The sequence below is a fragment of the Acinetobacter sp. WU_MDCI_Abxb74 genome (assembly GCF_025513915.1).
Lineage (GTDB): Bacteria > Pseudomonadota > Gammaproteobacteria > Pseudomonadales > Moraxellaceae > Acinetobacter > Acinetobacter calcoaceticus_C.
The window spans coordinates 1-57405 of the sequence record NZ_JAHPRP010000011.1; the positions used below are offsets into that span (position 1 = coordinate 1).

Sequence of the window (57405 nt, forward strand, 5' to 3'; positions counted from 1 at the left end):
AGGGCGCTTAGCTCAGTTGGTAGAGCGTCTGCCTTACAAGCAGAATGTCGGCGGTTCGATCCCGTCAGCGCCCACCATTATTTCTTTCAAAAAATTAAACTCTTCTCCTATTCAAATCGCTTATTTTCTTAAACTTTTAATTTTCATGTAGAATTATTTGTTATATGAACAATTCTAAATTTAATTTTTCTATTGTGAAATTAAAGTGCCTATATCTCTAGATGAATAATTTTTAAATTATTATTTTCATTCGTCGCTTGTTTTATCGTTATATACACTTGAACGACTTGAACGACTTGAACGACTTGAACGACTTGAACGACTTGAACGACTTGAACGACTTGAACGACTTGAATCTGTAATTTGAATTATTTAATAGCTGAACGAATTATTTGACTGTTTTAAGCATTATGGTCTGAGTTATAAATTAAAAATATTTTTCAAAAAAATTATTAAAAGCTTTAGTTTATTTTAAACCTAATAAGTGCTTTATTCTTATTAAACTCACCTTACTCGCTTGTACATAAAGATCTATATTTGTGCTCATTATTTATAAGCTTCATTAAATTCATTTGTAGCAAGAGCAAATATTTGTCAGATAAAAAAACTGCTATTTTTTAATAGCAGTTTTGAAATAAGTCATTCTTAATATTCGTTAAAAAACCATCCACTTGCAAAAGCGAAATATTCTCGTAACCAAGAATTGTAGCGAGTAGCTAATGGTGTTTCAGCCGCCACTGTATAAACTTGCGTATAACCTTGTTTTTTAGCAATAGCTGCTGCTCGTGGAGTGTGAAAATCACTTGTCACAATAGCTATCGGTTGGTCAAGGGTAATGTGGTGCTGTGCTAATAGTAGTTTACTATTCATTAGATTAAGTTCAGTACTTGTACTTTTATCTTCAAGTATCATTCGTTCTTTTGCTAAATGATAATGTTGTTCTAGATAACGCGACATCACTAATGCTTCGCTTTCCTTTTCTGAAAAATCAAGACCACCAGTTAAAACAACTTTTGCTTGGAGCTGTTTTAGAGCAATAGGGGCAGCCGTATCTAATCGTTTTGCAAGAGTTTTGGATGGTTGACCATTTTCAACACCACTACCTAATACAATGATTGCCTTTACTGGAGGGAGGTTTTGACTTGTTTCTTTATTCTTTTTAATAAAATCAAAAAAATAGCCTAAGCTAATTAGCCATATCCAGAGGCATAACCAGCCGAAACGCCAAAGTGTGTGTAAGCGGTAATGATAGAAGAAAAAACGCTCTAAATGATAATAAAATAAAGAATAGAGGCAGAAGAAAGCACCTAAAATTAAAGGGATAATTGTGCCGACATTAATTTTATTGAGACAAATTAAAATTAATCCATCCAGAAATAAAATCGAACCAATGATTGCTAGGAAAATACGGATCCACTTACTGACTTGCATTGTGTTTACAGTTGCAATTTAAATTGCAGACAGTGTATGCAAAATCATTCTGAATGCAATAAAAAACCGAGTAAAGCATTTGCGCTATTACTCGGTTTTTTAATTTATTGAGCTTTAATAAACATCACGGCGATAACGACCTTGTTGTCTTAATTCATCTAGCTGTTCATCACCTAGAATTTCAACAAGTGCTTGGTCGACTCCGCTTGCCATGCCATCAATACTTCCGCAGACATAGAGAACAGCACCACGTTGTATCCAGCTTACTAATTCTGCTGCATTCTGACGGATTACATCTTGAACATACACGCGTTGTTCTTGATCTCTGGAAAATGCTAAATCTAGACGTTTTAGCATTCCTGTTGTTTGCCATGCTTCAATTGTTGATGCATAGAAGAAATCACATGCTCTTTGACGTTCACCAAAGATTAACCAGTTTTCAGTGTAGTCATGACGAGTACGTGTATGTAATAGGCTCATTAAACCTGCAATACCAGTACCGTTACCAATACAAATAATAGGGCGGTTGTCATCAATAAGATGGAATGATTCATTGGTACGAATGCGCAAAGCAATCTCATCATTAATTTGCGTATGTTGAGTCAGCCACCCAGAACCTAACCCTAAATTTCCAGACTCATCATATTGTTGACGAACAACTAAACGAAGCACTTGCTGGGAAGGGATGCTGGCAATTGAATATTCGCGTGTTGGTAGCGTAGGGAGCTGTTCCAATAAATGATCTAGATTAGCAAATGGTTCAATTTCACCAGTTAAATCTTTATTCCAAAGTGCTTTCTCAATTGAAATCTCTAATGAGTCAACTTTTGCATTTTTAAGAATATGATGCTTCTGCAAAAAATCGTGAATACGTTCAGGGCTATTACCGGGTTGAATTTCAGCAATATCGCCCGCTTGCCATATCGCTTCGTGCTTTGCATTAAGCTCAATATTATAAGCAGGTTGACCTAAGCTATTCGGATTGAGTAAGTTGCGTTGTTGTAATATCCAGGTATCAAAAACTTTTTCTAAATTTACAGCATGCAAATCTAATTTAGTTGCTTTCGCAAGTGCTTGATTCCAGTTTTGAATATCCGATAAGTGTGCATTATCAACTTCAACGGTATTAAAGAGGGCATGAGCACCATTCGTTTTAAGCCAAGCATCTACTGCATGACCAAAACTACAATAAGTATCAGGATATTCTTTAGAACCTAGTGCCAAAACAGCATAGTTCATGTGCTTAAGGTCCAGATTCACTTTTAAAAGCTTTTTAGCAAAGCTTGTAGCGAGGTCTGGAGCATCACCTGTACCGTAAGTACTGATCACAAATAGAACCTGCTCATGCTGCTCTAAATCAGATTGTGTTAGCTGCTGTACAGGTTTAACCTGAACTGGCTGATGAGCTTCTTGTAAACTTGTTGCTGTACTCCAAGCGAGTTGTTCAGCTACACCAGTTTGAGTTGCGTAGGTAATAAGCCAAGGCTTTGCATTTGGATCAATGTATTGTCCTGCTAAAGTCTGACGAGCAGCCTGTGTTAATTTTTTCTGTTTGCGGCGTTTAAGATAAAGCATCAACCCTGTAACAAAGAATAAAGGCATTGCCAATGAAGCAAGCATTGCAACAAATTGATAAATTGGTCCAAAGAAGCTACCTCGATGCACGGGTAACATGCTACTCATGATCTTTTGGTTAAGCTTTTTATCTTCATAAAGTTCAATCTTTTCGATATTGCCATTTTTATAGTTATAGATTGCTTGGTTGCGTGCACGTTCATGTGATGGTTTAGCATCGAGAAAGCTTAATTCAATTTTTCCATCATCTTTTTTAGGTAGGCTCAATGTTAGCGTCGAATAGTCACGTCCGATCTGACTATTGAATCCACTCCATGTTTGATTAAGTGCTGTAATGAGCTGAGTATTATCTAATTGAGGTCCTGATTTTGTATCAGTATTATGGTCAGCTCGTTTGTTTTGTTGCATTCCTCGATTTTGAGGGGGAGCGCCATGACTTTGAGGTTTAGGTTGTTCAACGCCCATCACTTTGAACATGCCATTACGCCACCAGTCATAAGACCAATATAGACCTGTACATGCAAAAAGAAGATAAAAAATGATTACCCATGTTCCAACAACAGCATGTAAATCCCAAATAAAATTTCGGCCTTTCAGTTTTGGTTTAACTGCGAGCCATTGACGGGCAGAATGCTTTTTAGGCCAGCGTAAATATAATCCGCTCAAGACAAAATAAATGAGCATTAAGGCACAAGCACCAGTAATTTGCTTGCCAACTTCGCCTGCAGTTAAATTACGGTGAATTTTTTGTATGAGTAACAACAGTTGTCGACCTTTAATATCGGGTAGAACCTGAGCGTTATAAGGGTTAACCATCATATTGTAGCCTCGGCGTTCTCCTTCTTTTTCAATGTTGACAGTAGAAGAAGCAGTTGGGTCCTTGGCAATCGTAATGCTATTAATTTTAATTTCAGGCTGAGTTGTATTGAAATATTGATATAGCTGAGCAGGGGTTAATTTTGGTGTGTTTTCAGCTTGAACAACATAACTATCAGAATTCACCCATTTTAAAATTTGTTGGTCATAAGAATAAATTGCACCTGTTACACCCATAATGGATAAGATTAGGCCAGCAGTAATACCCAGAAACCAATGAATTTGAAATAAAATTTTTTTAAACATGGTCGAAAATGTAAATATGATGGAGATCTTGTAATGAAGTATAGCCGAAGATTGAGTAGATAATATGGATTTTGGAGATAATATTAATTTTCATTATCATTTGTTTTTACCGCAATAAAAAACCTCCATAAGGAGGCTTTTTTATGAAATCAAAACTTACAGGGTTTTCGGTTCGCCTACAGCTTCTTTTAAATGCGTGCGAATCGTATTGAACGAGAAATTTTTAGAATCCATGCGCTTAGGTAAAATATAAGCACCTTGTTGTTCTTGGCCTTTTGGATCTTTTACTTTGAAATTTACCAAGATGAAATCAGGTGCATTGTACCATTCGTAGATATTTTTCCATCCAATTGTACCAACGCCTTCTTGTTGGCCCATTTTTTGGCGCATCACAATACCATGAGGTTGCACGCCCAAACGAATACCTTTGATTTCCTGCACCGGAAATTCATTCATTTTGCGTTTAACGTACCATTCTAATCCGTATTTACGACCTAGGTAGTAAAGTACTACAGAGACAATAGCAACCCAGCAAAAAATAGTAGAGTAGTTCTTGATAAAAACAAGACCCAAAATAGCGAGGGCTAAAACTACACCCATAATCGCCCAAATTTTTGTGCTGATTTTATTAGTACTGCGCCAGATAAGAAGCTGTGCATTACGTTGCTCAGCTTCTGACACGTCATAGGGAACAGGCTGAAGCGTATAAGCGTATAAAGTTTTCGCGGTCATAGTGCAAATAACAAATTGTAAACTGTTTTAAGTTTAGCACTAATTGGCATAAGTCAGGAAAGGATATTATGCCAATTTGATACTAAATTCCGACTCAAATTTATAATGATGCAAGCTCACTGGCATCATTATCAAGATCATGACTTAGACGCTGTTTTAGCATACTAAATCGGTTCAACACACCAAGCATGAGCGATAGTTGTTGTAAAATAATGAGTGATTTTTGGTCGTTTTCATCATTTTGGCTTAGACGTTGACGTATCGTTTGGAGCATATTTTGTGCTGTAAGATCAGGCATTTCATCTCTTAATAGAGCCCCTTGAATATCATCTAAGGCTTGGTCTAATAATTTAAGAACAGCTTGATCTTGGAGGCTTTCTCGGTGTGCCCCAAGTGCTGCGATATAACTTAAAAAAGTATGGTTTAAACATAAGAATTCAAAAATATCGGATTTACGAGTCGGGTCAAAGTCTGGTTCAGTTGCTAAAGTAGAAATAAGTGAAGCAACTTCAGCATCTGTATTATGTGCAGCTCGACGTACAATCCGGTAATTTAGCGCATGATTACGGCCTTCATGATATTGTCTGACGACTTCAGCTAAATAATTGCATTGAGCTTGTAGGGAGCGCCTGATGTTGCGAGGCAAGCGTCGGAATTTCCAGTCAGGCCAAATAAATGTCACGCCAAACCAAGCTAAAGCACATCCTATTAAAGTATCTATAAATCTTGGAATTGCCGCAGCCATCGCTGAACCATCTAGATTAAAGTTAATTAATGCCAAAATTGTGATGAAGGCCGTTGCCTGCGCATATTGTTTACTGCGTAATTCAAAAAACAGGACTCCACTTACTATCAACATGAATAGTTGTCCTTCGGTTGAAGGAATTAAAAAGATAATCGCAAGCCCAACAACAATACCCACTAATGTTCCAACAATTCGTAGACGTAAGCGGCGCTTGGTCGCGTTAAAATTAGGTTGGCTTACAAATAGAGCTGTAAGCATAATCCAGTAGCCATATTCAATATTGGTCATTTGGATGAGCACATATCCAATAAATAAAACAATCGATACACGAATCGCGTGGCGGAACAGCACAGATTCAGGAGTTAAATTTTGTTTTATCCGAATGACAATATCATTCCATCCTTGTAGATCATCATCTTTAAGCTGGTTTTCGGCTTGTTTCACTTTATCAGATTGGATGTGTTGTTCTGTTTCTAAGTTGAGTAACTGGGAGTCGATAGATTTTAAATTTTGGTATAAAGCGAAAAGCGCATTTACCCATAAAATGTCGTAATGCTGATCACGACGTAACTTTTCTAATGAGAGGCGTAGGTTTTCAAAGCTTTGTTTAAACCTTTTATTATGGTTATAAGGTTTACGTTGCAAGATACATTCATTTAACTCTTGGCAAGCTTTGCCTTGGATCGCCAAAATTCGTTGGAATCTAAATAAAATATCACTGTGCTGAAAAATTTTAGCTAATTTTTGATAGTCGATATGAGCGGAGTCTGCACGTTCATGAATGTCTTGAGCGACAAAATAATAATGTAAGCTTCGGCGTGTATCTTTTTGCCCACGGTCGCCTTTTAAACGAGTTAATAAAGCTGTTTTTAAGTCATTAAAAATCGTAATTAACTTACCGTTTTCTAATGACAGTTCGATCATACTTTGCTGATAGCTGGCAGGAGTCATATCTACATCAAACAAATTTGATTTCGCAAAAAGAAAATCACCTAGCGATGCATAAGAGGCAGCCAGTTTGTCTTGCAGTTGACGAACAGGAAAGAGTAAAAAGCTAATGGTTGCAATGAGGCCATACCATGCAGCACCTGCAACTAAAAGGGTAGGTTGGATATACCAGTGGTCGAAGAGGTGAACACCTAGCATGGTATAGACTGAAACAACCAAACATCCATAAGAGATGGTTGCGTAACGACGTCCCAGCGAACCTAATAAAATCCAGCCAATACATGAAGCAATTAACCCCAAAGCAAAAGCCATTGGGTAGGGGAAAAGTAGTTGTACGGAAGCTGCGGTAACAAAGAACCCAATATAGGTATAAATCAGGTTCATGATTCGTACTGAAAAGCGATCATCAATATCGCTTAAACCTGCAGCGACAACACCTAAAGTAAGTGGAATTGTTGCTAATTGATAGCCCAGAAAATAAGGCACGAAAGCAGTTCCTGAAAAGGCGATCAGCATTCGCACGTTATACATAAATGTTGTGTTATAAGTCGCTCTTTTTATGCGTTTAAACCAAGATTTCAAAGGAAGTCCTTACTGATCAACCTGAGTGATAAGGATTTGTGTATTTCTACACCAATGTTGCACAAATCATACGATAGACAGTGTAAGCTTGTCTGTATGCAAATGATTGAAAAATGAAATATCGTTATGTCTGAACAAACAGCCCAGCGTCAATACTCTATTGGCTGGATTATGTTGCTCGCTTTGCTCACGGCTTTAGGGCCATTATCCATCGATATGTACTTACCTGCTTTGCCACAAATGGCCCATGATTTTGGGGTAAGTACGCAAATGGTGGCAAATACACTACCAGCTTACTTTTTTGGTTTAGCTGTTGGGCAATTGGTTTATGGTCCTCTAAGCGACCGGATTGGTAGAAAAAAACCACTTTATTTTGGTCTCGCACTTTATGCGGTCGCAAGCTTATTTTGCGTATTGGCTACAAATGAATGGGGCTTGATTGCTGCGCGTATTTTGCAAGCTTTAGGTGGCTGTGTCGGCGTGGTTATGGCTCGTGCAGCAATACGCGATAAATTAGATGTTCAAGGCTCGGCACAAGCTTTTTCAAGCATGATGATTGTAATGGGACTTGCACCAATTTTGGCACCTATGATTGGGGCATGGATTTTAATTTGGTTTCCGTGGCAAGCGATTTTTATTGCGCTTTCAATTGTCGGCGTCATATGTTGGCTATGCGTACATTTCTTTTTTAAAGAAACTTTGGCAATCGATAAAAGACTCAAGCTGTCACCATATCAAGTCGTTACCCTCTATGGAGCTATTTTCAAAGATTCAAGTTTCCGTTTACCTATGTTTGCAGGGTGTTTAACTGGGGCAGCGCTATTTTGTTATATCAGCTCAGCACCAGCAGTTTTTATGGATCAATATGGACTGAATCAGCAAGAGTTTGCTTATGCCTTTGGATTAAATGCTTTTGGCATTATGTTGATGTCATCTTTAAATAAGCATTTAACATCACGTGTTGAAATCACTAAACGATTAAAGGCAGGCTCACTCGTGCAAGTGACTGGCGCCATTATCGTATTTATTGCGGGCTTAATTCCTGCTGCGCCTTTATGGCTTGTGATGTTAGGGCTATTTTTAGCTATTTCAGGCATTGGTTTAACAGGACCAAATGCAATGGCGCTCGCAATGTCTAAACAAGGTGCCCGTGCAGGAACAGCCAGTGCAATTATGGGAAGTATGCAATTCGCTTGTGGCCTCTTGGGTGGCGTACTGCTTAACTTCCTGATTTGGTCTGCATCGCTCAATATGGGTGTGATGATGGTGTTATTTACGCTGAGTGGATTTGTTGTCGTGTTAAAAGCGGCGCAGCAAGTAAAAGCCAAGCCATTCTCATAGTTTAAAAAGAATGGCGACTTAGATCTTATTCGTCTAGAAAAACTGCAAAATTTTCAACAGGTTCTCTAGGAGTAATGAAGGTATTTACAATGTGGTTGGGATCAGCATGACCTAACGCAATTGCACAAACTAGCTCTTCATCATTTGATGCACCCAACACATCTAAAACAATAGGGTGGAAATGGTTCCAGGCTGCTTGTGGGCATGTATCTAAACCGCGCGCCTTGGCAGCAACCATCACGTTTTGGATCATCATTGCGATATCCATTTTAGACCCGATTCCCATCGTTTTATTTACTGTAAAGAAAAGGCCGACTGGTGCATCAAACAGTTTAAAATTACGTAACTGCTGTTCAGCCATTTTTTCTTTTTCACCTTTTTTAATGTCGAGTAGACCATAGAGCCCCCAACCATTTTCGCGTCGGCGGTCAATAAAAGGGGATACCCATTTTTCAGGGTAATAGGCAAAAGTTTCTTTATATTGTTCTGCAAGTTCTGGATTTTTTGAAATTTCAATTTGTGCTGCACAGACACGTTCAACCATTTGATTACGCTTGTTGCCTGTTACTGCATAGACTTTCCATGGTTGAGTATTTGTTCCAGAAGGTGCTCGACTTGCGACTTGTAATATATTTTTAATGACTTCTGGCTCAATTGGAGTATTTAAAAAAGCGCGGACAGAATGTCGAGAAGTGATAGCTTCATCAACGAGACGAACTTGTTCCAGATTCATGAGTACTCCTATATCTTTTCCTTAAATATTTCATACTTTTTGAAGCTTAATTTCATGTTTTGAAAGTACTTCATTTATAAGCAAAAAATATTAGAAAAGAGATATCCTTACAGGTATGATAATTTAATGAGTTTAGACATATTGTCTGATTAATTATAATTCGAATATGCCACTTTAGATTTAAATAGACAAAATAGAGTGATTTTGTCGGTTATAAAAATAAAAGCATAACAGTGAGTGGGTGAAAAATATTCAATTGAAAAAAAGGTATAATATGTTTAAAAACAGTACAAAACGGATAGTTTTATATAAAATATGACCGTTTTTTATATAAAACTTTAATGAAAAATATACACAAAACGTTAAATTTCTGCATAATACCGACTTTTTTACGCAGGTATGATTTCTCCATACTCACGTTAGGAAATATTGGCTGCAAACAAAATCCCTTTACAAAAAGGATTTAGGTGCAGAAATGGAGAAATACACGAGGTATAGGAGCTTTACATGAGTCTACCACTCATCAACAAGCAGTTCATGAAACAAGGATTGGCGATTACCATTGCAACCATGAAAATGAACGTAACTCACGCAGCTACTGAGTCACAAAAAATACAACAGCTTAGTACAGGTCTCAACGCACTCTTCTTTGATCATGAAGATCAGGGCGCAGATAGTCGCGTTATGGCGATCGCTTGTTACAGTCTTTGAAATTTATATCCAGTTTAGACATTTGCTCAAAAGTATATGTAAATATGCTTATTGGCTTAAATCCAGATTTTGTATAACTCGCTTAATTGATGGGAATCATTAGACGAGTTTATTTAGCGGTGGTCATTTGTTAGTTTCCAAGTTTACAGCTGAGTCGATGCATGCTGTTTTTCCGAAAGCGGAAAAGTTCAGTCGTGCAATGATATTATTTTATCTGAAGGTCGCTTTCTCTCATGCAACCTTCAAAGGCTTAGTGTTGGGCATGATGTTGCTTAAACTTGTGACGATAATTGCTATTCAATTGACATTAAAAGTTTTTTCTTGAATTTACTGAAAAGTCCCGGTTTTTTGGGGCTTTTTTGTTTATTGCAGTATTTTGGCATGTGCTCTTAGCACATTAGCAAGGAACGTAAGCGGACCGAGTATGAATGAACAACTCAATGCCACACTGATGTCGTGGGTAAAATTTTTTAATGACCCTTTATGGGACTTTTTGGTTATTTTCTTGCTGGCTGTAGGTATTTTTTATACGGTCTTAACAGGTGCAGTGCAAATTCGCATGTTCTTGCAAAGTATCCGTGTTATGAAAAGCAGTCGTACAGAAGGAGCAGATGAGCATGGTCTTACACCTTTTCAGGCGTTTGTAACAGGCCTTGCGAGCCGTGTTGGGGTTGGTAATATTGCTGGTGTAGCAATTGCCATCGCAATTGGTGGTCCTGGTGCAGTGTTCTGGATGTGGGTTACTGCTGTTCTTGGTATGAGTTCTGCTTTTATTGAGTCTACACTTGCTCAACTATTTAAAGTTAGAGATAGTAAGACTAAACAGTTCCGCGGTGGACCAGCCTACTATATTACTCAAGGTTTACGCAGTAAAACCTTTGGTGTGGTCTTCGCACTTGCATTGATCTTTACCTATGGTTTCGTATTCAACTCAGTTCAAATCAATGCGATTGCTAATGCATCTTCACATGCTTGGGGTTGGGACAAAGCTAATCTTATTGCTCATTTAGGTGGCGTTGATCTAGAAATTTCATGGGTTGGCCTTGCTCTTGTCGTTTTAGTGGCATTAGCAATTTTTGGTGGTATTAAACGTATCGCTAAATTTGCAGAGATGTTTGTACCTTTAAAAGCAGGTCTTTACCTAGCTGTTGCTCTATATATTGCAATCAGTAACTATGCAATTTTGCCTGATATTTTAAAGCTGATTGTGACCGAAGCTTTCAATTTTAATTCTGCAGCAGGTGGTTTCTTTGGTGCGGCAGTATCAATGGCAATGATGCAAGGGATTAAGCGTGGTTTATTCTCTAACGAAGCTGGTATGGGTTCTGCACCAAACGCTGCTGCTGCATCTGATGTAAAACATCCTGTAAACCAAGGTTTGGTACAAATGCTCGGTGTATTTGTAGATACTTTCATTGTATGTACAAGTACTGCAATCATCATTTTGGTTTCTGGTGTTTATCAAGATACAGCTTTTGTCGGTGTTGAATTAACACAACGTGCCTTAGAAACTCAAGTTGGACATTGGGGCTCAGACTTCCTTGCAGTTCTATTATTCTTATTCTGTTATTCAGCTGTACTAGGTAACTATGCCTATGCAGAAGGTAATGTACAGTTTATTAATAACAATCCGAAAGTAATGTTCATCTTCCGTATTTTTGTATTGGTGATGGTGTACTTTGGTGCAATTGGTAGTGTTCCGCTCGTTTGGTCTATGGCTGACTTGTTTATGGGTATCATGGCAACCATTAACTTGATTGCAATCGTACTATTAACGCCGATGGCACGCACATTGTTGAAAGATTACCGTGAACAATTGAAAAAAGGCATTAAAGAGCCTGAGTTTAAAATTGATAAGTATCCGGAATTGAAGAAAAAAGTTGATTCAGATATCTGGTAAGTTTAAAAAAGGCCTCTTATAAATAAGGGGCCTTTTTCATAAGGGTATAGATAAAATACTTGAGTCTAAATTTTAAACATGACAAATTAAATAAATTCGATACAGCTTTTCACGAGACTAACAACTAAAATTGCAATCCGAACTTAAACCTCATAGTGCGAAGATAGGCCATGAAACAGCTTAAATTGTGGGTTCTCGGACTCTCTATTGTGTTGGCAGGGTGCCAGACCACTACACACTTATCTGCTGCTCTAAAATCACCAACAGCGGAGGCTTATGCTCGCTCTGTTGATCAGCCATTTGCGCGAATTAAAAAACAGCAAAAACGTCCAGTTGTTGCGCTCGTATTGGGTAGCGGTGGAGCACGAGGTTATGCCCATATCGGTGTTATTGAGGTTTTAGAACAACATGGTATTCGGCCAGATTTTATTGTAGGTACCAGTGCCGGTAGTATTGTTGGAGCACTTTATGCAAGCGGTAAAAGTCCTGCTCAATTACGTGATACCGCATTAAAAATGAAAGCTGGCGATGTGCGTGATATTAGTATCGGGCTAAAAGGTTTTTTTGATGGTAAAAAAGTAGAAAACTACGTTAACCAGCAAGTTAACAACATGCCACTCGAAAAAATGAAAATTCCAATGTATGTGGTTGCAACAGAATTAAAGCATGGCACTAAAACCGTATTTAACTATGGGAATACGGGACAAGCGGTTAGGGCATCTGCTTCAATTCCTAGCATGTTTGTACCCACTAAAATTGGCAAATCTGAATATGTAGATGGCGGCTTAGTCAGTCCAGTACCCGTTGAAGTCGCACGAGATTTAGGCGCTGATGTGATTATTGCGGTTGATATTTTAGCTCAGCCTATTTATACAGAAACATCGAATGTCTGGGGTTTGTTTAACCAGAATATTAATATTATGCAAGGTCGCCTAGCGGCAGAAGAATTACAATATGCAGATGTTGTTATTCAGCCAGATTTAAGAGAAAAAGCGCATATTTTTGATGTGAAAGGCCGTGAAGCCACCATGAAATCGGGCATAGATGCAGCTAACGCTAAACTTTCCGATATTCAATTTGCTATTGATGAAAAAATAGCTGAACAGAATATGTCTACAGATGGCTTAAGTGCGCAAACTCAATAATTTAACGTTAATCTTTTGAAAATTAAATAAAAAGCCTAAGTAGGGCTTTTTTTATGTGAGTTTAAATCCTTAATTTTTGGAATAAAAATTTTTGTATATTAAGTACATGTTGGATATGCTGAAAACTCTGATGACCAATATGAAATATTGAAGTCATTTTTAAAAAACAATTGATTTGTAATGTATTGAGGCTGACTAGATAGATGATACAGCAACAGGTTAAAAATGAGTTTCCAACATTAGATGATGTTCATGCTGCCGCAGAGCGTTTGGAAGGTTTAGTCGTAAAAACTCCTTTTGTTTTCTCAGAAACCATTTCTAAAACCTTAGGGGCTGAGATGTGGCTGAAATTTGAAAACTTACAATTTACAGCTTCGTTTAAAGAACGGGGTGCTCTAAATAAACTGCTGTGTTTATCTGACCAAGAAAAGCAAAATGGCGTTATTGCAGCTTCGGCAGGTAATCATGCGCAAGGTGTAGCCTATCATGCTCAGCGCACAGGTGTAACAGCGACCATTGTGATGCCGAAGTCTACGCCTAATGTAAAAGTGCAGCGAGTGCGTGAATATGGAGCACGGGTAATTTTACATGGGCAAGATTTTTCTGAAGCTGCTGCTGAAATGCATCGCATTGCTCAAGAAGAGTCTTTAACGATTATCCACCCGTTTGATGATGCAGAAATCATTGCAGGTCAAGGAACCATTGCACTCGAAATGCTTGCAGCTGTGCCTGATCTAGACATTTTAGTGGTGCCAATTGGTGGCGGTGGCTTAATTTCAGGTATTGCGATTGCTGCCAAAGCCATAAATCCAAAAATTAAAATTATTGGGGTGCAGTCAGTCGTTTACCCAAGTATGGCTAAGTTGCTTTGTAACTATCAACTTGCTGTTTCAATGGGTTCAACAGTTGCTGAAGGTATTGCAGTTAAAACCCCAGGTGAGCTTACGACCCAAGTTGCTAAAGAATATGTTGATGACATTGTTGTTGTCACTGAAGACATGATTGAAGAGGCAATTGCGCTGTTACTCAATATTGAAAAAACGGTGTGTGAAGGGGCTGGTGCAACAGGTATTGCTGCGATTATGTCTCGTCCAGATTTATTTTTAGGCCATAAATTGGGTGTGGTACTGTCTGGTGGCAATATTGATACACGCGTTATGGTCTCAGTATTACAACGTCACTTAACGCGTACAGGTCGTATGGTTCGTATCCGTGTTGAATTACCAGATAATCCGGGGGCTTTAGCTCGTTTAACCGCAATTATTGCTGAGCAAGGCGGTAATATTTATGAACTTCGCCATGAGCGATTCGCGGCTACAAGCCGTGCTAAGGAAAGTGCAGTAAGCGTTGACGTTGAGCTTAAAAGTGCCTCAGACCTAGATTTGCTCATTCAGGCAATGCAGTTGGAAGGCTATATTGTTCGTAAAGAAGAGATTTAATCTCTGTATTGCTGTGTTATAAAAGCTGTATATGGCTCTATTGAGGGTCATATACAAGGCAATTTAAATGGATTAAATTGCTCAAAAGGGATGAATTTACAAAAAAACGATCAAATCCTTCAATGAAACGAGAAAAACTGACAATTCTCTAAACTTTGCACTTCACAATTTTAAGGTTTAGGTTTTAGTATTCTTCTCATTGTAAATTTGAAGAAATATAAGGATATCCACGCTTAATGTTCAAATCATTTTTTCCATCACCACGATATTTTTTTATATCAGTGGTCGTTTGGCTCGCGCTAAATATGGTGCTCTGGTATACAGGTGGGGATCATTGGGGGGAGTATTTAGGCTTTCCTCATGGTTATGCAGAGGCTGAGTTACCTATTGGTGTAAGTCGATTTTGGTCACCTGCATTTTTATGGTTCTATCTCTGGTTTTTAGTCTCTACTGCTCTTTTTGCTGGTTTTTGGAAAATTATTTCTAATAATCCATGGCAGCGTTGGTCTATATGGGGTTCTGCATTTATTTTGTTCAATATCTGGTTTGCTGTTCAGGTCAGTGTTGCAATTAATGCATGGTATGTACCATTTTGGGATTTAATCCAGAAGATGCTTTCAAGTGGCGGGGGAAATGTTTCGGCACTTTATAGCGAGACCTTAGTGTTTCTTTATATTGCAATGGTGGCTGTAACTCTAGCCGTGATTAATGCTTTTTTTACCAGTCATTATGTATTTCGTTGGCGTACGGCAATGAATGAATACTACACAGAACATTGGGAAAAGCTGCGTCATGTAGAAGGTGCCTCACAACGTGTGCAAGAAGATACAATGCGTTTTGCAACTATTTTGGAAGATTTAGGAGTCGAATTGGTAAAAGCTCTAATTACTTTAATTGCTTTCTTACCCATTTTATTCCAATTGTCTAAACATGTGCCTGTTTTACCCATTGTTGGTGAGTTAAATCATTCTTTAGTATGGGCTGCAATAGTATGGTCAATTTTCGGTACCGTTCTGTTAATGGTCGTAGGCGTAAAGTTACCAGGCTTGCAATTTAATAATCAGAAAGTAGAGGCTGCATATCGTAAGGAATTGGTCTATGGCGAAGACCATGCAGACCGCGCAAAACCTGCTACCTTGCGTGAATTATTTAGTAATGTACGTAAAAACTATTTTAGACTTTATTTCCACTATGCCTATTTTAATATGACAGCAATTTGGTATGGCCAACTTGATGTTTTGTACAACTTGGTTGTTCTTTTCCCATCAATTGCTGCTGGTAAACTTACATTAGGTTTAATTCAACAAATTGCAAATGTGTTTGGACGTGTACGTGAATCTTTCCAATATTTAATTAGTTCATGGAAAACAATTATTGAACTACTCTCGATTTATAAACGTTTAAAAGCCTTTGAATCGATACTACACAAATAAAAGAAAACCCGCGAAAGCGGGTTTTTTATGGGCATTAAATTAATGAGTTGTATTATAAAAATTGAGAATAGGGCCTACTAATGGTTGTTGCGATTTATCTAAAGTCACTTGAATCTCTTTATAGTTAAACGTGTCTTCGTCGTAATATTTCGCAATGCCATGTGTTTTATTATTAAGTTGGGGAATTTGATAACTAAAAAAAGCTATTTTCTTAGATGGATGAACAATATTGATCAGTTTTTTAGAGTCTTTATAACCACCAAATTCATTTTCAACACTTTCTTTTAAAAGCTCTGGAAAATAGAGCGTTGCGTTTGGTAGTCCACAGCCGACACAAAAAGAAGAATCGTAAAGTTCTATGGCCTGTTTTTGGTCTGAGCTCATTGTTAAGGCAAAACCACTACACTACCATTGGCACCCGCATTTGCTTGCACGTCTTGCCAATTTCTAGGCACAAGCACTAACCCTATTTCAGGTAATGCAAGAAGCTTAAGCTGCTTGGCATGTTGAGCATCGAGTTTAAAATTAAAGTGGCAATTTTTTAGTGTGCATTTTTCAAAATCTTTAAGTAACCCATCATCTGTTGGGCTTAGCGCAGTAACACCATAAAACGGTACTGTAACGCTATTTAAAAATTTTGCCTCTCCAAGCTTGTAGAACTGATTATCTGCTTTGCGGGGTGCGGCAGAGCTAGAAAATTTTGGAAAATGAGGCGTAAAGCTTTCTACTTCGGCATAAGCACTCGAAGTGATACTGAAGAATGCTATATATGATAAAAAAATCAGTTTTTTCATTTTTGGAAAGTAATCATTTAAATTTTATATCAACCTAGCATATTCTTTTAAACTAGACGGTAACCCAAAATTTTAAACTGTTTTAATTTAATAATAAAACAGATCTGTAGAGACATGAAACAATGAAAAAAATGCTTTCAATCTGCTGTTTATCAGCTATTAGTTCTTATAGTTTTGCTCAAGAAATAAAAGGCATTTCATTTTCACACCAAGAGTGGGAAATCTCTTGTAGCAACACTGGAACTTGTAAGGCAGCAGGTTATCAAAATGAAGAAAATGGTGATAATCCTGCTTCAATTTTACTAATGCGTCAAGCGGGCCCAAAGCAACCAGTACAGGCTGAATTTGCTTTATCAGACTATGAGCAAAGCTTGCCTGCAAGTCAGCTTAAAAATATCCACTTTTATGTGAATGGCAAAGATTTAGGCACCGTTACTGTAGATGGTGTTGAGCTGCCATTAATGGGTAAATTGAACAATTCGCAAGTCAACGCTTTACTCCAGCAGTCTAAACAAAAAACTGAAATTGTATTTAAAAATGCACAGCATCAATGGAAAATTTCTGATGCAGGAATGACTGCTGTTTTACTAAAAATGGATGACTTCCAAAAGCGTATAGGAACGGTCGGTGCTTTGGTTAAAAAGGGAAATACCAATGAAGCTAAAGTGTTAGCAGCTCAACCCAAATTAATAGTAAAGCATGTCAAAACAGCGGCTAAGCCATATTTGACGTTACAGCCAAACAGTAAACAATATCAAGCAATACACCGTAGCTTGATGGCAGCTCAAGCGAACCCTAAAGAACAAGGTTTTTGCGAGGGAATCTATGGTGGTAGTGATGGCGCTGAACCACAAAAAATCGAGTTGTATAAACTGACCAATAAGAAAGTTCTGGCGACCATTCTATGTTGGAGAGGTGCCTATAACGAAGGGAATGGTGCTTGGGTACTTGATGAGTCTTTGACTGGTAAAGCCACTTTTGTAACTGAGACAGCATCGGATTTTGACAGTGGAATTATTAGTAGTGCTCAAAAGGGAAGAGGCATTGGAGATTGCTGGGCGAGTGAAGAATGGGTATGGGATGGGCAAAAGTTTGTACATACGAAAGATATGTGGACAGGCATGTGCAAAGGTTTGGCAGCAGGGGGCGTGTGGGAGCTTGATAAAATTGAGTCTATTGTCAAATAGCTTAGTGGTCGACTAAAAATATCTTTAGGAAAAGAATAAATGATTAAAAGGAAAATAGAGATAGCTTTCTTGGTTGTAGCTGGAATATTTGCTTGTTTTGCCAGTCCTGCTTTTGCTGCACCTTTAGATATTTTAGAGTTTAAAAAAACACAGTTAAGCCAAAATGAGCAGGACCAAGTTTGTATACAAGTTAAAAATATTTGCGAGCATCCTGATCAATGGCGGATTTTAAAAACAGTAGATCAGAAATTATGGCTTCTGTCTGGTGGCGATATTATTCAATTTAATCACTCTGCGGCGGGGCTCAAAGTATTGAGACAGTGGCATGTAGATCTTTCTAATCAAAAGGAGGGCACATCTGTTGGGCAATTTATTTTTCCCAAGCTTTTTCCTATGGCCCAAAACCGTTATGCCATTGCTGTAATCGACTCATTTTCTGAAATGTATTCAGGAGGCGGTGCAAATATTGAGCGTGCGAGTTTTTATGAGTTAACAGATTCTGGAAAGACACACCAGTTTATTACGAACTATCCATTTAGTTTTAGTCGGATGATCAGAGCCTGTTTTTCTGAGCAAGATTATGAAAGTTCCAAAGGAAATTGTCATGATGAGGATTCTTTAAGTCTGGATATTCGTCCCATCAAACCGTTATTGTGGCAATTTCGCTATCGTTATAGTTTGGGCGTATCACCCGCCTCAGATTCAGGTGAGAAATCATATAAGGGCAATAGAAACTTAAATATTGACTTAAATAAAGCGCCAGAACAACCGAGCATTCCTGAAACATGGAATTATGCGGGAATGGGATAAGGATTAAATCAGTTGATTAATTTGAAGAATGAGACGATTTACAGAGTCATAACAGGTAACTCCACTCGCTCTGTGATACAAAGAACAGATTGTTTATTGGAGCTAGACCTATGTCACGTCATGTTTATGCGATTGCCCGCCGTAAGTTTTCACATTTGAGCCGTTCAGTTTGTATGGCTGTTGCTGTACTAGGTACAACACAAATTGCGATGGCTGGCCCAACGGTCGATCAATTGAGTGACTGTTTAGTTAAGGCCACAACCACTTCAGACAAGACCACAGTACTTCAATGGACATTTACGGCTTTAGCTGCTCATCCAGATTTAAAAGCATTTAGTAATGTAACACCTGAGCAAAAAGATCAGTTAGACCAAAAATTGGCTCAGGTTTTACAACGTGTGATTGTGGAGCAATGTTCTGCTCAAACCAAAGCTGTGATTCAAGCGGAAGGTGTTAAAGCGGTTGGAGAGGCTTTTCAGCAGTTAGGTCAAAGCGCGGGTGAAGATATTGTTAAAGACCCAGCAGTTAAACAGCAGTTGCAGGGTACATTACGCTATATCGATTTAAATAAATTAGTAACAACGTTTTTAACACCAGAAATTTGGAATAAGTTAGGGATCACAAGATAAAAATCTAGTTTTCTGCTTTTCAAATAAATGAATGTAACCTGCTATTAGATGAAATTGGTCTCTAACTAATAGCAGGTTTTATTTTTAGTGGCTTGAATGGCAAAACCCACTTAAATACTAATCGTCGCCCCTAAAACTTTTACAAACTGCGCTAACCAAACGGGATGTGCAGGCCAAGCAGGCGCAGTCACTAAATTTCCATCTGTAATAGCTTCGGTCACAGCAATATCTGCGTATTGTCCACCAGCTAATTTTACTTCGGCAGCACATGCAGGGTAAGCAGAACACAATCGGTCTTTTAGTACGTCTGCCGCAGCAAGTAACTGAGCACCATGGCATACGGCTGCAATTGGTTTTTTCACTCGATCAAACTCACGCACAATTTCGATAACACGTTCATTCATGCGTAAATATTCTGGCGCACGACCACCTGGAATGACTAAACCTATATAGTCTTCGGTATTAACGGCATTAAAATCATAATTAATGGCAAAGTTGTGACCACGTTTTTCGCTATAGGTTTGGTCACCTTCAAAATCATGAATAGCCGTCGCAATATGGTCACCATTCTTTTTATTTGGGCAAACTGCATGCACGGTATAACCTAAACCAGTTAGGAACTGGAAAGGAACCATAGTTTCATAGTCTTCGGCATAGTCACCGACCAACATTAGAATTTTTTTAGACATGATTGATCCCTCTTTTTAAAATATAAGTTATCTAAAGTTTTAATTTAAATTAGCACAGCCGCTATGTGATTTTTTAGAAAAAAGAATATTCTTTAGTCGAAGTGTATCTTGTAGGCCATATAAAAAAGCCCCGATAAATCGAGGCTTTTTTATTGAGTTAGCTAATGAAATTAACCAATCAATTTCTTCATTAGTTCATTTACTTGAGTAGGATTGGCTTTACCCTTAGAAGCTTTCATGACTTGACCTACCAGACCGTTAAAGGCTTTTTCCTTACCAGACTTGTATTCTTCAACCATTTTTTCATTGGCTGCAAGTACTTCTTTAATGATTGCTTCAATCGCACCAGTGTCGGTTTCTTGCTTTAAGCCTTTTTCCGCAATAATGTCATCGGCAGATTTACCTTCCGATTCCCACATAAAGCCAAAGACTTGTTTCGCAATCTTACCGCTGATGGTGTTATCAACAATACGTGCAATCATGCCACCAAGCTGTTCAGCAGAAACAGGTGAGTCTGCTAAGTCTAGGTTTGCTTTGTTTAAAGCACCTGAGAATTCACCCATTACCCAGTTTGCAGATACTTTACCTTGTGCGGCACCGCCCGCAGCAGCCACAACAGCCTCGAAAAAGTCCGCCATTTCGCGTGAGAGCGTAAGTACATGTGCATCGTACTCAGTTACACCAAAGTCTGCGATAAAGCGTGCACGGCGTGCAGCAGGTAGCTCTGGAAGCGCAGCACGAGCAGCTTCAATTTGCTCATCTGCAATAATCACTGGTAACAAGTCTGGATCTGGGAAGTAGCGGTAATCATTCGCTTCTTCTTTAGAACGCATTGAACGCGTTTCCATTTTGTTTGGATCGAATAAACGTGTTTCTTGGTCGATGCTTCCGCCGTATTCCAAAATTTCCATTTGGCGTTCAATTTCAACATTGATCGCTTGCTCGATGAAACGGAATGAGTTGAGGTTTTTCAACTCACAGCGTGTACCAAATGGCTGTCCCGGACGACGTAAAGACACGTTACAGTCTGCACGGAATGAACCTTCAGCCATGTTACCGTCAGAAATACCTAACCAACGCACAAGTGTGTGAATTGATTTGATGTAAGCCACAGCTTCTTCAACCGAACGCATATCTGGTTCAGATACGATTTCAAGTAACGGCGTACCAGCACGGTTTAAGTCAATGCCAGACATGCCTTCAAATTGGTCATGAATAGATTTACCCGCATCTTCTTCAAGGTGAGCACGTGTTACGCCAATACGTTTGATTGTGCCATCTTCAAGCTGGATATCAACATGGCCCAAGCCAACAATCGGGTTATCCATCTGGCTAATTTGGTAGCCTTTTGGCGAGTCAGGATAGAAATAGTTTTTACGTGCGAACACAGAAGCTTGGTCGATGTATGCATCGATACCCAAACCAAAGCGAATCGCAAGATCAACCACTTTTTGATTGAGAACAGGCAAAACACCTGGCATGGCCAAGTCTACAAGGCTCGCTTGAGTGTTTGGGTCTTGACCGAATTCAGTCGATGAACCAGAGAAAATTTTAGAGTTGGTTGCAAGCTGAGTGTGGATTTCGATACCAATAACGACTTCCCAACCGTCAATCAATTTCAACTTTTGAGCTTCAGCCATTATGCATTCTCCTCAGCAATTGCCGCACGTTTGGTATGCCAGTCAGTATTTTGTTGGTATTGATGAACAATTGACAACAATTGTGATTCGGACCAGTAGTTACCAATCAACTGTAAGCCGACAGGTAAGCTGTCTTTGTCAAAACCAACAGGAGCATTAATCGCTGGTAAGCCTGCTAAGTTCACTGCAAGTGTATAGATATCGCCTAAATACATTTCAGTTGGACTTAAGTTTGCGCCAATCTTATAAGCAGTCGTTGGTGCAGAGGGAGCAGCAATCACGTCTACATTTTCAAATGCTTTTAAGAAGTCTTGTTGAATTAAACGACGTACTTTTTGCGCTTTCACATAGTAAGCATCGTAATAACCCGCAGAGAGGGCATAGGTACCAATTAAGATACGGCGTTGAACTTCTGGACCAAAACCTTCTGAACGCGAACGCTTGTAAAGGTCCATCAAGTCAGCTGGGTTTTCACAGCGATAGCCGTAGCGAACACCATCGTAACGAGACAAGTTAGAAGATGCTTCTGCTGGTGCGATGAGGTAATACGTTGGAACATAGGCTTCAGTCATGTTGAGATCAATCTCAACAAGAGTTGCGCCCATTTCTTCAAGCTTTTTCAAAGACTCTTCAACACGAGCTTTTACGTCAGCATCTAAACCAGCCACGTTGAAATACTGTTTAGGAATACCAATACGTAAGCCTTTTACAGATGTGCCATTTAAGTTTGCAACGTAGTCATCAACTTCTTTTTTAACAGAAGTTGAGTCTTTTGCATCGTGACCTGCCATTACATTCATCAGGTAAGCACAGTCTTCAGCAGAACGTGCCATTGGACCTGCTTGGTCAAGTGATGATGCATAGGCAATGATCCCGAAACGAGATACACGACCATAGGTTGGTTTTAAGCCTGTTAAGCCACAGAATGATGCAGGTTGACGAATTGAGCCACCTGTGTCAGTACCCGTTGCAAAAGGCGCTAAATCAGCTGCTACTGCCGCAGCAGAACCACCAGATGAACCCCCCGGAACATGATCAAGTGCCCATGGGTTGTTCGTTGCACCTACATATGAGCTTTCCGAAGTTGAACCCATCGCAAACTCGTCCATGTTCACTTTACCTAAAGTGACTAGACCAGCAGCTTTAGTTTTTTCAACAACCGTTGCATCGTAAGGAGAGATGAAGTTATCAAGAATTTTTGAACCAGCAGTTGTTTTAATGCCTTTGGTACAAAAAATATCTTTATGTGCCAGAGGAATACCCGTTAGAGCTGTTGCATTACCAGCTTTTAATGCAGCATCGGCAGCGTCTGCTTCTGCAAGCGCTTGTTCAGGTGTAACCGTCACATAGCTTTTAACTTGTGAGTCGATTTTAGCAATACGTTTTAAATAGTGTTCAGTCAGTTCGCGAGATGAAAACTTCGCTTGGCTTAAGCCCTCAGCAAGTTCACGAATTGATAAGCGATGTAAATCAGTCATGAGTAAAATTTCTTTACATTCAAAATGGGGAAGATGGGTTAATTGAGTAAAAGTTATTCAATCACGCGAGGAACAAGATACAAACCATCTTGAGTTGCTGGTGCAACTGCTTGGTACTCATCTCGATGATTGCTTTCAGTTACCACATCAGCACGTAAAGGTTGAGGATTGTCAAAAGGACTTTTCAAAGGTTCTACGCCTTCCGTATCAATGCCTTTTAAGGTTTCCATCATGCCTAAAATTTTATTTAGACTTTGAGCATATTCAGCAGATTGCGTATCATTGAGCGACAATCGAGCAAGATTGGCGATTGCTGAAACTGTTTGTGCATTTAAATCTGCTGAATGCTGTGCATCCGATGTAGACATAACATCACCTAATCAGTATTAAAAATTTTCAAAATATCGTGCGTTATAATAAGCGATTGACTTGTTCAAATCATCACATTTAGTTTAAAGTTGCCACCTTGCATCCACATGAAAGTTTAACTGAGAACGAACCGTGATTCTAAAACGACTAATTGGCTTGTTTTCGCCGGATCTAGCCATTGATTTAGGTACAGCAAATACACTTATTTATGCACCAGGCCGCGGCATTATATTAAATGAACCAACAGTTGTGGCAATTCGTCACAGTGGTTCACAAAAAATTGTTGCTGCTGTAGGTCTAGATGCTAAGCAAATGTTAGGCCGTACACCTGCGAATATTTCTGCAATTCGTCCAATGAAAGACGGTGTAATTGCGGATTTTGAAGTGACTGAAACCATGTTAAATCAGTTTATTGGTAAAGTTCACGAAAAACGTTTGTTCCCACCTGCACCTCGTGTGGTTGTATGTGTACCATGTAAATCAACTTTGGTCGAGCGTCGTGCGATTCGCGAAGCAGTATTTAATGCTGGTGCCCGTGATGTTCGTCTCATTGAAGAGCCTATGGCTGCTGCAATTGGCGCAGGTATGCCAGTTGAACAGGCATGTGGTTCTATGGTTGTGGATGTTGGTGGCGGTACAACAGAAATTGCAATTATTTCATTGCAAGGTTGTGTCTATGCTGACTCTTTACGCATCGGTGGTGACGTGTTTGATGAGCAAATCATCAATTATGTTCGTAAAGCTCATGGTTGCGTGATTGGTGAAACCACAGCAGAAATTATCAAAAAAGAAGTCGGTATGGCTGTTTCTGATGGCACAACATTAGAAATTGAAGTACGTGGTCGTAACCTTGCAGAAGGTGTACCTCGTGCAATTACCGTAACTTCGGACGAAATTACTCAAGCAATTTCTGATCCATTACAAAACATTGTAAGTGCAGTAAAATCAGCACTTGAGCAAACTCCTCCAGAACTTTCTTCTGATATTGCTGAGCGCGGTATTGTGTTGACAGGTGGTGGTGCATTGCTCCGTAACCTCGATAAATTATTAGCTCAAGAAACAGGTTTACCGGTTGTTGTTGCTGAAGATCCCCTTACTTGCGTGACCCGTGGTGGTGGTAAAGTATTGGAATTCTTTGACAACCCGAACCATGACATGCTTTTTGTTGGTTAAGTTTAAGGATTAGGCGGTGCAACAGAATATTTTTTCAAGACAGCCGCCATCTTTCCGCTCGTTCATTATTGCGGTCATTACATGTTTGGTTGTGCTGTTTTTTGACTGGCGCATGCCTTATGTAATTCAGCCAGCAAGGGATGTCTTGTACGCTGCATATAATCCAATTTATGCATTGGCCAGTTATCCGGTACTGTCGAGAGAATGGCTGAATCAACAAACAAAATCTGAAGCACAGCTGCGTCGTGAAAATACTGCGATGCAGGCTGAGTTGTTACAAGCCCAAGTCCGATTACAGAAGCTTTCTGAACTATCAGCTGAAAATACCCGTTTGCGTGGTCTGCTTGATACGCCGTTAATTATTGATGGTCGTATGGAGATTGCCGAAGTGATTGGTACCGATGCGGACCCATTGCGTCATATCATCATTATTAACCGAGGCTCTATGGACCATCTTAAGGTCGGCCAAACGGTTTTAGATGATAAGGGGATTATGGGGCAGATCATTAATGTATATCCTCATAGCTCACGTATAATGCTGTTATCAGATAAAGAACATTCACTTTCTGTGCGCCTTGAACGCACTGGAATGCGGGCGATTGTTTCTGGTACGGGTGATTTGGGCCGTTTGAAAATGGAATATGTTCCGACCAGTGCGAACATTCAGGTGGGGGATAAAGTGTTTAGCTCAGGTTTGGGTGAACATTTCCCAGCAGGTTATGCAGTGGGTACAGTTGCCAAAATAAGACGTCATAATTCAGGTGAATTTGCTGAAATTGATGTAACACCAGCAGCGCAATTAGCAACAGGACACCATGTTGTAGTGCTTTTCTCTGAGTCATTAGCGAAGGAGCAACCCTATGCCGATCGCTAAACTAAAGCGAGAAAAGAACAATGATCCATTATGGGGGATTATTATCTCCGTTATTATTGGATCAGTACTCATGATTTATCCGTTGTCTTACGATATTTCAGGCTGGCGTCCATTATTCATGCTGATGATTACGCTATTTTGGGTCGTCTGTCAGCCTTCTTGGTGTGGTGTCTGGTTTGCATTTGGAATGGGAATTTTTACAGATTTGTTGCTTGATGCGCCGTTAGGACTCAATGCTTTAAGTTTTGTCATTATGACTTTTCTAACCCGTTTTTTAATTCGGGAACGCCGTATTTTGACTTTTGGTAATTTGTGGACGATTGCAACTCTGGTCATTATTGCCCATTTAGTATTTATGTGGGTAACACAAACCATGGGTGGTATTCACTTTTCGCTTGCTAGACATTGGCAACCATTGATGACAAGTATCATCACTTGGCCCATCGTCTATTATTGTTTGGCAAAATGGCGCATATAGTTTTAGCTTCTAGTTCTCCTCGTCGGAAGGAACTATTACAACAATTGGGTTTGGTTTTTGAAATCTATAGCCCAGATATTGATGAGTCTGTTCATAAGGATGAACTGGTTCATCAATATGTTGAACGTTTAGCGAGAGAAAAAGCGCAAACTGTATTAAACCTTTTTCCAGAAGCAATTGTTATCGCTGCCGATACGAGTCTTGGGCTTGATGGCCAAATTATTGGCAAGCCTGAATCGAAAGATCATGCTTTTGAAATATGGAAACAACTATCTGGACGCTGGCATGACGTATTTTCAGGGATATGTATTGCCACTCAACAACAAGTTTTGAGTCAGGCGGTACAAACACAAGTTGAGTTCCAACATCTGACTATACAAGATATGGAAGACTATTGGGCCACAGGTGAGCCTGTAGGGAAGGCCGGTGGGTATGCAATTCAAGGAATTGCTTCTCAATATATTCCCCAAATTCAAGGAAGTTATAGTAATGTGGTAGGACTTCCTTTATACGAATTTGCACAGTTATTAAAAAGAGTAAAGACATAAAGGGGTTGTTATCATTCTTAATTGAATAGCATTGTCGATGAACAGTAGGCAAAGTTAAAGTTAACAGCTTCTCTGACTCTTTAATAAAAATTTTATAATGCTTTGAGTTTATGTATGTCAGAAGAATTACTTATTAATGTCACGCCTATGGAGTGTCGGGTGGCATTAATCGAAAATGGAACTGTTAATGAGCTGTATGTCGAGCGTACGGTCAAGCGCGGTCTAGTCGGTAATATTTACAAAGGCAAAGTCGTGCGAGTGCTTCCGGGTATGCAAGCTGCTTTTGTTGATATCGGTTTATCTCGAACAGCCTTCTTACACATCAATGATATGGTTTGGCCTCGTTCACAACCTACCCCCAATGTCTTTGAGCTATTACATCCCGGTCAAACCCTGACCGTTCAAGTCATGAAAGATATGTTAGGAACGAAAGGGGCACGTCTGAGTACAGATCTTTCAATTCCTTCTCGTTATCTGGTTCTCATGCCATATGGTAACCATATTGGCGTATCGCAGCGTATTGAGTCTGAAGAAGAGCGAGATAGATTACGTAATATTATTGAAGGTATTCAATCTGAACATAATCTGCCGGGTAGTGTGATTGTACGTACGGCTGCCGAAGGTGTGGATGAGGCAGAAATTGCACGGGATATGTGCTATCTGAGTAAATTATGGGAATACATCCAACGTAAGCAGATTGATGTTGCAGTTCCTTCCTTAATTTTTGAAGAACTTCCATTACCTCAGCGTATTATTCGAGATTTAGCAAGCGAAGAGACGGCAAAGATCTATGTCGATTCGAGAGAAATTCATGCCAAACTTATGGAGTTTGTTGAAGAATTTGTTCCGAATATGCAGAGTCGACTCATTCATTATCCGGGTGAGCGACCACTATTTGATCTTTATAATGTCGAAGAAGATATTCAAAAAGCCCTTCAAACCCGTGTAGCTTTGAAATCTGGTGGTTATCTTATGATCGACCAGACTGAAGCCATGACAACGATTGACGTGAATACTGGCTCATATGTCGGTGGTCGTAGTCTTGAAGACACGGTTTTTAAAACCAATATGGAAGCGACCCAAGTCATCGCACGTCAACTTAGACTGCGTAATTTAGGTGGTATTCTCATTATTGATTTTATTGACATGCAAGAAGCAATTCACCGTGAAGAGGTGATGCGTCAATTTGAAAAAATGCTTGAGCGCGATCACGCCAAGACAAAAATTACTCAGGTATCAGAACTTGGGCTGGTCGAAATGACCCGTAAACGAACACGTGAATCGTTAGAACATTTGTTGTGTGAGTCGTGTCCAACTTGCCAAGGGCGTGGTTTTGTCAAAACAGCAGAGACAGTGTGTTACGAGATATTTCGTGAGATATTACGCTATACCCGCGCATTTGAGTCAACGAGTGGCTTTACTGTCGTTGCCCATCCTTCTGTGATTGACCGATTATTAACAGCAGAAGCGCCAGCAGTGGCTGATTTAGAGCATTTCATCAACCGTGTGATTAAATTTCAGGTCGAAAATTTATATACGCAAGAGCAATACGATATCATTTTAAGTTAAAGTTGTAACAAGATATCGCTTAATCCTTGTTACAACTGAAATTTTACTTTCATTCATGAATTTTAAATACTACTTACATACAGTAGCCGTAGACGTTCTCCCTATTTAACGTCTTAGCAAACAATAAGAGGTATAACCCATGAATGTAAGTGAAAACTTAATTAGCAACGGTCTTAAACATGTTTTAGATAGTACGCCAGTAAATAGCTGCTATATGTTGAATGACCAAGGTAAAGAAGTGCCGATTACAACTGCGATGATTCGTTCAGTATGTCATCAGTTGCTTAACCAGTGCCGCACAATCAAAAAATAAGGGGCCAATTCAAAGCCCCTTAACTTTTTCTAACTTGCTGAATGACGTTTCAGCTGCTTCTCTGCAATAATTTCTTCAAAACGTTGAATCTCATCTTCTAAATGAGTCAAAAGGTTTTGCATTTTTGGTAAGGCATTTCGACAAGCTGTTAATCCAACTTCAAGCTTATCTAAATAACTGGTCATGGTAATATTTAAAGCTTGTCCGTCCATGACAATGGAAGCAGGGTAGAGAGCATCTAATTTCGCGCCATTCCAATAAAGTGGCTCACGTGGCCCTGGTACATTAGAAATCACTAAATTGAACGCCTGACGCTTAGGAAGCATTCCTGACATGATATTTAATCCTGCCGGACCATAAACAACCGCACTATAGTTTAAAATTTCATTAGCAGTCATACGGCTAAAGCGTTGCTTTGAGTTTTGCATGCTGCGACGAATAATTTCTAGACGTTCTAACGGTTGGTCTTTATGAGTCCCTAAATTTGCCAGAATCATGGTAATTCGGTTACTCATATCAGAATCATCTGTGCGTAATGAAGCTGGAACCATGGCAATAAGTGGCTTTTTAGGTAAGCTATTTTGACTAATCAAATATTCACGTAAAGCACCAGAACATACTGCCAATACAATATCGTTAATCGTTACGCCTAATGCTTTTGAAATTTTTCTAAGGCGGCTCAGTTCAAATGATTGAGCAGCAAAACGACGTGAAGCACTTACTCTTTGGTTCAAAATTGAAACTGGCGCCTGAAAGGTAGAAACATAATCAGGATTTTTGCCCATTTCTTTAAATATAGTCTGAGATAACTCTTGCATTACTTTAGGAGCTATATCGAGTTGAGACTTAATGCCTCCTAAAATACTCTTAATTTTACTTGTACTTGGAGTAGGCACTTTTAGGCGTTTAGTTCTCTTGCTTTCGACACACCATAAAGGAACGACGTGTTTCTCTTCAGGTGTTTTTGAAAGTGATTTTTCAATTAAACGCATGCCTGCAACGCCATCAACCATTGCATGATGGATTTTAAAATACATCGCAAAACGGTTGCCTTCGATTCCTTCAATAATGTCACAGGTCCAAAGCGGCTTGGCGCGGTCAATTAATGAACTATGTTGCTGGGAAATATAAACCAAAAGCTCACGAATGCGCCCTGGATGAGGCAAAGCAATATGGCGAAAGTGATGATCGATATCGAACTCTTCATCCTCATCCCAAAATAGACCATTTAAACGGTTATTGAAGGGCGGAATAGGAATGCTTTTTGAGCGTTTAATATCTTCTACTAAATCATGTACAAAGGTTTCAGGTGCATTTTCAGGAATTTCAAATAAAAATAATCCACCGACATGCATGGGTTGCTGTCTTTTTTCAAGTGACAGAAAAATGAAATCAATTGGGTGTAATGGACGCATAAATCATTGTGCCTCATGCATTTTTCTAAGAAGCCCTTATCTGAGCTCTTATTAGAATTATAGAACCGTAAAATTAAGTATATAGCGTTTAGAGTAGATAAAATATGACTTTGTGTACGTAACATGACATAAAAAAAACCACTGATTTAGCAGTGGTTTTTTGATAACAAATTACTTTTTCATGTTGCCTGCATGTAATCCGCACTCTTTTTGAGTCGCTTCTTCCCACCACCAACGCCCTTCACGCTCATGTTGGTTTGGTAATACAGCTCGTGTACACGGTTCACAGCCAATAGAAACAAAACCACGTTCGTGGAGAGGGTTATATGGAATTTCCATCATACGGATGTAGCTCCATACCTCAGCACTTGTCCAGTTCGCTAAAGGGTTATATTTAATGAGTTGCTTGCCTGGACCTGAGAAGCCAGCGTCAGCTTGTACGACAGGAATTTCTGTACGTGTACCTGGACTTTGATCTTTACGTTGACCTGTAATCCAGCCATCTAAAGTCGCAAGTTTTTTACGTAAAGGCTGAACTTTTCGAATACCACAACATTCCTGATGCCCATCTGTAAAAAAGCTGAATAAACCTTTTTCGTTTACCATGTTTTGAACAGCTTCAGATTCAGGGAAACAAATTTCGATATTGATATTGTAGTGTTTACGGACAGTTTCAATAAATTGATACGTTTCAGCATGGAGGCGGCCAGTGTCGAGACTAAAGACACGGAAAGATTTACCCAAACGTGAAGCAATATCAATTAAAACAACATCTTCTGCTCCCGAAAAAGAAATTGCGATTTCACCTTGTTGGCTTAAGGCAAGTTCTAAAATTTCCCGAGGGCTTTTGGTTGCATATTCAGCAGCAAGAGCATCTACGATATCAATAGTCGGAATAACGGTCATGTGTGTTCCTGGCAAAAGGCTTGGGCGCATTGAGTTATGAAAAATATTCTAAAGGATAGTTGTTAAAGTGCTTAGCACTTTAATTTCGATCCTTATGAATAAAATTGATTTGATCAATAACAACGCAAAACTGAAAATCTTAATGGTATGATACAGCAATTTTTAACCAACGTTGGAAGCATTCATGGAAATCGTATGCCTAGATCTTGAAGGGGTTTTAGTTCCTGAAATCTGGATCAATTTCGCTAAAAAAACAGGGATTAAAGAACTCGAGGCTACAACTCGTGATATTCCGGATTATGATGTTTTAATGACTCAGCGTCTTAATATTTTAAAACAACACGGTCTAGGCTTAAATGATATTCAAGAAGTCATTGCCGAGATGGGGCCTTTACCAGGTGCAAAAGAATTTGTTGAATGGGTGAGCACTCATTTCCAACTCGTGATCTTGTCAGATACTTTCTATGAGTTTGCACATCCTTTAATGAAGCAATTGGGTTGGCCAACCATTTTCTGTCATAAATTAGAGACAGATGAACAAGGAATGATTACGGCTTATAAGCTACGTCAACCAGATCAAAAACGTGAATCGGTTAAGGCACTTCATGGCTTAAATTTCCGCGTAATCGCTGCGGGCGATTCATATAACGATACAACCATGCTGGGTGAAGCTGACCATGGTTTCTTATTTGATGCGCCGACAAACGTTATTGCTGAGTTTCCACAGTTTCCAGCAATTAATGGATATGATGCATTAAAAGAAGCAATCCGTTCAGTTTCGAAACGTACGATTCCAGCTTAAGAGTAAATAATAAAAAAGGCGCTTTAAGCGCCTTTTTTATATGAATGAGTTTTGAAACTTAGAATTTATAACCAAGTTTTAAACCATAAGCGATTGCATTGTTGTCAGAGAACTCTGCAAGATATTGGTCGCTACCAGCTTGTGCGCCAGTTTGAGCTTTAGCATCGCCCAACCAGAAGTATTTTACGCCACCAGCAATAAACGTTTGTGGAGTAGGGCTATATTGAAGGCCTAAACCTACGTTCCAGTAACCTTCAGTTGGGCCTAGAGTTGTGATTGGGTCACCAGCACCAGAGTCCCAACCTACAGAAACATTACCCGCCCATTTGTCGTTAAGTTTTCGACCAACACCTGTAGTCACTGTCCATTGGTCATCTGCATAGCTAACTAAATCGAAGCCATTTGGACGGTTAACAATAGGTAGTTGCCCTACAACTTTTGATAGTTGCCCAAATTTGTATGGTTGAACAGAGAAATCTTTCCAGTTCACCCAACGTACGTTGGCAAAGGCAACAGTGTCAGCCATGATTCCCGTTTGGAAATCAAAGTTAACTGATTGAGGCGTCGTAATTGTGGTATCTGCTGAGCTATTTTTAATTGCTTCACCAGCTGCAGCTTGTCCTAATAGTGAAAGCGCAGGAAGTGTAGGTAAGTTTTCACGAATATTGACATCATGGTCAACTTCAGAACGATAAGTTAAAGAAGCTTTTAATGCAATTTCTGGAATTTGATAAGCAAAACCTGCTAACCAACCCACACCGCCAGTTTCTTTAATATCTGCATCATAGCCATTATAGATACTATAAGCTTGTCCACGAAGACTAATGTTCCCCTTAATTGTTTGGTATACACCACCCGCATAGAGATTCCAGTTTTTGTTTGGTTGGAAACCAAATACCATTGCTAGGTTCTGGGTATCAACTTCAACTTTTGTGCCACCCTTGCCAAGCAAACCATTAATGTTATTTATTCCAGCATCTACTGCTTTTGTGACACCTTCTGTGATTTGTTGCATCGCTGCAGTATTCGCTTGAATAGCTGCTTTTGCTTGATCAATATTAGCCCCAGGTAGAGCGCCAGAATCTAGCAGCTTTTGTGCTGCATCTGTAACTTGAGTGTTAATTCCGTTTGTAATAGTTTGCTGGCGAATAACTGCTAAAGCAGCCGGAGCTAGAATTGTATTAGAAGAGTCTGAAACGAATACATTTTGACCTTTATATTCTGCATCTGCACCAAATGGTTGGTCATAAAGTAAACCAAATGAGAATTTATCGTTAATTTGTAGTTTTAATGCTGCATTAGGGAAATAATAATCCTCACCCATATCAGCAATATCACGGCGAGTTGCGCTTGATCCTGCTTCTTTACCCGATACATCTGGGTCTAGAGCAGTGATACCAGCTTCAAAGTAGTTTCCTGGCTGCAAAAATGCAGACATTGATTGTCCAGAGCGATCCAATGCTGCTGCAAAAACCCCAGTTGCAGGCAGCGTTGCTAAAATCATTGCAGTGCTCAGATGTTTTAATTTCATTTTAATCTTTCCTTGAACTTCAAGACATTTTTTTAAAAGTAACAGAGTTAAACCGTTTAAACTGTGTTGCCTTCAAAGCTTCTAATTACAACTTATAAAAGCTTTGATAACTCCATGTAACAAAAATAGCATAATTACAATAAGAGTAAATCTGTTATATGAACTGAAGAGTACTCACTTTTTATACAAATAGTGTCAATAATGGATGAAATATGAAGGAATATTTGTATTGAAAAATTAATTTAATTAATTGATATTTATATTTTTTATCTATTAGTAAAGTGGATTGTTTTAGTGACATTTTTGTCATAAATCCAAGAAAAATGGTCAAAGATTTTTTTGTAAAAATATGAACTAAGTGATTATGAAATGAGTATTGGTCGCCATTTTTACTGGATAAGTCTAGTTTTTCTACATCTGTATATTATTGATTCAGTTTTATATTCTTAATTTTATGAAAAAGTTTCCCTTAATTTTTTTACCATTCGATCTATTTTTTTGAGTAACTTTAGTTTCCTGTTTGGAAATGACTATAAGAGAGAATAACCAAAAATAAAAGATAGATTTAGCTATTCTATTTTTAGAGCTAAAACACAGCGTTAGAGTGGATATAACTTTTCATCAAATTGCTCAAGCTTGGGAAAGTTTAGTGGTTCAAGTTGGTCTAGATGAGTGAGATACGTCACATAGTCTTCAAGAAGGATTTCTCGTGCTTCTTGGCTAATGTAAGGTACGTGGTAAGCAGTGAATGGCGGTAGAACTTCAAAACCAGCATATGCCAAAGTACCGCGCTGAATCGGGGATAGATAATTTTCGATTGGGCCATGAATGGAGTTCTCCCCAAACATGTGTGTTCTACCACCGAGTGTTAAACACAACATCGCTTTTTTACCAGCCATTCCGCCGTGGTTATAAAAACGTTTACCACCGTAAAAGAGTCCTGAAACAAACACACGATCAATCCAGCCTTTTAAAATTGCTGGCACAGATGTCCAATAGAGTGGGAAATTTAAAATGACTAAATCAGCTTTTTTAACCTTTTCAATTTCTGCTTGAATATCAGGAGCTAGAAGTTGATTTTTACTGGCATTTCTTTGCTCTAATGCATAGTTAAAATAATCAGGTTGGTTGAGTTCTAAAAAATCTTCTTTTGATGCAACTGGATTAAATTGCATTGCATATAAGTCTGAAACTTCTACTCGATGGCCCAGTTTTTCAAAGGTTTGTTTAGCTGTACTTTTTAATGCGGTCGTAAAAGATAATGGTTCTGGATGAGCATGGACAATCAAGATATTCATAGGGGAGACCTGTATTTTTTTGGAAATTGTACTGCCTAGAGCAATTCAGCGGATTTTATTTTGTATAACTATGCATCAATCTAAAAGAATGGCATAGTTCATGAACCGACAGTTTTTACCATTTCACGCCATTTTATTTTGTTCAATCGGTGCCTATGAATCCAGAATTACCCGGGACTTATATTAACTTAATCGTCGAGACTGTTAGGCAGTGGGGTGTCTCTAGTGAGCAGCTTTTAGAGGGAAGCGGCATAACAATAGATCAATTAAAAAAACCTTATTGGTATGTTGAGTTCAATACCTTAAATCAGCTTATAGAGCGAGCCATCGAATTGTGCAAAGAACCAGCTTTAGCTGGGTATTTAGCTTTAGAAATGACAGCCTCATGTTATGGTTCAGTCGGAATGGCTGCCATGGTTTCTCCAAACTTAGGAGAAGCATTGAAAATACTTGAACAGTTTATTGGGGCACGTTGCGAAGTTTTTAAACCAGAATTAAAGCAAGAAAATAATTATGTATGTTGGTTAATTCATCAACCTGTCAAAGCATTTCAGTTGAGCCGAAATGCCAACTTTTTTTTGTTAGTCGGTTTTGTTCAAATTGCAAAAAAATTAACAGGCTTATCCAATTTAGGAAAAGTTGAATTACGAATGCCGGAACCGACAGGTTTTGCCAAAATGAGTAATCAGCTGGCTGTGACTTGTTTATTTAATCAAAAGCGTAATAGCTGGATATTTCCAAAAGAATATTTAGAACAGCCTATATTGACGGCAGACCCGATGTTGGCACCTTTGCTCAATGCACAATGTAAGCGAGATATCGAAAAATTAAAGTTACAAAGTGGCTGGAAAGGGCGAGTTAAACAAGTTACTGAAAAATTGCTTGTGAATGGGGAGGGTGAGACATTGAAAGTCGGACAAGTAGCTAAAATCATAAATATTTCAGAGCGAACTTTGCAACGTTATTTAGCTATTGAAAATACAAGTTTCACTGTCTTGGTTGACTCACTTAGAAAGCAACATGCTCAAAAACTTTTGGCTCAAAATAACATGTCGATTGAAAAAGTTGCTTTAACTTTAGGATATGCCGACACCTCTCATTTTACCCGTGCATTTAAACGTTGGATGGGAGTCACACCCAAGTATTTTCAGACGCAACGCAAAATGGATGAATTAAGTTCAAATTTGAGTTGAAAAGGCCACTGATTTAATTGCGTGACCTCTAAAACTGATTCGAGAGCTTTAAACCGTTTGTTTTGGCTTAGATGAAAGTGACTGAATCACTTTAAAATAGCTAGGTGGTGTTGGAACATGTCCGCGGTCTCTCAATAAACGATGCATATGCGGCAATTTGAAGTAGGGTACAGAAGCCATTAAATGGTGTTCCATGTGGTAATTGACATGAATAGGGGCCACAAAGCTTCTAGCAATCCAACCCGCTTGTGTTGTACGGGTATTGGTTAAGGCTGTATTACTCGTTTGCATTCCTGCATGTTCGGCCATTGAGCGAATTCTTAAAAATAATGGGAATGGGGTCAAATACGCTAAAGGCCATAACCAATAAAACCGTTGCTGACCAAAAGCCTTTAAAAGGCAATAGAGTGCTACATTGGTCGCAATGGCCCCAGTACTATTTTTTGCAAGGCTTTTTGCATAATCAACCAGATTTTTATTGCTGCGGTCTAACCAGACTTGATCATTTGCAACGGTCCATTTCATTAAATCGAGATCCATTAACACTCGACCAAAGCTAAACTTTAATCCCGTCATACCCGTTAAGTCGCGTAAGAATTTTCGAGTAAGTGATTTTTTGCTTACAGGAAAATCCGAGACCAAAGAAAGGTCAGGGTCATCTGGAGTAGACGTTTTTGCATGATGACGAACGTGATGTTGACGATATTTATGTAAATCATTCCAGATCGGGCGGGCACATAACCATTCACCTACGAAGTCATTAATTTTTTTATTTTTGAACAAGCTTTTATGTGATGCATCATGCATCAAAATTGCTAGGCATAACTGGCGACCAGCCAATATGGCCAAGGCAAGCATACAAGCAAGTAATTTGCCCCAACTTGGCAAGTAATCCCACATCATGATTAAGCTAGCAAATGTTCCGCCAATAACAGCCCACGTACTTGCAACAGCCCAAGCGCCGTATGCATCTGAAGGCTCTGTGAGTTCTTGTATTTCTTCTCTGCTAAATAGATCGGTCACACTCACCTGTGTATTCATTTTTATTCTCCCAAATTAGATTTTGGTTTCCATATTTTATATTACAAATATAATCATAAAATTTTAAAATGTGAAATATTTGTTTGTAAAAAAATAAATCGACCTTTAATGGGCTAATTCATTTTCATAAAGTTTTTGCCACAGTTTTTGCCCAATTAAATCGAGCTGCTGTACATTTTGAGCAAACTGATTTCGGGCATGTTCATTAACAAAGGGAGAGGGCAGCAAAGGATCATTCATTAGCAAAGTAATGGTTTCTCGTCCTAATAACAAAGCTTGAGCAGCAGCGTCATTGAGCGGTAATTTTTCATATTTTAAAAGCCATTGCTGAATATCTTGGCTATAGTTTTTGTAGTTTAATTCGAGCTGTTGGGTATCCCATAAAGAAGCAATTAACTGAACTGTTTTTGAGTCAAATTTTTGCATAATAGAAATTTTAGCTTCATTTTCAAGGCCTGCTAAAACAAGTTCTTCACATGTTTTTTCGAAACTATAGGCTAAATTATCTGGACGTATATAAATTCCAGTTTCAAGTTCTTTAAAGCCAAATTGACGTAATGCTCGTTCTCTCTTTTTTAAAGCGGTGCGATCTATACGACCTAACGTGCCAGTAAATACTGCCAGATAATGCTGTTGCCATTCTTTGGTCTGTTTAATGCCATTTTTACGGTTCAAAATAACTTTAGCCCATTCTTTTGTTGATGGCGAAAGTTGATAAATACCGCGCTCGACACTCTCTATCATGCCTTCATTTAATAACCGAGTCGTAGCAACACGAATACCATTTTCACTTAAGTTGAAAAGTTTGGCGGCAATCAATATTTGTTTAATGGTGAGCTGAGGATAGGCTGAGGAAAGAAACAAATCGATAATAAGATGGCGTGCATTAATTTTGGTATTTTTCATTCAGATATAATTTTTGATATGAGCTGCATTTAATCACAATAATATCATGTTTTTTAAAGGGCTTTTTAAGATCATTTTGTAGAGTAGGCCCAGACAAAAAAGTTTTATCTTGAGCAAGAGAAATTTTGGCAGTTCTTTACCAAGTTTTATCTTTTTACGATAGTTAACCCAAGTTTGTCATCATGATGTGATACATTATCGCACTTTAAATAAACTGCCTTTAACTAGGGGCAATAACCACAAACGTTAGAAATGATCTGATATTGAACATGTGTTAAGCCAAATTTGAGGCTTACAATTGCGATAAAATAAATTTTAGGTCGTTCTAATGATTAACTTTCTTTGAGCAAGTTATGGAAAATTTTGAAGTTATAAAAGCACTGTTTTTAGGCTTTGTCGAAGGCTTAACTGAATTTTTACCCATCTCGAGTACAGGCCATCTAATTTTATTTGGTCATATTATCGATTTCCATTCAGACGGCGGTCGTGTATTTGAGGTCGTAATTCAGTTAGGTGCTATTTTAGCAGTGTGCTGGTTATACCGACAAAAAATTGTTAACTTGATTAAGGGCTTCTTCAGTGGTGATGTGGAATCACGTCATTTTGCCATAAGTGTACTTATTGCATTCTTCCCAGCAGTCATTATTGGGGTTTTGGCAGTAGACTTTATTAAAAGTGTTTTATTCAGCCCAATTGTGGTTGCGATTGCCTTAATTGTTGGTGCTCTTATTATTTTCTGGGTTGAATCTAGACAATTTGAACATAAGACAGACGATGCAACCAAAATTACTTTTAAACAAGCACTTTTAGTTGGACTTGCTCAGTGTGTTGCCATGATTCCGGGAACTTCACGTTCAGGTGCGACTATTGTGGGTGGAATGTTTGCGGGTTTATCACGTAAAGCTGCTACAGAATTTTCTTTCTTCCTCGCTATGCCAACCATGTTAGGCGCTGCAACTTTTGACTTGATTAAAAATGCTGACGTACTGACCGCCGATAATATGATTAATATTGGGGTAGGTTTCGTTGCCGCTTTTATTGCCGCTTTATTTGTTGTAAAAGCATTGGTACTGTTTGTAGAGCGTCATACGTTACGCGTATTTGCGTGGTATCGAATTGCATTAGGTGTCATCATTTTAATTGCAGCAATGTTCTTTAATTTATCGGCTTAAAATCAGATGAAGTGAAAAAGCCTAGAATATTCTAGGCTTTTTTATGCCTAAAAATTGATTTGAATTGCCTATTTATACAAAGTAAACGTAAGACAGATGTTTTCATTTTAGGTTCATTGTTATATTGATTTAAACAAGATATGGAGCATATGAATGACCCTTCCAACCACTATGAAAATTATTGAAATTACGGCTCCTGGTGGACCTGAGGTCCTAAAAGTTCAAGAGGCGAATATTCCCGTACCTCAAGCAGATGAAGTCTTAATTGAGGTAAAGGCTGCTGGAATTAACCGCCCAGACGTTTTACAGCGTATGGGGTTATATCCTATGCCTAAAGGCGTTACTCAAATACCGGGTCTTGAAGTTGCCGGTGTCGTGGTTGCTGTAGGTGACCAAGTGGAACAGTTTAAAGTTGGAGATAAAGTCTGTGCTTTAACCAATGGCGGTGGTTATGCAGAGTACTGCGCGGTAACTGCAACTCAAGTATTACCAATACCTGAAAATTTATCATTTACACAAGCTGCTGCGATTCCAGAAACATTTTTTACGGTTTGGGCGAATCTATTTGATATTGGCCGTTTAAAAGAAAATGAAACGGCACTCATTCATGGTGGGGCAAGTGGAATTGGAACCACAGCTTTAGCCATTTGCCAAGCTTTAGGGATTAAAACTTTTGCTACGGTTGGAAGCGAAGATAAAGTTGAAGCACTCTCAAATTTCACTACAGCAATTAATTATAAAACCCAAGATTTTGAACAAGAAATATTGAAACAAACTCAAGACCAAGGTGTTGATGTTATCTTGGATATTGTTGGTGGATCTTATTTCCAGAAAAATTTAAACCTATTAAAACGTGATGGTCGACTCGTCATTATTGGTTTTATGGGAGGGCGCATTGCAAAAGAATTTGATTTACAAAAATTGATTTTAAAACGTGCCACCATTACAGGTTCAACCATGCGAGCACGTACGGCCCAAGAAAAAGCACAAATTGCCCAATCGTTGCATGAGCATGTGTGGCCATTACTGGCACAAGGTAAGTGTTTACCTCAAATTTATAAAACATATACTTTTTCAGATGTACAAAGTGCCCATGCGTGTATGGAGCAAGGTGACCACATCGGAAAGATCGTTTTAGAGATGAATATGTAAAGTTATAATAATTAAGGTTTAGGTGAACGACAGGTTTGCCTAAACTGAGCTTAGTAATTTTTTATCAAATTTACGTATTCCCTGATGCTCGAGAGAAAGGAATGAATATCGACATTGGTTATATGCTGGGCGCCTCACCTTGGCTAGTGGGTGAAAACCTTGAAAAACTCGGTGTCGAAATTTTAAATGATGGTATTACTGGGCAATGTCATAGAGACCATAAACTATTAAAAGGCGATAGCCCACTTGCTTCTAATAATTTAGGCAAACTGACAGCTGAAACGTTGTTGGCTGAAGTGAAGGATTGAGTATATTGTTTTATAGAAATAGGGCTTTTTATTAAGTCCTATTTTTTTATAATAAATAGAGTGTTAGGTGGAAATTTGAAAATGGTAAATGATGTAAAATCAGCATAATAAGTAAGAAAATAGGAGAATATTAAAATGATAAAAATAGAAGATATAAATCTACTTGAGCAAGGATATAAGTTGGTTTTTGATTTAAGGTCATCTTCTTCAATATTGATGGATGAAAATTATATCAAAAATATACAACAAACTACGTTGGATAAGGGAACAACTATGGGGCTTAAGGGTGACAATGGTTTATATGCAACAGCTGAATGGTGGGGAAATATCGAAAATGGTAATATAGAAAATTACTATATTAGAGGGTTAATAGTTGAAATAAATGAAGAAAATCCATTTATAGATGGAAGTACCATGATTACAATTAAAGTAAATGGAACGGATAAAGAAATATTTCAAGATATAGTTTTTACTAATGAAAAAGAAAAGGCTATAAGTAAAGAGCTCTATAAAGTTGGAAATGAAATAGTATCCATTTATATTTTGGATAAATTAAAAGAGGATGATGTTTGGAATTGGGTAGTAGAAGAAAAACTAGGTGTTTCTCCATTACTTAATAGGGTTTATATTAAGGGTGGGGATTAAAATTATTTTATATTGATGGCTTGTAGGTGTTTAATATGAATGAAGATGAAATTAATATTATAGCCTATAACTATGTGGGTTATATTAAATTAAATAAAGATATTATTTTTCCTGCTGATGATAATAAAAATGATATTATTTATAACCAAAGTGGAGTTAATAGGAGAATTTTTTCTGGATACGTTAGCTTTCCCGAAGTTGAAAAGAACACTTTATTTTATATGAAAGCTTTTTTGCTTACTCTTACTGTAGATATACCTTGTAAGGAAGAAATTCATTCTTTAATTAAAATATTTTCATATTGTGAAAACCACTCTTCATTAATTGAAAAATTATCATTAGGGCTAAAATCTAATTCAAAAGGTCTTGTTTTTAATGGGCTTAAAGAAATAATAGGTGATTTTTACTTATTTGAAAAAATTGATGATTTATTTTTCTATGATGGAAGAGAGGAGTTGTACAATAATTTTTTTAAAAATGATAAATAATTTAGATGATTGTAAAGTATAAAATGGATAAAGATTAAATAAAATGATAGAGAATTGTGCACTGATTGATCAAGGATATAAATTGATTTTTGATTTAAAAATGTGGTTGGAAAAAAATGGGAAAGATGAGATGAGGTCTACACATGCTTTGACTCTGGATAATACTACAAGTGGCGGTTTAAGTGGAGTGTATGGTTTATATGGAACAAGTGAGTGGTGGGATAATGTTGAAAAAGGTAATATTGAAACATATATTGTAAGTGGGGTAATAGTTGATCTTAGTAAGGGGAATGTTTTTATTGATGATAATACAATGATAACTATTGGGTCAGATAATACTGAAGAAGAGATATATGAAGGAGTAGTATTTACGAATGAAAATTTGGAGAGAGAGTATAGTCATCTTTATTCTATAGGAAATAAAATAGTTGTTTTTTATATTTTAGATGAGTTGAAGGATAAAAATACTTGGAATCCTTTAATACAGAACAAAAATGGTACTTTACCAATAACAAGTAAGATTTATATTAAAGAGAAAAATTGATTTTTTATATCGTTGATTTAATTTGTGATTTTTGACATGTTTAGGAGTAAAAAGCATATAATTAAATATTTTAAATCGTTAAGGAAACTTCTCGTCAAGAAGATTCAATAAATATAAATAGATGTTTGAATGAATTAGTAGTTGTTACTGAATGCAAATTTTAAGGTTAAGGGGTAATATTATAAAAAAACCGTAGTGCTGGAGGTAGCTGGTAATGAGGAATTTGTATAGCTTACTATTTATACCAGTGTTAGTGGCATGCTCTGGTACAGTTGATTTGCTTGTTTCGGGTAATGCTAATAAAGGAGTTGTATTTCAGCTATCTAAAAGTGATGCCAAAAAGCTTGATAGTGGTTTTGGATTTTATGTAATGGATAATAGTGCTGTTCCTGCTGGTGCATTATTATTATTCGATTGATGGTGAGGCAGGCTATCATGGTTCAGGTTGTTTTTATTTAAATGAGAACAAAATGGTTATAAATAGTAAGAGCTGTTGAATCGGGTATTATTCAGAATTCTGGTTTTATAGTTTATCCTCTATAGACATCACTGCGCTATGCTTGTGCCTTATGGATTAACATAATGTGACAGTTATGATGTGGGCACTAACCAGTTCTATAACCACAACCGTTTCTATAACCCAGAGCTGGGACGTTATATGGAACCGGACCCAATTGGGTTAGAAGGTGGTTTAAATCCGTATGCATATGCGGGTAGTAATCCAGTGATGAATATTGATCCAAGTGGATTACGTTTAGATATGTTGTCAGATGCAGGAATGTCAATGGCATATGTAAATAATAATAGTAACTTGGAATGGATGTTAAGACAGCAAGAATCTATCATGAATTTTTCCGCTCAAAATATTAGGCCTGTTTATACTGGAACAGGTCGTAATGATTTCTTTACTTATAATGACTCATTGTCTGCAATGGTTGCAAAAGATGATGCTAAATGGATAGGAAATGTTAAAGGGCCGTATTCTAGGCAAAATGCTGCAGATTCTTTACAATTTTGGGGAGATTTCGCTACTGGTACGGGAGCATTTTGTTTATTTGGATGTACTCCCACAGCACCTTTTTTATTTGCTGCAGGCGAATATATTGGTGGGGCAGGTATAGTTGCTGATACAGAACTTAGCAATACTCAAAAAGGACTGGCTATTATTGGAGGAAGTGTAGCCGGGTCTCTAACTACTAAAAAAATATTACAGTTAGGAGGAGGAAAAGCATCTAGTCAGATTAGTGGTGCAGCTGTAGGGTATTATGTGGGAGGCCTCCCTGCTTCTTATAATGAAACTTGTAAAAATATTAAACCACCATTTAGATGTTAAGGTTAAGAGGTTCTCTAATGGAACTAAAAAGAATCTATTTTTATCTGCTTAAAAAGCATAAAAAAAAGATAGTTTTTTTAATTTTATTTTTAACTTTATTAAGTGTTTTTATGCAAGTTAAGATGGGGTTAATTGACTATGGTTACTTTTTTGTTACCTTTTTAAGTTGTTATGCTTGTATATATATGTGGTGCAATGGAGTATTTGCTGAAACTTTACCCATTACTGAGTCAAGTAGTAATGGAGAAGTTATTGTGAGGTGGATGATGATTTTTTCAAGTACTTTCTTCCATATTTATATATTGCTCAACCCATTATTAGATAAATAATTGTACTGGGTATCTCTAATGGATGCTGATTTTTAATTTAATAATCAGTATCCATTTTTTATTTTTGTGTTGAAATAATATTTATTTTTAAAATTAAATAGTATAAATAAAGGAGTTAATAAATAAAATTGAATAAGTTTTATGTATTAATTTTTTTAATCATATGATTTATCTGATATTGGATAGATATTATTTTAATTTAGAATTTTTAAAATTAAAAAAAGTACATTGAATTATGTTCTAATGTTAAATGTTTATGATTGATGAGATTATATGAAAAATTATATTCTAAATTTATCCGATGATTTTTCTGAGTATGCTTGGGAGATTGAGTCGAAAGGATGTTTTGAAGTAGATATTAAGGTATTTGATAAACTATATACATTTAATTTTTATGATCCTATTAGATTGAAACAAACTATTGAAGATGATTTGAGATCAAATCAATATTTTTTCTGTGAAAATCTGGTTGTATTGCCAAAAGTGAGTTTAGATAATATTGAAAAATTTATAGAAAATATAATTAACACACCTTATTTATTATCTTTTCCTACAAAAAGATAAATTTTTATTATGTTCTTTAACTGTAGACTATTTATATTATATGTGCGCCCTGCGGGACTCGAACCCACGTCGGTCGCTTAGGAGGCAACTGCTCTATCCAGTTAAGCTAAGGGCGCATAATTTTCTGATTATAAACAAAAAAGCCATTGTCTAGACAATGGCTTTTTAGATTTATTTATTCTTCCGGATTCTCAATGGAATCTAGTTTTTTAGGATTTAAATAGTCAAAAAGTACGAGCATCGCTGTAATCCAAATAGGGATCATCATTACTGACTCTTTGAAGCCTTGAGTCCACATAATATAGAGAACAACACCAATAAAAGCTAAGACTAAGTAATTACTAAAAGGTGACCATAACGCTGGAAAAGATGTCTTAATATTCGCGTGCTTAACAAAACGTCTATACTTCAAATGTGTAATTGATATCATTGCCCAGTTTAGAACAAGTGCACCAACCACAACATACATAAGATGTCCAAGAGCATCTTCAGGTACAAAGTAATTTAAAAGGACACAGCCAAAGATTAATAAAGCAGAAAGTAAAACAGCGGGAATAGGAACCCCTTGTTTATTGGTTTTCGCAAAAACTTTTGGCGCATTCCCTTGTTGAGCGAGACTGTAAAGCATACGACTATTTGCAAACATCCCACTGTTATAAACAGATAGGGCAGCAGTTAAAATAATAAAGTTAAGAAGATGTGCAGCCCAACCAATTCCCATTTGGCTAAAAATCATAACAAATGGACTTTTGTCGAGACCGCCAAGATCTAATTGGTTCCATGGTACTAATGAAAGTAAGATTGTTAGTGAACCGATATAGAAAATCAAGATACGGAAAACGACTTGGTTAATTGCTTTTGGAATGGTTTTTTTCGGATCTTTTGCTTCTGCTGCGGCCATACCAATCAGTTCAATACCACCAAAAGCGAACATCAAGAAAGCCAACATATAGAACAGGCCGCTAAAGCCATTTGGAAAAAATCCACCATGAGACCAAAGGTTACTAAATGAAATGCTTGAACCTACATCTGCTGTAAATAGCAAATAAAGTCCAAAAACAATCATAGAGATAACCGCAGCAACTTTAATAATAGCGAGCCAGAATTCGGACTCCCCATAAAATTTGACGTTGGTTAAGTTAATTGCCGTAATCACGACAAAGAAAAATAAGACAGAAGTCCACGCTGGAATATGAGGCCACCAATAATTAATATATTTGGCTACCGCGGTGAGTTCACTCATCGCGACCAGAACGTAGAGTATCCAATAGTTCCATCCGGTTAAAAATCCGGGAAATTTCCCCCAATATTTATACGCAAAATGGCTGAACGATCCTGCAACAGGTTCTTCAACAATCATTTCTCCCAAGTGGCGCATAATCAAAAACGCGATTAAGCCGCCAATGGCATATCCTAAAATAATGGATGGTCCCGCAGATTGAATCACTTGCGCCGAGCCTAAAAATAATCCGGTACCAATTGCTCCACCCATAGCAATTAATTGGATATGTCGATTTTTTAGTCCTCGTTGCAGTGTAGAAGATTCGTTGGTCAAAGGTCTTCACTCACAATGAATAAGTAAATTATTCTAATAGATGGAGTTATTTTAGCCTAGACTACAAATTAATAAGCTGTGACTGAAAAGTAATATTAAAATATATTTAAAATCATTGGTTTACTTTTAATATTTCAATATAGAGTGAAAAGTGCTCTAAAAAATATAATTTCATATAGACTTTTTTTCTTAGATTTTGCTTAGATTAAGTCATTGCAAGCATATTGCTAAATTCACAAAATATGCTCGCGTCAATACGATTGATGTATAAAGCAGGGCGCTATCTCTTGGCCTTAAAACAATTTAAGATGAAGAGAAGGGTAAACAAGAATGCTTGTTTTGATATAGAAGAACATAATAGTAAGGATAACAGTTGATATGAGCTCAGTACCGCAAATTAAAATTCCAGCAACTTATATGCGTGGTGGAACCAGTAAAGGTGTATTTTTTAAGCTTGATGATTTGCCGGAAAAAGCCCAAGTTGCAGGACAAGCACGAGATCAACTCTTACTCCGTGTAATTGGTAGCCCAGACCCATATGGAAAACAAATTGATGGGATGGGGGGAGCTACTTCTAGTACGAGCAAAACTGTTATTCTCGCTAAAAGTACTCAGCCAGATCATGATGTGGATTATTTATTTGGTCAGGTTTCAATAGATCAGCCTTTTGTAGACTGGAGTGGTAACTGCGGTAATTTAACTGCTGCTGTTGGCTCTTTTGCGATTTCAAATGGCTTGGTTGATGCAGATCGTATTCCAGAAAATGGTGTATGTACGGTTCGAATTTGGCAAAAAAATATTCAAAAAACTATTATTGCCCATGTGCCTATCACCAATGGTCAAGTTCAAGAAACTGGAGATTTCGAGCTTGATGGGGTGACATTCCCAGCAGCCGAAGTGCAAATTGAGTTTTTAGATCCGGCCGATGATGGTGAAGAAGGCGGCGATATGTTCCCGACAGGAAACGTAGTCGACCAATTGGAAGTGCCAGAAATTGGTACTTTTCAGGCAACTTTTATTAATGCAGGTATTCCAACCATTTTCTTAAATGCAGAAGATTTGGGTTACCACGGTACAGAATTACAAGATCATATTAATAGTGATGCAGCAGCACTGGCACGTTTTGAAAAAATTCGTGCATATGGCGCGGTACAGATGGGTTTAATTAAAGACATTTCAGAAGCGGCTGCGCGTCAGCACACACCAAAAATTGCTTTTGTTTCTAAACCGAAAAACTACACCGCTTCAAGTGGTAAGCCTGTTTCAGAAGGCGATGTCGATTTACTGGTACGTGCCTTGTCGATGGGTAAGTTGCACCATGCCATGATGGGAACGGCGGCAGTTGCGATTGGTACAGCAGCTGCTATTCCAGGAACATTAGTAAACCTTGCGGCTGGTGGTGGCGAACGTGAAGCGGTACGTTTTGGCCATCCATCAGGAACATTACGTGTTGGTGCTCAAGCTGAGCTTATTAATGATCAATGGGCCGTTAAAAAAGCCATTATGAGCCGTAGTGCACGTGTGTTAATGGAAGGTTGGGTTCGCGTTCCGGGTGATAGTTTCTAAACTTTATCTAAATAAAAAGCCTCTCAATGTGTAGAGGCTTTTTTACACTTGCCTTTGAAAAACTCATCACCCACTTTTCACAGTGAATCGTGTATGATGTAGCGCATGAATGCTTCATTACATTCAATAAAATTTCTCTACTGATTTTATCGAGGCGACTGTGTCATCACTCTCTCAAGTTAATGCGGATGTTTTAAACCAAGCTCAACAACGTATTCAACAAGATTTATTGACGACATTGGCCGCATTTTCGATTCCTGAACCTTTAAAAAGTGCAGTACACCATGCGGTTATGCTTGGTGGAAAACGTGTACGTCCGGCTTTGTGTTATGCCACTGCTTCTTTACAGCCAAATCCAAATTTTGCTGCTGCACGCCGTGCGGCGGTAGCAGTCGAGTTAATTCATTGTTATTCACTGGCTCACGATGACTTGCCTTGTATGGACAATGATTTACTGCGTCGTGGTCAGCCGACTTGTCATGTTGCGTTTGGTGAAGATACTGCTTTGCTTGCAGGTGATATTTTACAATCGATGGCTTTTGAGGTTTTAGGTAGCCGTTTGTTTGATGAACAAGGGCTGGGTACTGACGCCACGATTGTATTAAAACAAATTCAGATTCTAGCAACAGCCACCTCTAAAATGGTCTGTGGACAAGTGTTAGACTTACAAGCTGAAGCTAAGCAAATTGCTCAAGATGAACTTGAAAATATTCATCGTAATAAAACTGGCGCACTCATTCAGGCCGCAATTATGATGGGTGCAGTCACCATTTTTTCTGGAACAGATCAAGCAATTCCAAAATTACGCCAATATGGGCAGACCATTGGACTGGCTTTTCAGGTATTAGACGATATTCTCGATATTACGTCGAGTACCGAAGCTTTGGGTAAAACAGCTGGTAAGGATGAGCAAGTTCAAAAATCGACATATCCAGCTTTAATGGGTCTCGAACAAGCACAGATTTATGCCAAAGCATTGCATGATCAAGCTTTTGAAGCCTTAGCCTATTTTGGTGATGATGCAAAAGAATTAACTGAGATCTCACAATTTCTTTTAGCACGTACCAATTAATAATATTAAATCAATATTCATAACTTCTATTCATGCGAAATGAATAAAGGAGAAAAGAATGAATGGTGAACAACTCCATCAAAAAGCAATTGAAATTGCGCTTAATCTTCCCTTTAGTCAACAGACTCATCCTTTTGGGCCAGATTATGAAGTTTTTAAAATTTTAGAAAAAATATTCATGCTGACAACAGAAGTGGCAGGCGTCAAAATGATTAATGTGAAGTGTGATCCGTATAAGAGTCAGGAATATCAGGAGCTTTATTCATTTATTATTCCGGGCTATCACATGAATAAAAAGCACTGGATTTCGATTACACCGCATAAGAACTTAACAAGCGATTTACTTGAAGATTTAATTCACGATTCTTATGATTTAGTCGTAAAAAAATTACCTTTGAAAGATCAGAAAAGATTAAAAAACCAGTAATATAAAAGATAAATAAAATAAAAAAACGGCGACCTTTAGATCACCGTTCCGATATTAATTTTGCTAATCAAATAATAGGGTTAGCTATGTTTTCCCATAATACCGCGAATGGTATTTAAAACATCCGCAGGTAAAACCACAGTTTTGGCATTATTAGATTTCGCCATATCTTGCATGGCTTTTACATATTGTTCACCCAAAAGGTAAGCAACAGGAATCTCTTTATCTCCAACAGCACTGGTCACCATTGTAATCGCTTTTTGAGATGCTTCAGCTAAAACAACTTGAGCTTCTGCGTCACGACGTGAGGCTTCTAAACGACCTTCTGCACTTAAAATAGCTGCCTGTTTTTCACCATCGGCTTTAGTAACAGCAGCACGACGTTGACGTTCTGCAGCAGCTTGTTCTTCCATGGCAGCTTGCATGGTATGAGAGGGTTGAATGTCCTGAATTTCGACTGTTTTTAGGGTAATGCCCCAATCTGAAATATCGTCAGAAATAGCAGCTTTTAATTTAGCTTTGATGTGATCTCGTGAAGACAATGCATCATCTAGATCCATTTCACCAACAATAGAACGTAATGAAGTTTGTACAAGGTTTTGAATCGCCCATGTATAGTTTTCAATACCATATACTGCTTTTTCTGGCGTAGTTAAATTAATATAAGCTACTGCATTCATCAGCAATACAGCGTTATCACGTGTAATGACTTCTTGTGATGGAATATCCAGCACAATATCTTTCGTAGTAATTTTATAAGCCACTTCATCTACATAGGGGATAACAAAATTAAGCCCCGGATTAAGGGTAGAGTGGTATTTACCTAAACGCTGAACAATCCATTTATAACCTTGAGGAACAATACGGACCCCCTTAAAAATGGTAATACCAACAAAAGCCAAAAATGCTAAAACAATAATAGTACCGACTGGCATGAAAATACCCTCTCTTTATCTTTAATGTTTATGAAGTACTGTGGGCCTGAACAATTAAGTCATTGCCCGAAATGTCAATAACTCGAACCCGATCACCGACTTTAACAGGAGTGGTACTTCGACAGTTCCACTCATCAGCCCCTAAAAGAGGCATGGGAAAACGAACAATAATCTGGTCATGAGCCAAGTTAGTTTGAATCACCATTCCAATTTGACCAATGGTCGCTTCACGGGGTAATCCCGCTTTGGTTTTATCAATGGATAAGGGTTTAATAAATTTGAACCAAAGAATGGTGCATAGCACTGATAGTATTATCCACAATACAATTTGTGTTGTGAGGCTAATATCTGGAAATAACCAATAGAGAACGCACACCATAATGGCGGCAATACCAAACCAGAGTGCAGCAAAGGCAGGGAGGATCAGTTCAGAAAGAATAAGTAAGATACCCAATACAAACCAATGCCAAGGTTGTACAACAAACTCCATAGATCTGCTCTTTTATATATATTTATGTGAGTAAAAGTGACTCAATATCACTTTTACCACTGTAGCAGATGATCGGAAATGTGGATAGAAAAAAACCACTTCTATTAGAATTTAGGGCGTGGTGCGGGCTTAAATGCAGCTGGAGATTTTTTGAAGTTTGCAATTGCACCTTCAATTTGGCGAATTTGAGCTTGAGCAGCTTTTTCACCTTCCAAAATTGCTTGATTACTTGATTTGAGGTCAAGTGTACCTAAATGGCCTACTTTGGGTTGAATGACCACATTGGCTTGCTTGAGTTCTTCATTAATACTTTGTTGACCCATAATATTAATAGTTTGATCAAGCAATCCCCACATATTAGCTGGGCGATTCCCTGCTGGACGCGCTGAAATATCAACTGCAATCACAATATCTGCACCCATATCACGAGCGGTTTTTACAGGGATTGGACTGACTAATCCGCCATCTATATATTTTTGTTTACCGATTGTGGCAGGTACAAATACATTTGGAATACTGCATGAAGCACGTACGGCTTGGCCTGCATTACCTTTAATAAAGTCTGCTTTTTGTCCATTATCAAGACGAGTTGCCACGGCTGCAAAACGGATTGGAAATTTTTCAATAGGTTTATTGCCAACGTTACGGTTCACGTAGTCTTGTAACTTTTGTCCGAGAATAATGCCCTGACGATTAAGGGTTAAATCACGGATATCAGACTCTTGTAATTTCAGAGCCAGACTTTGCAATTGATAAGGTGTTTGCCCACTCGCGTAGATACTTCCAACAAAGCTACCAGCGCTGGTACCCGTTACAATTTTAGGTTTAATTCCATGAGACTCTAAAACCTTGATCACACCAATATGTGAAAATCCTTTTGCTCCACCGCCACCTAAAGCAAGTGCAATGACAGGTTCACGGGCTTTAATTGAGGTCGTCGGCGTTGGTGTTTTGCTAAATTTATCACAGCCAAATAGTGCTAGAGAGATAAATCCAATACTGGCAAATTGAGCAATTTTCATCTTTAAAAATAATCTATGTCGAGATAAATTAAGAAGGGCAATAAGACCAGATTCGCTCAATTTTTGCTAGGTTTTTTTCACTAGATTTTGTAAAGGTTCAGCAAGCCAATTACGATTTTTGGGTGAAATTTTTCCTTCATAGCGGTCAAAAATCTTTTGTAGATCTTCATCATAGTTTCCACTTGGGTCTAAGTGACCTAAGCAGTGAATCGTCTTATGGTCATAATCAAAAGAAAACATCACAATTGGAATATTGGCTTTTGCTGCAATGTGGTAAAAACCACTTTTCATTTTTTTTGCTTTTTTACGAGTACCTTCAGGGGCCATCCCAATCCAGATTTTGTCATATTTTTGAATAGTGGTAACAACTTGCTCAGTAAGACCATTTGCTGTGTCACGTTTAACGGGAATGACTCCGGCCCAATCTAAAGCTCGCTTAAAAGGTGGTTTAAAAAGAGCATCTTTACCTAAAACAGTAATTTGAATACCCAACCCGAAAATAGCAAGAAAACCATACCACCCATCAACATTAGACGTATGGGGTGAAATAATGGCAACAGCTTTTGGATAATTAGGAATTTCACCTTCAATTGTCCAACCTTGCGCTAAAAATAGTTTTTTAAATAGTGCTCGGCTTAAAGCAGTACCACGCTGGGGAACCAAATGAGGTAGATTAGGGAAATGTTGATCCATGTTTTTTTAAATTTTAACTTGTCCTTGTTTTATCTTAGTCTTTTGAAATATATGCTTCATTGGCAAAATGTAAGAACAACATAACATTTGATGTTATTCCTCATTAAAGAAATAAAAAGTAGGTATCTATGTGGCGGCAGCAAAATCTGTATCTTCTGCTATTTTCCTTATATTGGGCACAAGGGCTGCCTGTCGGTTTTATGACCCATGCCTTACCCGTTATTTTAAGGGCGCAAGGTGTTTCACTGGCTCACATTGGTGGTTTTGGCTTACTCATGTTGCCTTGGTCAATCAAGATATTTTGGGCGCCGTGGGTTGATCGACATGCACTTTCGCGTTTAGGACATTATCGTAGTTGGATTCTACCCGCTCAGTTTTTGACTGTGGGTGTACTTTGCATTTTGTCTTTTTTCCCTATTCAAACTTTAGACCAGCCTCTTTATTTATTTGCCTTTTTCATTTCACTACTCTTAATGAACTTAACTGGAGCGACACAAGATATTGCAACCGATGCTTTAGCAGTTAATTTGCTGCAACATGACCAGCAACATTGGGGCAATACATTTCAGGTGATTGGTTCCCGACTAGGTTTTATTGTCGGGGGAGGAGCCGTACTCTGGTGCTTAGACTGGTTGACGTGGCAACCCACTTTTTTGCTATTAGCGGCTTTGGTGTTTTTAAATACTTTACCCGTTTTATTATTTAAAGAACCTAAACACAATTCTCATTCAAATAATGAACCTCAACTTAACCAACAAAACTTAGTCATAAAGATTAAGGCCTACTTGAGTTATTTCTCTCAAAATAAAGAGCTTCGTTCTTGGTTGGTTGTACTCATTACTTTTAAAGTAGCAGATGGTTTAGCTGGACCATTACTTAAACCTTTAATGGTTGATATGGGCTTAAGTTTTACTCAAATTGGTGTTTATATCACGATGCTCGGTGCGGTAGCTGCCCTGACAGGGGCGACAATAGCAGGTGGAGTGCTTAAATACTTTTCAAGACCCACGGCTTTAATTGTTTTTTCAGTATTTAAAATTATGAGCTTAGCGGCTTATAGCTATTTAGCTTATGCCTACGAACAGAAAATACACCTCAATGTTTGGGGCATTTATGCCGTAAATGCTTTAGAAGATGCATTCTCGGCAATGTTGTTGGTTGTTATGTTGACCTTAGTTATGCATTACAGTCGAAAAGAATATGCGGGTACAGATTTTACCTTTCAGGTTTCAGTCATGGCGACTGTGAGTGGTGTGCTTTATAGTTTCAGTGGAGTGCTTGGAGATGCCTTCGGTTATTTCCATTATTTGATAGCTATTGTCATTATTGGCGTTGTTACTTTGCTTCCTATTTATCTCTGGAAACATGCAAAACTACATGAAAAATAATGTTAACTAAATGAAATAAAGAAATTTAATATCGCTTAAGGAGTGATCTAAGCTTTATCTAATACCTTGGTCTATATTTGTAAAAATGTATGTTTTTAGCTATTTAAATGCTCTATTAATTATGCCATCTTGTTTGGGTAGCAAATGGAAGCTAAAAGGAGAAAAAATGGATCTCGTTAACAAGAAAAATCATGTGAATCAATCAAAATGGATAGAAAAGTGTTCAATTAGATTGGATGTTAGCCTAAAGTCTAAAAAAGAATAATGAAATAACGATTTAATCATTCTATAAGATAAGAGAGTTGTGTAGGATTCGTTACAACATGAAGTTAAGGTAAAAATCTGTAACTCAAAGTCGGCTTTTTATGTCTTTGGTTATTAGGTTTTGGTCTTGCACAGCGTTGAAATTGGTTTTGGTTGCGGTAATAAAATTAATGTAACCAAAGTGGAGGAGAGTTGATTTTTTAGCCCCTAATTTAATGGCGTAAATCAACTTGGCATGGATAGGCAACATAAAATATATTTTTAGGAGTTTTTGATGGATCTATTCCTTAATCGTAAATCTTTCGTTATTAAAAGTTTAGCTCTTACAGTTACAGCTTTAATGATGAGTGGGGCACATGCTGCGACTTCCGACAAAGCGGAAATTCAACAGCTTCGTAAAGAAGTTGAAGCTTTAAAAGCTTTAATTCAACAACAAAGCCAAGTACAGCAACAACAACAGCAAGTACAGCAACAACAGCAAGTTCAATTGGCTGAAGTTAAGGCACAACCTGTTGCTGCACCAGTTTCACCTTTAGCATCATTAAAATCTAAAGCGGGCGCTGATGTGAACCTATATGGTTTTGTTCGTGGGGATGCTAACTATATTATCGAAGGTGCAGACAACGACTTTAATGATGTAAGCAAGTCAACTGGTGAAGCGAAAGATAAAATCCGTGCAACAGCTAAAACGACACGTCTTGGTTTAGATTTTACTGCTCCAGTAAATGACGCTAAAGTTGGTGGTAAAATCGAAGTCGACTTTGCGGGTACAAATGATGGCTTACGTATTCGTCATGCTTACTTGACTTATAACAACTGGTTATTCGGTCAAACAACTTCAAACTTCTTATCTAACCATGCACCAGAAATGATCGACTTCTCGACAAACATTGGTGGTGGTACAAAACGTGTTCCACAAGTGCGTTATAACTTTAAACTTGCTCCAGCAACACAACTATTAGTTTCTGCTGAAGAAGGTGATAGTTCAGGTAATGCTAAAGATAAAGATGATAAGTGGGCAACTGATGGTGTCAAATATAGCTTACCTGTATTAACAGCTAAATTAACCCAAGGGTATGCAGGCGGCAAAGGTTCGGCTTCCGCTCGTGTTTTAGTTGAAAATTATAAATCACAAACTACGGGTGACGACAAAACAGGTTGGGGTGTTGCTGCTGGTACCGACTTTAAAGTATCTGATCCTTTAAAACTATTTGCTGATGCTTCATATGTTGTAGGTAATAATACTTACTTATATGGTAGTAACAGTGCTTATGCAGTAGTAAATAACGATATTGAACAAAATGAATTTGTAGCGGTACAAGTGGGTGGAACTTATAAAATTTTACCTAACTTACGTTCTACTCTAGCGTATGGTGCACAATTCGCTGATGACGGCACTGACTACGCTAAAGCAAATACATCTGCGAATGAAAAAGTTCAACAAGCATGGCTTAATGTGATTTATACACCAGTAAAACCAATTGATTTAGGTCTGGAGTATGTAAACGGTAAGCGTGATACCTTTGCTGGTAAGTCTTACAAAGATAACCGTGTTGGTTTAATGGCTAAATACAGCTTCTAAACCTAGCAAAAAAATTATGTTTTGAAGAGTCGAGGTTCATGTGAATCTCGACTTTTTTCTTTTTATATAGAATTTAACAATGAGTATTTCTAAAAGCAGCCATTTAGGACTGCTTTTTTATTTAAGTGATTTTTAAGTTTTAATTTCTAAAGTGAAGCATCATAAAAAGATTGTAGTCGTCCGAGATGCTTAATTTTTTTTCTAAATTAAGGAATAAACAGATTTCACTGTTTATGTTTAATCTAATTTTAGCTATTTGGTTAGGAGCCATTCTCAATATTGGTTTCTTCCATAGCATTAATCTTTTAACTCCATATTTTGGAGTAAAGGCTATTCTGTTCTTGGCTGCTACAGTCATTATTCTTGTCACTGCTTATTATGCTGTTTTACAAATTTTAAATTGGAAATGGACTGCTAAATTTATTGCCATTATTTTGGTGATTGTTGGGGGATTTAGCGCATATTTTGTAAATACACTCGGAATAGTGATTTCACCAGATCAAATTCAAAATATGGTACAGACCGATGCAGCTGAGATTTCTGACTTAATCTCATTGCGTTTTGGGTGTTGGATAGTTTTTTTAGTAGTTTTACCTATCATTTTCATTTCTCAAGTAAAGCTTAAAAAAGAAAAAGCATCTCATTTATTGATTAAAAAAGTCGGTTCAATTGTTGCTTCTTTTGCGATTGTTTGTATTTTGCTTTTTACATACTATATTGATTTTGCATCTATCTTTCGTGAACATCGTGATTTAAAAGGAATGGTTTCACCACAAAATAGTATTTCATCTTTAATGTCTTACTATCACAAGATGGCACCTAAGAAGAACTTACCATTAATCCATTATGGTGAAGATGCTCATCAAGTTCAGCAAGTACAAAATAACTTACCTAAATTGATGGTACTCGTTGTGGGTGAGACAGCCCGCGCTGAAAGTTTTGCATTAAATGGCTATGCCAAAAATACAAATCCAGAGCTTTCTAAACAAGATGTTTTAAATTTTTCTCAGGTAAGTTCTTGTGGTACGGCCACAGCTGTATCTGTGCCATGTATGTTCTCTGGCATGCCACGTGTTGGCTATGATGAGCAGTTAGCAAGTCATCGTGAAGGTTTATTAGACATCGCAAAGCGTGCAGGTTATCAAGTGACTTGGATTGATAATAATTCTGGTTGTAAAGGAACTTGTGATCGTGTCGAGCAGTACCAAATACCAGAAAAGTTAAAGCAAAAATGGTGTAAAGATGGCGAATGCTATGATGATATTTTAATTGATAGCTTAAAACAGTATTTGGCGACGATTCCCAAAGAAGACATGCGCCCACGTCTGATTGTTTTACACCAAGTTGGAAGCCATGGTCCAGCTTATTACAAGCGTGCACCAGCTACATATCAACCATTTAAACCGACTTGTGGTACTAATGCCATACAGGGTTGTTCTCGAACAGAATTACTCAATAGTTATGATGACACGATTGTGTATACAGACCATGTTTTAAGTCAGATGATTAATACTTTAAAAGAAGTATCGAATTATCAAACTGGTTTATGGTATTTGTCTGATCACGGCGAATCTACAGGTGAACATGGTTTATATTTACATGGTTCACCTTATGCAATCGCACCAAGCCAACAGACACATGTACCAATGATGATGTGGTTCTCTGATAGTTGGAAAAGACATAATCTTGCTCAAGTGAGTTGTTTAGGCCAACAGACTAAACAAGCCCTAAGTCAGGATAATTTATTCCCAAGCTTATTAAGTTTGCTAGATGTAAAAACTCAAGTCATCAACCCCCAACTGGATATGTTGCACTCTTGTGCCCATGTAAATTAAAGCGAGCCTGAAATATGACAAAAATCTTAATGATTGAAGATGATTTTATGATTGCCGAGTCAACAATAACGTTGCTGCAATATCATCAATTTGAGGTGGAATGGGTCAATAATGGCTTAGATGGTCTGGCTCAATTGGCTAAAAATAAATTCGATTTAATTCTTTTGGACTTAGGCCTCCCTATGATGGATGGCATGCAGGTCTTAAAGCAAATTCGTCAAAGAGCTGCAACGCCAGTGTTAATTATTTCAGCACGAGATCAATTACAAAACCGTGTTGATGGATTAAACAACGGAGCAGATGATTACCTGATAAAACCTTACGAATTTGATGAGCTATTGGCTCGTATCCATGCTTTATTACGCCGTAGTGGAGTAGAGGCTCAGCTTGCGAATCAGGACCAGTTATTACAGAGTGGTGACTTGGTTTTAAATGTTGAACTACATATTGCAACCTTTAAAGGTCAACGGATTGATTTGTCGAACCGTGAATGGGCGATTCTTATTCCTTTGATGAACCACCCAAATAAAATCTTTTCTAAAGCAAATCTTGAAGATAAGT

The 57405-nt window shown here is 37.9% G+C and carries 53 protein-coding genes, 2 tRNA genes and 3 pseudogenes (1 of these 58 only partly in view); 36 read left to right on the forward strand and 22 right to left on the reverse strand.

Translation table 11 applies throughout. The annotated features are described in order from the left end of the window. Position 1: 1 nt before the first annotated feature. A tRNA-Val gene (locus tag KTH84_RS15665) sits at positions 2-77 on the forward strand. Positions 78-645: 568 nt separating this feature from the next. Here KTH84_RS15665 and KTH84_RS15670 read toward each other — a convergent pair. From KTH84_RS15670 to yccS, 4 genes are all read right to left on the reverse strand, one after another. Then, positions 646-1431, reverse strand: a complete 786-nt coding sequence (locus KTH84_RS15670) for a YdcF family protein (protein ID WP_262474069.1) — start codon at positions 1429-1431, stop codon at positions 646-648. A 114-nt stretch (positions 1432-1545) separates the two neighbouring features. Further along, complete coding sequence (locus KTH84_RS15675) at positions 1546-4128, reverse strand: sulfite reductase flavoprotein subunit alpha (RefSeq protein ID WP_262474070.1); 2583 nt, start codon at positions 4126-4128, stop codon at positions 1546-1548. Positions 4129-4284: 156 nt separating this feature from the next. Beyond that, positions 4285-4860 (reverse strand): SdpI family protein, encoded by a 576-nt coding sequence (locus KTH84_RS15680; RefSeq protein ID WP_042897716.1) that lies wholly within the window; start codon positions 4858-4860, stop codon positions 4285-4287. Positions 4861-4960: 100 nt separating this feature from the next. Further along, entirely contained in the window at positions 4961-7135 is a 2175-nt protein-coding gene (yccS, locus tag KTH84_RS15685; RefSeq protein ID WP_262474072.1) for a YccS family putative transporter, read from the reverse strand. Between the two features lie 126 nt (positions 7136-7261). On the opposite strand from yccS, the gene KTH84_RS15690 reads away from it, so the two are divergent. Then, the gene (locus tag KTH84_RS15690) at positions 7262-8476 is read left to right on the forward strand and encodes a multidrug effflux MFS transporter (protein WP_042897713.1); all 1215 of its coding nucleotides are present in this window, start codon (positions 7262-7264) and stop codon (positions 8474-8476) included. 25 nt (positions 8477-8501) lie between these two features. Here the strand turns inward: KTH84_RS15690 and KTH84_RS15695 are convergent, their stop codons facing one another. Then, positions 8502-9209 (reverse strand): nitroreductase, encoded by a 708-nt coding sequence (locus tag KTH84_RS15695; RefSeq protein WP_133971936.1) that lies wholly within the window; start codon positions 9207-9209, stop codon positions 8502-8504. Positions 9210-9716: 507 nt separating this feature from the next. On the opposite strand from KTH84_RS15695, the gene KTH84_RS15700 reads away from it, so the two are divergent. From KTH84_RS15700 to sbmA, 6 genes are all read left to right on the forward strand, one after another. Continuing rightward, positions 9717-9920: a hypothetical protein gene (locus KTH84_RS15700; RefSeq protein WP_202743440.1), complete on the forward strand. Its 204-nt coding sequence runs from the start codon at positions 9717-9719 to the stop codon at positions 9918-9920. 157 nt (positions 9921-10077) lie between these two features. Further along, on the forward strand, positions 10078-10245 hold the full coding sequence (locus tag KTH84_RS15705) for a hypothetical protein (protein WP_133971940.1): 168 nt from the start codon (positions 10078-10080) through the stop codon (positions 10243-10245). 99 nt (positions 10246-10344) lie between these two features. Continuing rightward, positions 10345-11820 (forward strand): alanine/glycine:cation symporter family protein, encoded by a 1476-nt coding sequence (locus tag KTH84_RS15710; RefSeq protein ID WP_133971942.1) that lies wholly within the window; start codon positions 10345-10347, stop codon positions 11818-11820. Between the two features lie 170 nt (positions 11821-11990). After that, on the forward strand, positions 11991-12965 hold the full coding sequence (locus KTH84_RS15715; RefSeq protein ID WP_042897707.1) for a patatin-like phospholipase family protein: 975 nt from the start codon (positions 11991-11993) through the stop codon (positions 12963-12965). Between the two features lie 203 nt (positions 12966-13168). Then, on the forward strand, positions 13169-14404 hold the full coding sequence (locus KTH84_RS15720; RefSeq protein WP_262474077.1) for a threonine ammonia-lyase: 1236 nt from the start codon (positions 13169-13171) through the stop codon (positions 14402-14404). Between the two features lie 236 nt (positions 14405-14640). Then, positions 14641-15837: a peptide antibiotic transporter SbmA gene (gene sbmA, locus KTH84_RS15725; RefSeq protein ID WP_262474078.1), complete on the forward strand. Its 1197-nt coding sequence runs from the start codon at positions 14641-14643 to the stop codon at positions 15835-15837. Between the two features lie 39 nt (positions 15838-15876). Here the strand turns inward: sbmA and KTH84_RS15730 are convergent. Beyond that, positions 15877-16631 (reverse strand): annotated as a pseudogene (locus KTH84_RS15730) (DUF4850 domain-containing protein). Between the two features lie 122 nt (positions 16632-16753). Here KTH84_RS15730 and KTH84_RS15735 point away from each other — a divergent pair. From KTH84_RS15735 to KTH84_RS15745, 3 genes are all read left to right on the forward strand, one after another. Continuing rightward, a complete protein-coding gene (locus KTH84_RS15735; protein ID WP_262474080.1) occupies positions 16754-17818 on the forward strand; it encodes a DUF1176 domain-containing protein in 1065 nt (354 codons plus the stop codon). Between the two features lie 39 nt (positions 17819-17857). Further along, entirely contained in the window at positions 17858-18628 is a 771-nt protein-coding gene (locus tag KTH84_RS15740; protein WP_262474082.1) for a hypothetical protein, read from the forward strand. Positions 18629-18738: 110 nt separating this feature from the next. Then, entirely contained in the window at positions 18739-19257 is a 519-nt protein-coding gene (locus KTH84_RS15745; RefSeq protein ID WP_003655319.1) for a hypothetical protein, read from the forward strand. Positions 19258-19367: 110 nt separating this feature from the next. Here the strand turns inward: KTH84_RS15745 and KTH84_RS15750 are convergent, their stop codons facing one another. The 4 genes from KTH84_RS15750 to gatC form a co-directional block, all read right to left on the reverse strand. After that, the gene (locus KTH84_RS15750; RefSeq protein WP_262474084.1) at positions 19368-19946 is read right to left on the reverse strand and encodes a DJ-1/PfpI family protein; all 579 of its coding nucleotides are present in this window, start codon (positions 19944-19946) and stop codon (positions 19368-19370) included. Between the two features lie 170 nt (positions 19947-20116). Then, positions 20117-21586 carry an Asp-tRNA(Asn)/Glu-tRNA(Gln) amidotransferase subunit GatB gene (gatB, locus tag KTH84_RS15755; RefSeq protein ID WP_262474086.1) on the reverse strand — a complete coding sequence of 490 codons (1470 nt, stop codon included), beginning with the start codon at positions 21584-21586 and terminating at the stop codon, positions 20117-20119. Further along, a complete protein-coding gene (gene gatA, locus KTH84_RS15760; protein ID WP_202743430.1) occupies positions 21586-23064 on the reverse strand; it encodes an Asp-tRNA(Asn)/Glu-tRNA(Gln) amidotransferase subunit GatA in 1479 nt (492 codons plus the stop codon). The genes gatB and gatA overlap by 1 nt, the downstream gene beginning before the upstream one ends. 53 nt (positions 23065-23117) lie before the next feature. Further along, positions 23118-23432, reverse strand: coding sequence for an Asp-tRNA(Asn)/Glu-tRNA(Gln) amidotransferase subunit GatC (gene gatC, locus KTH84_RS15765; RefSeq protein WP_000107699.1), 315 nt, complete (start codon positions 23430-23432; stop codon positions 23118-23120). Between the two features lie 133 nt (positions 23433-23565). On the opposite strand from gatC, the gene KTH84_RS15770 reads away from it, so the two are divergent. From KTH84_RS15770 to KTH84_RS15795, 6 genes are all read left to right on the forward strand, one after another. Further along, a complete protein-coding gene (locus KTH84_RS15770; RefSeq protein WP_004789315.1) occupies positions 23566-24606 on the forward strand; it encodes a rod shape-determining protein in 1041 nt (346 codons plus the stop codon). Between the two features lie 16 nt (positions 24607-24622). Further along, positions 24623-25480, forward strand: coding sequence for a rod shape-determining protein MreC (gene mreC / locus KTH84_RS15775; protein ID WP_133971958.1), 858 nt, complete (start codon positions 24623-24625; stop codon positions 25478-25480). Continuing rightward, positions 25467-25958: a rod shape-determining protein MreD gene (gene mreD, locus KTH84_RS15780; protein WP_042897684.1), complete on the forward strand. Its 492-nt coding sequence runs from the start codon at positions 25467-25469 to the stop codon at positions 25956-25958. Before mreC ends, mreD begins: the two co-directional genes overlap by 14 nt. Beyond that, positions 25946-26506, forward strand: a complete 561-nt coding sequence (locus tag KTH84_RS15785; RefSeq protein WP_262474090.1) for a Maf-like protein — start codon at positions 25946-25948, stop codon at positions 26504-26506. The genes mreD and KTH84_RS15785 overlap by 13 nt, the downstream gene beginning before the upstream one ends. A 114-nt stretch (positions 26507-26620) precedes the next feature. Continuing rightward, complete coding sequence (rng, locus tag KTH84_RS15790) at positions 26621-28075, forward strand: ribonuclease G (RefSeq protein ID WP_042897681.1); 1455 nt, start codon at positions 26621-26623, stop codon at positions 28073-28075. A gap of 139 nt (positions 28076-28214) precedes the next feature. Next, positions 28215-28388, forward strand: a complete 174-nt coding sequence (locus KTH84_RS15795; RefSeq protein WP_075431535.1) for a PA1571 family protein — start codon at positions 28215-28217, stop codon at positions 28386-28388. 29 nt (positions 28389-28417) lie between these two features. Here KTH84_RS15795 and KTH84_RS15800 read toward each other — a convergent pair whose 3' ends face one another. Next, a complete protein-coding gene (locus KTH84_RS15800; RefSeq protein WP_262474094.1) occupies positions 28418-29803 on the reverse strand; it encodes a WS/DGAT/MGAT family O-acyltransferase in 1386 nt (461 codons plus the stop codon). 171 nt (positions 29804-29974) lie between these two features. Next, positions 29975-30709 (reverse strand): phosphoadenylyl-sulfate reductase, encoded by a 735-nt coding sequence (locus KTH84_RS15805; protein WP_262474097.1) that lies wholly within the window; start codon positions 30707-30709, stop codon positions 29975-29977. A gap of 184 nt (positions 30710-30893) precedes the next feature. On the opposite strand from KTH84_RS15805, the gene thrH reads away from it, so the two are divergent. Next, positions 30894-31511, forward strand: coding sequence for a bifunctional phosphoserine phosphatase/homoserine phosphotransferase ThrH (gene thrH, locus KTH84_RS15810; protein ID WP_202743428.1), 618 nt, complete (start codon positions 30894-30896; stop codon positions 31509-31511). A gap of 58 nt (positions 31512-31569) precedes the next feature. Here thrH and KTH84_RS15815 read toward each other — a convergent pair whose 3' ends face one another. Further along, the gene (locus KTH84_RS15815; protein ID WP_262474100.1) at positions 31570-33042 is read right to left on the reverse strand and encodes an outer membrane protein transport protein; all 1473 of its coding nucleotides are present in this window, start codon (positions 33040-33042) and stop codon (positions 31570-31572) included. A 599-nt stretch (positions 33043-33641) separates the two neighbouring features. Next, a complete protein-coding gene (locus tag KTH84_RS15820) occupies positions 33642-34340 on the reverse strand; it encodes an NAD(P)H-dependent oxidoreductase (RefSeq protein WP_133971966.1) in 699 nt (232 codons plus the stop codon). A gap of 155 nt (positions 34341-34495) precedes the next feature. Here KTH84_RS15820 and KTH84_RS15825 point away from each other — a divergent pair, with 155 nt between their 5' ends. After that, positions 34496-35533, forward strand: coding sequence for an AraC family transcriptional regulator (locus KTH84_RS15825; protein ID WP_262474102.1), 1038 nt, complete (start codon positions 34496-34498; stop codon positions 35531-35533). Between the two features lie 48 nt (positions 35534-35581). Here the strand turns inward: KTH84_RS15825 and KTH84_RS15830 are convergent, their stop codons facing one another. Together KTH84_RS15830 and KTH84_RS15835 are read right to left on the reverse strand one after the other, a co-directional pair. After that, a complete protein-coding gene (locus KTH84_RS15830; protein ID WP_262474103.1) occupies positions 35582-36574 on the reverse strand; it encodes a fatty acid desaturase family protein in 993 nt (330 codons plus the stop codon). A 105-nt stretch (positions 36575-36679) separates the two neighbouring features. After that, on the reverse strand, positions 36680-37480 hold the full coding sequence (locus KTH84_RS15835) for a PaaX family transcriptional regulator C-terminal domain-containing protein (protein WP_262474105.1): 801 nt from the start codon (positions 37478-37480) through the stop codon (positions 36680-36682). Between the two features lie 353 nt (positions 37481-37833). Here KTH84_RS15835 and KTH84_RS15840 point away from each other — a divergent pair, with 353 nt between their 5' ends. The 9 genes and pseudogenes from KTH84_RS15840 to KTH84_RS15880 all read left to right on the forward strand — a co-directional run bounded on the left by KTH84_RS15840 (position 37834) and on the right by KTH84_RS15880 (position 44015). After that, entirely contained in the window at positions 37834-38652 is an 819-nt protein-coding gene (locus KTH84_RS15840) for an undecaprenyl-diphosphate phosphatase (protein WP_133971974.1), read from the forward strand. 153 nt (positions 38653-38805) lie between these two features. Then, entirely contained in the window at positions 38806-39804 is a 999-nt protein-coding gene (locus KTH84_RS15845; RefSeq protein ID WP_262474108.1) for an NAD(P)H-quinone oxidoreductase, read from the forward strand. 62 nt (positions 39805-39866) lie between these two features. Continuing rightward, positions 39867-40112 (forward strand): annotated as a pseudogene (locus KTH84_RS15850) (protein deglycase HchA); the annotation flags it as partial. Between the two features lie 135 nt (positions 40113-40247). After that, on the forward strand, positions 40248-40757 hold the full coding sequence (locus tag KTH84_RS15855) for a hypothetical protein (RefSeq protein WP_262474109.1): 510 nt from the start codon (positions 40248-40250) through the stop codon (positions 40755-40757). 35 nt (positions 40758-40792) lie between these two features. Then, positions 40793-41245, forward strand: a complete 453-nt coding sequence (locus tag KTH84_RS15860; RefSeq protein ID WP_262474111.1) for a hypothetical protein — start codon at positions 40793-40795, stop codon at positions 41243-41245. Positions 41246-41288: 43 nt separating this feature from the next. Beyond that, positions 41289-41789, forward strand: a complete 501-nt coding sequence (locus KTH84_RS15865) for a hypothetical protein (RefSeq protein ID WP_262474114.1) — start codon at positions 41289-41291, stop codon at positions 41787-41789. Positions 41790-42003: 214 nt separating this feature from the next. Next, positions 42004-42207: a hypothetical protein gene (locus tag KTH84_RS15870; protein WP_262474116.1), complete on the forward strand. Its 204-nt coding sequence runs from the start codon at positions 42004-42006 to the stop codon at positions 42205-42207. 174 nt (positions 42208-42381) lie between these two features. After that, positions 42382-42540, forward strand: a pseudogene (locus tag KTH84_RS19090) (RHS repeat-associated core domain-containing protein); the annotation flags it as partial. A gap of 1184 nt (positions 42541-43724) precedes the next feature. Then, positions 43725-44015 (forward strand): hypothetical protein, encoded by a 291-nt coding sequence (locus tag KTH84_RS15880; protein WP_262474120.1) that lies wholly within the window; start codon positions 43725-43727, stop codon positions 44013-44015. A 43-nt stretch (positions 44016-44058) separates the two neighbouring features. Here KTH84_RS15880 and KTH84_RS15885 read toward each other — a convergent pair. Further along, positions 44059-44131, reverse strand: a tRNA-Arg gene (locus KTH84_RS15885). 59 nt (positions 44132-44190) lie between these two features. Then, the gene (locus tag KTH84_RS15890) at positions 44191-45570 is read right to left on the reverse strand and encodes an amino acid permease (RefSeq protein WP_262474122.1); all 1380 of its coding nucleotides are present in this window, start codon (positions 45568-45570) and stop codon (positions 44191-44193) included. Positions 45571-45948: 378 nt separating this feature from the next. Here KTH84_RS15890 and prpF point away from each other — a divergent pair, with 378 nt between their 5' ends. From prpF to KTH84_RS15905, 3 genes are all read left to right on the forward strand, one after another. Continuing rightward, the gene (gene prpF, locus KTH84_RS15895; RefSeq protein WP_262474124.1) at positions 45949-47136 is read left to right on the forward strand and encodes a 2-methylaconitate cis-trans isomerase PrpF; all 1188 of its coding nucleotides are present in this window, start codon (positions 45949-45951) and stop codon (positions 47134-47136) included. Positions 47137-47296: 160 nt separating this feature from the next. Further along, the gene (locus KTH84_RS15900) at positions 47297-48208 is read left to right on the forward strand and encodes a polyprenyl synthetase family protein (protein ID WP_133971997.1); all 912 of its coding nucleotides are present in this window, start codon (positions 47297-47299) and stop codon (positions 48206-48208) included. 58 nt (positions 48209-48266) lie between these two features. Further along, positions 48267-48635 carry an MmcQ/YjbR family DNA-binding protein gene (locus KTH84_RS15905; RefSeq protein ID WP_133971999.1) on the forward strand — a complete coding sequence of 123 codons (369 nt, stop codon included), beginning with the start codon at positions 48267-48269 and terminating at the stop codon, positions 48633-48635. Between the two features lie 80 nt (positions 48636-48715). On the opposite strand, the gene KTH84_RS15910 is transcribed toward KTH84_RS15905, so the two are convergent. The 4 genes from KTH84_RS15910 to KTH84_RS15925 all read right to left on the reverse strand — a co-directional run bounded on the left by KTH84_RS15910 (position 48716) and on the right by KTH84_RS15925 (position 51775). Then, entirely contained in the window at positions 48716-49570 is an 855-nt protein-coding gene (locus KTH84_RS15910) for an SPFH domain-containing protein (protein ID WP_133972001.1), read from the reverse strand. Between the two features lie 28 nt (positions 49571-49598). Further along, on the reverse strand, positions 49599-50060 hold the full coding sequence (locus KTH84_RS15915; protein ID WP_262474128.1) for an NfeD family protein: 462 nt from the start codon (positions 50058-50060) through the stop codon (positions 49599-49601). A gap of 104 nt (positions 50061-50164) precedes the next feature. After that, complete coding sequence (locus KTH84_RS15920; RefSeq protein ID WP_202743415.1) at positions 50165-51082, reverse strand: patatin-like phospholipase family protein; 918 nt, start codon at positions 51080-51082, stop codon at positions 50165-50167. A 66-nt stretch (positions 51083-51148) separates the two neighbouring features. Continuing rightward, positions 51149-51775, reverse strand: coding sequence for a lysophospholipid acyltransferase family protein (locus KTH84_RS15925; protein ID WP_262474131.1), 627 nt, complete (start codon positions 51773-51775; stop codon positions 51149-51151). Positions 51776-51903: 128 nt separating this feature from the next. On the opposite strand from KTH84_RS15925, the gene KTH84_RS15930 reads away from it, so the two are divergent. The 5 genes from KTH84_RS15930 to KTH84_RS15950 form a co-directional block, all read left to right on the forward strand. Then, positions 51904-53163, forward strand: coding sequence for an MFS transporter (locus KTH84_RS15930; protein WP_262474133.1), 1260 nt, complete (start codon positions 51904-51906; stop codon positions 53161-53163). 73 nt (positions 53164-53236) lie between these two features. Further along, positions 53237-53428 (forward strand): hypothetical protein, encoded by a 192-nt coding sequence (locus KTH84_RS15935; protein WP_127493960.1) that lies wholly within the window; start codon positions 53237-53239, stop codon positions 53426-53428. Between the two features lie 273 nt (positions 53429-53701). Next, positions 53702-55009 carry a DcaP family trimeric outer membrane transporter gene (locus KTH84_RS15940; protein WP_133972007.1) on the forward strand — a complete coding sequence of 436 codons (1308 nt, stop codon included), beginning with the start codon at positions 53702-53704 and terminating at the stop codon, positions 55007-55009. Between the two features lie 185 nt (positions 55010-55194). After that, on the forward strand, positions 55195-56844 hold the full coding sequence (locus KTH84_RS15945) for a phosphoethanolamine transferase (RefSeq protein ID WP_262474136.1): 1650 nt from the start codon (positions 55195-55197) through the stop codon (positions 56842-56844). 14 nt (positions 56845-56858) lie between these two features. Beyond that, positions 56859-57405: the 5' portion of a response regulator transcription factor gene (locus KTH84_RS15950; RefSeq protein WP_133972011.1), read on the forward strand. The gene runs 128 nt beyond the window's last position; only the first 547 of its 675 coding nucleotides appear in the window; the start codon lies at positions 56859-56861; its stop codon lies off the right edge, out of view.

What these genes read in the sequence shown, in the direction of transcription:
- KTH84_RS15925 (WP_262474131.1), bottom strand. Translation starts at nt 51,775, where the DNA reads ATGGATCAACATTTCCCTAATCTACCTCATTTGGTTCCCCAGCGTGGT.
- KTH84_RS15750 (WP_262474084.1), bottom strand. Translation starts at nt 19,946, where the DNA reads ATGTCTAAAAAAATTCTAATGTTGGTCGGTGACTATGCCGAAGACTAT.
- sbmA (WP_262474078.1), top strand. Translation starts at nt 14,641, where the DNA reads ATGTTCAAATCATTTTTTCCATCACCACGATATTTTTTTATATCAGTG.
- KTH84_RS15910 (WP_133972001.1), bottom strand. Translation starts at nt 49,570, where the DNA reads ATGCCAGTCGGTACTATTATTGTTTTAGCATTTTTGGCTTTTGTTGGT.
- KTH84_RS15940 (WP_133972007.1), top strand. Translation starts at nt 53,702, where the DNA reads ATGGATCTATTCCTTAATCGTAAATCTTTCGTTATTAAAAGTTTAGCT.
- KTH84_RS15845 (WP_262474108.1), top strand. Translation starts at nt 38,806, where the DNA reads ATGACCCTTCCAACCACTATGAAAATTATTGAAATTACGGCTCCTGGT.
- gatC (WP_000107699.1), bottom strand. Translation starts at nt 23,432, where the DNA reads ATGTCTACATCGGATGCACAGCATTCAGCAGATTTAAATGCACAAACA.
- KTH84_RS15800 (WP_262474094.1), bottom strand. Translation starts at nt 29,803, where the DNA reads ATGCGTCCATTACACCCAATTGATTTCATTTTTCTGTCACTTGAAAAA.
- KTH84_RS15705 (WP_133971940.1), top strand. Translation starts at nt 10,078, where the DNA reads ATGCATGCTGTTTTTCCGAAAGCGGAAAAGTTCAGTCGTGCAATGATA.
- KTH84_RS15710 (WP_133971942.1), top strand. Translation starts at nt 10,345, where the DNA reads ATGAATGAACAACTCAATGCCACACTGATGTCGTGGGTAAAATTTTTT.
- prpF (WP_262474124.1), top strand. Translation starts at nt 45,949, where the DNA reads ATGAGCTCAGTACCGCAAATTAAAATTCCAGCAACTTATATGCGTGGT.
- KTH84_RS15920 (WP_202743415.1), bottom strand. Translation starts at nt 51,082, where the DNA reads ATGAAAATTGCTCAATTTGCCAGTATTGGATTTATCTCTCTAGCACTA.
- KTH84_RS15945 (WP_262474136.1), top strand. Translation starts at nt 55,195, where the DNA reads ATGCTTAATTTTTTTTCTAAATTAAGGAATAAACAGATTTCACTGTTT.
- KTH84_RS15670 (WP_262474069.1), bottom strand. Translation starts at nt 1,431, where the DNA reads ATGCAAGTCAGTAAGTGGATCCGTATTTTCCTAGCAATCATTGGTTCG.
- KTH84_RS15700 (WP_202743440.1), top strand. Translation starts at nt 9,717, where the DNA reads ATGAGTCTACCACTCATCAACAAGCAGTTCATGAAACAAGGATTGGCG.
- KTH84_RS15735 (WP_262474080.1), top strand. Translation starts at nt 16,754, where the DNA reads ATGAAAAAAATGCTTTCAATCTGCTGTTTATCAGCTATTAGTTCTTAT.
- KTH84_RS15880 (WP_262474120.1), top strand. Translation starts at nt 43,725, where the DNA reads ATGAAAAATTATATTCTAAATTTATCCGATGATTTTTCTGAGTATGCT.
- KTH84_RS15720 (WP_262474077.1), top strand. Translation starts at nt 13,169, where the DNA reads ATGATACAGCAACAGGTTAAAAATGAGTTTCCAACATTAGATGATGTT.
- rng (WP_042897681.1), top strand. Translation starts at nt 26,621, where the DNA reads ATGTCAGAAGAATTACTTATTAATGTCACGCCTATGGAGTGTCGGGTG.
- KTH84_RS15740 (WP_262474082.1), top strand. Translation starts at nt 17,858, where the DNA reads ATGATTAAAAGGAAAATAGAGATAGCTTTCTTGGTTGTAGCTGGAATA.
- KTH84_RS15805 (WP_262474097.1), bottom strand. Translation starts at nt 30,709, where the DNA reads ATGACCGTTATTCCGACTATTGATATCGTAGATGCTCTTGCTGCTGAA.
- KTH84_RS15830 (WP_262474103.1), bottom strand. Translation starts at nt 36,574, where the DNA reads ATGAATACACAGGTGAGTGTGACCGATCTATTTAGCAGAGAAGAAATA.
- KTH84_RS15695 (WP_133971936.1), bottom strand. Translation starts at nt 9,209, where the DNA reads ATGAATCTGGAACAAGTTCGTCTCGTTGATGAAGCTATCACTTCTCGA.
- mreD (WP_042897684.1), top strand. Translation starts at nt 25,467, where the DNA reads ATGCCGATCGCTAAACTAAAGCGAGAAAAGAACAATGATCCATTATGG.
- KTH84_RS15820 (WP_133971966.1), bottom strand. Translation starts at nt 34,340, where the DNA reads ATGAATATCTTGATTGTCCATGCTCATCCAGAACCATTATCTTTTACG.
- KTH84_RS15675 (WP_262474070.1), bottom strand. Translation starts at nt 4,128, where the DNA reads ATGTTTAAAAAAATTTTATTTCAAATTCATTGGTTTCTGGGTATTACT.
- KTH84_RS15835 (WP_262474105.1), bottom strand. Translation starts at nt 37,480, where the DNA reads ATGAAAAATACCAAAATTAATGCACGCCATCTTATTATCGATTTGTTT.
- KTH84_RS15795 (WP_075431535.1), top strand. Translation starts at nt 28,215, where the DNA reads ATGAATGTAAGTGAAAACTTAATTAGCAACGGTCTTAAACATGTTTTA.
- KTH84_RS15745 (WP_003655319.1), top strand. Translation starts at nt 18,739, where the DNA reads ATGTCACGTCATGTTTATGCGATTGCCCGCCGTAAGTTTTCACATTTG.
- KTH84_RS15825 (WP_262474102.1), top strand. Translation starts at nt 34,496, where the DNA reads ATGAATCCAGAATTACCCGGGACTTATATTAACTTAATCGTCGAGACT.
- KTH84_RS15680 (WP_042897716.1), bottom strand. Translation starts at nt 4,860, where the DNA reads ATGACCGCGAAAACTTTATACGCTTATACGCTTCAGCCTGTTCCCTAT.
- KTH84_RS15915 (WP_262474128.1), bottom strand. Translation starts at nt 50,060, where the DNA reads ATGGAGTTTGTTGTACAACCTTGGCATTGGTTTGTATTGGGTATCTTA.
- gatB (WP_262474086.1), bottom strand. Translation starts at nt 21,586, where the DNA reads ATGGCTGAAGCTCAAAAGTTGAAATTGATTGACGGTTGGGAAGTCGTT.
- KTH84_RS15855 (WP_262474109.1), top strand. Translation starts at nt 40,248, where the DNA reads ATGATAAAAATAGAAGATATAAATCTACTTGAGCAAGGATATAAGTTG.
- thrH (WP_202743428.1), top strand. Translation starts at nt 30,894, where the DNA reads ATGGAAATCGTATGCCTAGATCTTGAAGGGGTTTTAGTTCCTGAAATC.
- KTH84_RS15930 (WP_262474133.1), top strand. Translation starts at nt 51,904, where the DNA reads ATGTGGCGGCAGCAAAATCTGTATCTTCTGCTATTTTCCTTATATTGG.
- KTH84_RS15815 (WP_262474100.1), bottom strand. Translation starts at nt 33,042, where the DNA reads ATGAAATTAAAACATCTGAGCACTGCAATGATTTTAGCAACGCTGCCT.
- gatA (WP_202743430.1), bottom strand. Translation starts at nt 23,064, where the DNA reads ATGACTGATTTACATCGCTTATCAATTCGTGAACTTGCTGAGGGCTTA.
- KTH84_RS15905 (WP_133971999.1), top strand. Translation starts at nt 48,267, where the DNA reads ATGAATGGTGAACAACTCCATCAAAAAGCAATTGAAATTGCGCTTAAT.
- KTH84_RS15860 (WP_262474111.1), top strand. Translation starts at nt 40,793, where the DNA reads ATGAATGAAGATGAAATTAATATTATAGCCTATAACTATGTGGGTTAT.
- KTH84_RS15865 (WP_262474114.1), top strand. Translation starts at nt 41,289, where the DNA reads ATGATAGAGAATTGTGCACTGATTGATCAAGGATATAAATTGATTTTT.
- KTH84_RS15690 (WP_042897713.1), top strand. Translation starts at nt 7,262, where the DNA reads ATGTCTGAACAAACAGCCCAGCGTCAATACTCTATTGGCTGGATTATG.
- KTH84_RS15715 (WP_042897707.1), top strand. Translation starts at nt 11,991, where the DNA reads ATGAAACAGCTTAAATTGTGGGTTCTCGGACTCTCTATTGTGTTGGCA.
- KTH84_RS15870 (WP_262474116.1), top strand. Translation starts at nt 42,004, where the DNA reads ATGAGGAATTTGTATAGCTTACTATTTATACCAGTGTTAGTGGCATGC.
- KTH84_RS15785 (WP_262474090.1), top strand. Translation starts at nt 25,946, where the DNA reads ATGGCGCATATAGTTTTAGCTTCTAGTTCTCCTCGTCGGAAGGAACTA.
- KTH84_RS15840 (WP_133971974.1), top strand. Translation starts at nt 37,834, where the DNA reads ATGGAAAATTTTGAAGTTATAAAAGCACTGTTTTTAGGCTTTGTCGAA.